General features: G+C 49.7%; 67 protein-coding genes and 1 pseudogene (2 of these 68 running past the window's edge). 28 read left to right on the top strand and 40 right to left on the bottom strand.

The window, feature by feature from the left end:
• Together VFT64_05490 and VFT64_05485 are read left to right on the top strand one after the other, a co-directional pair.
• Positions 1 to 47, top strand: partial view of a hypothetical protein gene (locus tag VFT64_05490; GenBank protein HEU5047282.1) — the final stretch only. It extends 142 nt beyond the left edge of the window; only the last 47 of its 189 coding nucleotides appear in the window; the start codon falls outside the window, past its left edge; it ends in the stop codon at positions 45 to 47.
• Positions 48 to 88: 41 nt separating this feature from the next.
• Positions 89 to 433 carry a hypothetical protein gene (locus VFT64_05485; GenBank protein HEU5047281.1) on the top strand — a complete coding sequence of 115 codons (345 nt, stop codon included), beginning with the start codon at positions 89 to 91 and terminating at the stop codon, positions 431 to 433.
• A gap of 247 nt (positions 434 to 680) precedes the next feature.
• Here the strand turns inward: VFT64_05485 and VFT64_05480 are convergent, their stop codons facing one another.
• Positions 681 to 1181: an RT0821/Lpp0805 family surface protein gene (locus VFT64_05480; GenBank protein HEU5047280.1), complete on the bottom strand. Its 501-nt coding sequence runs from the start codon at positions 1179 to 1181 to the stop codon at positions 681 to 683.
• Positions 1182 to 1454: 273 nt separating this feature from the next.
• On the opposite strand from VFT64_05480, the gene VFT64_05475 reads away from it, so the two are divergent.
• Positions 1455 to 1637: a DUF1328 family protein gene (locus tag VFT64_05475; GenBank protein HEU5047279.1), complete on the top strand. Its 183-nt coding sequence runs from the start codon at positions 1455 to 1457 to the stop codon at positions 1635 to 1637.
• A gap of 86 nt (positions 1638 to 1723) precedes the next feature.
• Here VFT64_05475 and VFT64_05470 read toward each other — a convergent pair whose 3' ends face one another.
• The 3 genes from VFT64_05470 to VFT64_05460 form a co-directional block, all read right to left on the bottom strand.
• Positions 1724 to 2449, bottom strand: a complete 726-nt coding sequence (locus VFT64_05470) for a response regulator transcription factor (protein HEU5047278.1) — start codon at positions 2447 to 2449, stop codon at positions 1724 to 1726.
• Positions 2450 to 2558: 109 nt separating this feature from the next.
• On the bottom strand, positions 2559 to 3818 hold the full coding sequence (locus VFT64_05465; protein ID HEU5047277.1) for a cyclopropane-fatty-acyl-phospholipid synthase family protein: 1260 nt from the start codon (positions 3816 to 3818) through the stop codon (positions 2559 to 2561).
• Positions 3819 to 3867: 49 nt separating this feature from the next.
• Entirely contained in the window at positions 3868 to 4731 is an 864-nt protein-coding gene (locus tag VFT64_05460) for an SDR family oxidoreductase (GenBank protein HEU5047276.1), read from the bottom strand.
• Between the two features lie 90 nt (positions 4732 to 4821).
• Between VFT64_05460 and VFT64_05455 the strand changes: the two genes are divergently transcribed.
• Positions 4822 to 4974 (top strand): hypothetical protein, encoded by a 153-nt coding sequence (locus tag VFT64_05455; protein HEU5047275.1) that lies wholly within the window; start codon positions 4822 to 4824, stop codon positions 4972 to 4974.
• A gap of 150 nt (positions 4975 to 5124) precedes the next feature.
• Here VFT64_05455 and VFT64_05450 read toward each other — a convergent pair whose 3' ends face one another.
• The 4 genes from VFT64_05450 to VFT64_05435 all read right to left on the bottom strand — a co-directional run bounded on the left by VFT64_05450 (position 5125) and on the right by VFT64_05435 (position 7265).
• The gene (locus VFT64_05450) at positions 5125 to 5787 is read right to left on the bottom strand and encodes an Hsp20/alpha crystallin family protein (GenBank protein ID HEU5047274.1); all 663 of its coding nucleotides are present in this window, start codon (positions 5785 to 5787) and stop codon (positions 5125 to 5127) included.
• Positions 5788 to 5919: 132 nt separating this feature from the next.
• On the bottom strand, positions 5920 to 6066 hold the full coding sequence (locus VFT64_05445; GenBank protein HEU5047273.1) for a hypothetical protein: 147 nt from the start codon (positions 6064 to 6066) through the stop codon (positions 5920 to 5922).
• A 17-nt stretch (positions 6067 to 6083) separates the two neighbouring features.
• Positions 6084 to 6248: a hypothetical protein gene (locus VFT64_05440; GenBank protein HEU5047272.1), complete on the bottom strand. Its 165-nt coding sequence runs from the start codon at positions 6246 to 6248 to the stop codon at positions 6084 to 6086.
• 54 nt (positions 6249 to 6302) lie between these two features.
• Positions 6303 to 7265: a hypothetical protein gene (locus VFT64_05435; GenBank protein ID HEU5047271.1), complete on the bottom strand. Its 963-nt coding sequence runs from the start codon at positions 7263 to 7265 to the stop codon at positions 6303 to 6305.
• Positions 7266 to 7625: 360 nt separating this feature from the next.
• On the opposite strand from VFT64_05435, the gene VFT64_05430 reads away from it, so the two are divergent.
• Both VFT64_05430 and VFT64_05425 read left to right on the top strand, forming a co-directional pair.
• Positions 7626 to 8063 carry a response regulator gene (locus VFT64_05430; GenBank protein HEU5047270.1) on the top strand — a complete coding sequence of 146 codons (438 nt, stop codon included), beginning with the start codon at positions 7626 to 7628 and terminating at the stop codon, positions 8061 to 8063.
• Between the two features lie 93 nt (positions 8064 to 8156).
• Positions 8157 to 8894, top strand: coding sequence for an ATP-binding protein (locus VFT64_05425; GenBank protein ID HEU5047269.1), 738 nt, complete (start codon positions 8157 to 8159; stop codon positions 8892 to 8894).
• Here the strand turns inward: VFT64_05425 and VFT64_05420 are convergent, their stop codons facing one another.
• On the bottom strand, positions 8895 to 9350 hold the full coding sequence (locus VFT64_05420; protein HEU5047268.1) for a DUF2892 domain-containing protein: 456 nt from the start codon (positions 9348 to 9350) through the stop codon (positions 8895 to 8897).
• A 107-nt stretch (positions 9351 to 9457) separates the two neighbouring features.
• The gene (locus VFT64_05415) at positions 9458 to 10645 is read right to left on the bottom strand and encodes a DUF3734 domain-containing protein (GenBank protein ID HEU5047267.1); all 1188 of its coding nucleotides are present in this window, start codon (positions 10643 to 10645) and stop codon (positions 9458 to 9460) included.
• Positions 10646 to 10916: 271 nt separating this feature from the next.
• On the opposite strand from VFT64_05415, the gene VFT64_05410 reads away from it, so the two are divergent.
• Genes VFT64_05410 through VFT64_05400 form a run of 3 tightly spaced genes read left to right on the top strand, consistent with a single transcriptional unit; the run spans position 10917 to position 12326 of the window.
• Positions 10917 to 11414 (top strand): hypothetical protein, encoded by a 498-nt coding sequence (locus VFT64_05410; protein ID HEU5047266.1) that lies wholly within the window; start codon positions 10917 to 10919, stop codon positions 11412 to 11414.
• A gap of 23 nt (positions 11415 to 11437) precedes the next feature.
• A complete protein-coding gene (locus VFT64_05405) occupies positions 11438 to 11683 on the top strand; it encodes a hypothetical protein (protein HEU5047265.1) in 246 nt (81 codons plus the stop codon).
• A 25-nt stretch (positions 11684 to 11708) separates the two neighbouring features.
• Complete coding sequence (locus VFT64_05400) at positions 11709 to 12326, top strand: OmpA family protein (GenBank protein HEU5047264.1); 618 nt, start codon at positions 11709 to 11711, stop codon at positions 12324 to 12326.
• Between the two features lie 81 nt (positions 12327 to 12407).
• Here the strand turns inward: VFT64_05400 and VFT64_05395 are convergent, their stop codons facing one another.
• A complete protein-coding gene (locus VFT64_05395; GenBank protein HEU5047263.1) occupies positions 12408 to 13046 on the bottom strand; it encodes a type 1 glutamine amidotransferase domain-containing protein in 639 nt (212 codons plus the stop codon).
• A 310-nt stretch (positions 13047 to 13356) separates the two neighbouring features.
• On the opposite strand from VFT64_05395, the gene VFT64_05390 reads away from it, so the two are divergent.
• A complete protein-coding gene (locus tag VFT64_05390; protein HEU5047262.1) occupies positions 13357 to 13527 on the top strand; it encodes a hypothetical protein in 171 nt (56 codons plus the stop codon).
• Positions 13528 to 13589: 62 nt separating this feature from the next.
• Here the strand turns inward: VFT64_05390 and VFT64_05385 are convergent, their stop codons facing one another.
• Both VFT64_05385 and VFT64_05380 read right to left on the bottom strand, forming a co-directional pair.
• Positions 13590 to 14444: a YfdX family protein gene (locus VFT64_05385; protein HEU5047261.1), complete on the bottom strand. Its 855-nt coding sequence runs from the start codon at positions 14442 to 14444 to the stop codon at positions 13590 to 13592.
• Between the two features lie 120 nt (positions 14445 to 14564).
• Positions 14565 to 14822, bottom strand: coding sequence for a superinfection immunity protein (locus tag VFT64_05380; GenBank protein ID HEU5047260.1), 258 nt, complete (start codon positions 14820 to 14822; stop codon positions 14565 to 14567).
• A gap of 235 nt (positions 14823 to 15057) precedes the next feature.
• Here VFT64_05380 and VFT64_05375 point away from each other — a divergent pair, with 235 nt between their 5' ends.
• Positions 15058 to 15408 (top strand): four-helix bundle copper-binding protein, encoded by a 351-nt coding sequence (locus VFT64_05375; protein ID HEU5047259.1) that lies wholly within the window; start codon positions 15058 to 15060, stop codon positions 15406 to 15408.
• 7 nt (positions 15409 to 15415) lie between these two features.
• Positions 15416 to 16183 carry a dienelactone hydrolase family protein gene (locus VFT64_05370; GenBank protein ID HEU5047258.1) on the top strand — a complete coding sequence of 256 codons (768 nt, stop codon included), beginning with the start codon at positions 15416 to 15418 and terminating at the stop codon, positions 16181 to 16183.
• Here the strand turns inward: VFT64_05370 and VFT64_05365 are convergent.
• The 8 genes from VFT64_05365 to VFT64_05330 all read right to left on the bottom strand — a co-directional run bounded on the left by VFT64_05365 (position 16145) and on the right by VFT64_05330 (position 23736).
• A complete protein-coding gene (locus VFT64_05365) occupies positions 16145 to 16696 on the bottom strand; it encodes a hypothetical protein (protein HEU5047257.1) in 552 nt (183 codons plus the stop codon). The two genes, VFT64_05370 and VFT64_05365, sit on opposite strands and share 39 nt — an antisense overlap.
• 9 nt (positions 16697 to 16705) lie before the next feature.
• On the bottom strand, positions 16706 to 17287 hold the full coding sequence (locus VFT64_05360) for an NAD(P)H-dependent oxidoreductase (GenBank protein HEU5047256.1): 582 nt from the start codon (positions 17285 to 17287) through the stop codon (positions 16706 to 16708).
• Between the two features lie 119 nt (positions 17288 to 17406).
• A complete protein-coding gene (cyoD, locus tag VFT64_05355; GenBank protein HEU5047255.1) occupies positions 17407 to 17796 on the bottom strand; it encodes a cytochrome o ubiquinol oxidase subunit IV in 390 nt (129 codons plus the stop codon).
• Positions 17793 to 18464: a cytochrome o ubiquinol oxidase subunit III gene (gene cyoC / locus VFT64_05350; protein ID HEU5047254.1), complete on the bottom strand. Its 672-nt coding sequence runs from the start codon at positions 18462 to 18464 to the stop codon at positions 17793 to 17795. Before cyoC ends, cyoD begins: the two co-directional genes overlap by 4 nt.
• A gap of 25 nt (positions 18465 to 18489) precedes the next feature.
• Entirely contained in the window at positions 18490 to 20511 is a 2022-nt protein-coding gene (cyoB, locus tag VFT64_05345; protein HEU5047253.1) for a cytochrome o ubiquinol oxidase subunit I, read from the bottom strand.
• Position 20512: 1 nt separating this feature from the next.
• Positions 20513 to 21436 carry a ubiquinol oxidase subunit II gene (cyoA, locus tag VFT64_05340; protein HEU5047252.1) on the bottom strand — a complete coding sequence of 308 codons (924 nt, stop codon included), beginning with the start codon at positions 21434 to 21436 and terminating at the stop codon, positions 20513 to 20515.
• Entirely contained in the window at positions 21426 to 22319 is an 894-nt protein-coding gene (gene cyoE / locus VFT64_05335; protein HEU5047251.1) for a heme o synthase, read from the bottom strand. Before cyoE ends, cyoA begins: the two co-directional genes overlap by 11 nt.
• Before the next feature lie 133 nt (positions 22320 to 22452).
• On the bottom strand, positions 22453 to 23736 hold the full coding sequence (locus tag VFT64_05330; protein HEU5047250.1) for a divalent metal cation transporter: 1284 nt from the start codon (positions 23734 to 23736) through the stop codon (positions 22453 to 22455).
• 342 nt (positions 23737 to 24078) lie between these two features.
• Between VFT64_05330 and VFT64_05325 the strand changes: the two genes are divergently transcribed.
• The 8 genes from VFT64_05325 to VFT64_05290 all read left to right on the top strand — a co-directional run bounded on the left by VFT64_05325 (position 24079) and on the right by VFT64_05290 (position 30082).
• Positions 24079 to 24684 carry a hypothetical protein gene (locus tag VFT64_05325; GenBank protein ID HEU5047249.1) on the top strand — a complete coding sequence of 202 codons (606 nt, stop codon included), beginning with the start codon at positions 24079 to 24081 and terminating at the stop codon, positions 24682 to 24684.
• A 48-nt stretch (positions 24685 to 24732) separates the two neighbouring features.
• Complete coding sequence (locus VFT64_05320; protein HEU5047248.1) at positions 24733 to 25236, top strand: ferritin-like domain-containing protein; 504 nt, start codon at positions 24733 to 24735, stop codon at positions 25234 to 25236.
• Positions 25237 to 25310: 74 nt separating this feature from the next.
• The gene (locus tag VFT64_05315) at positions 25311 to 25985 is read left to right on the top strand and encodes a hypothetical protein (protein ID HEU5047247.1); all 675 of its coding nucleotides are present in this window, start codon (positions 25311 to 25313) and stop codon (positions 25983 to 25985) included.
• Between the two features lie 207 nt (positions 25986 to 26192).
• On the top strand, positions 26193 to 27857 hold the full coding sequence (locus VFT64_05310; protein HEU5047246.1) for a thiamine pyrophosphate-dependent enzyme: 1665 nt from the start codon (positions 26193 to 26195) through the stop codon (positions 27855 to 27857).
• Positions 27858 to 27859: 2 nt separating this feature from the next.
• Positions 27860 to 28717 (top strand): YihY/virulence factor BrkB family protein, encoded by an 858-nt coding sequence (locus tag VFT64_05305; protein ID HEU5047245.1) that lies wholly within the window; start codon positions 27860 to 27862, stop codon positions 28715 to 28717.
• Positions 28718 to 28818: 101 nt separating this feature from the next.
• Positions 28819 to 28986 (top strand): hypothetical protein, encoded by a 168-nt coding sequence (locus VFT64_05300; protein ID HEU5047244.1) that lies wholly within the window; start codon positions 28819 to 28821, stop codon positions 28984 to 28986.
• Between the two features lie 61 nt (positions 28987 to 29047).
• Positions 29048 to 29788 (top strand): MarC family protein, encoded by a 741-nt coding sequence (locus VFT64_05295; protein HEU5047243.1) that lies wholly within the window; start codon positions 29048 to 29050, stop codon positions 29786 to 29788.
• Positions 29789 to 29818: 30 nt separating this feature from the next.
• Positions 29819 to 30082 carry a hypothetical protein gene (locus VFT64_05290; protein ID HEU5047242.1) on the top strand — a complete coding sequence of 88 codons (264 nt, stop codon included), beginning with the start codon at positions 29819 to 29821 and terminating at the stop codon, positions 30080 to 30082.
• Between the two features lie 3 nt (positions 30083 to 30085).
• Here the strand turns inward: VFT64_05290 and VFT64_05285 are convergent, their stop codons facing one another.
• From VFT64_05285 to VFT64_05265, 5 genes are all read right to left on the bottom strand, one after another.
• Positions 30086 to 30985 carry a prepilin-type N-terminal cleavage/methylation domain-containing protein gene (locus tag VFT64_05285; GenBank protein ID HEU5047241.1) on the bottom strand — a complete coding sequence of 300 codons (900 nt, stop codon included), beginning with the start codon at positions 30983 to 30985 and terminating at the stop codon, positions 30086 to 30088.
• Positions 30986 to 31027: 42 nt separating this feature from the next.
• Complete coding sequence (locus VFT64_05280) at positions 31028 to 31414, bottom strand: carboxymuconolactone decarboxylase family protein (protein ID HEU5047240.1); 387 nt, start codon at positions 31412 to 31414, stop codon at positions 31028 to 31030.
• A 3-nt stretch (positions 31415 to 31417) separates the two neighbouring features.
• Complete coding sequence (locus VFT64_05275) at positions 31418 to 31780, bottom strand: MerR family transcriptional regulator (protein ID HEU5047239.1); 363 nt, start codon at positions 31778 to 31780, stop codon at positions 31418 to 31420.
• A 16-nt stretch (positions 31781 to 31796) separates the two neighbouring features.
• A complete protein-coding gene (locus tag VFT64_05270; GenBank protein ID HEU5047238.1) occupies positions 31797 to 32399 on the bottom strand; it encodes an SRPBCC family protein in 603 nt (200 codons plus the stop codon).
• A 145-nt stretch (positions 32400 to 32544) separates the two neighbouring features.
• The gene (locus tag VFT64_05265) at positions 32545 to 33804 is read right to left on the bottom strand and encodes an MFS transporter (protein HEU5047237.1); all 1260 of its coding nucleotides are present in this window, start codon (positions 33802 to 33804) and stop codon (positions 32545 to 32547) included.
• A 392-nt stretch (positions 33805 to 34196) separates the two neighbouring features.
• On the opposite strand from VFT64_05265, the gene VFT64_05260 reads away from it, so the two are divergent.
• Both VFT64_05260 and VFT64_05255 read left to right on the top strand, forming a co-directional pair.
• Entirely contained in the window at positions 34197 to 35774 is a 1578-nt protein-coding gene (locus VFT64_05260; protein HEU5047236.1) for a hypothetical protein, read from the top strand.
• Positions 35775 to 35878: 104 nt separating this feature from the next.
• A complete protein-coding gene (locus VFT64_05255) occupies positions 35879 to 36169 on the top strand; it encodes a hypothetical protein (GenBank protein ID HEU5047235.1) in 291 nt (96 codons plus the stop codon).
• Between the two features lie 49 nt (positions 36170 to 36218).
• Here VFT64_05255 and VFT64_05250 read toward each other — a convergent pair whose 3' ends face one another.
• The 8 genes and pseudogenes from VFT64_05250 to htpG all read right to left on the bottom strand — a co-directional run bounded on the left by VFT64_05250 (position 36219) and on the right by htpG (position 45895).
• The gene (locus VFT64_05250; GenBank protein HEU5047234.1) at positions 36219 to 38033 is read right to left on the bottom strand and encodes an ABC-F family ATP-binding cassette domain-containing protein; all 1815 of its coding nucleotides are present in this window, start codon (positions 38031 to 38033) and stop codon (positions 36219 to 36221) included.
• 25 nt (positions 38034 to 38058) lie between these two features.
• Positions 38059 to 38685, bottom strand: coding sequence for a TMEM175 family protein (locus tag VFT64_05245; GenBank protein ID HEU5047233.1), 627 nt, complete (start codon positions 38683 to 38685; stop codon positions 38059 to 38061).
• Between the two features lie 66 nt (positions 38686 to 38751).
• Positions 38752 to 39711 carry a ribonucleotide-diphosphate reductase subunit beta gene (locus VFT64_05240; GenBank protein ID HEU5047232.1) on the bottom strand — a complete coding sequence of 320 codons (960 nt, stop codon included), beginning with the start codon at positions 39709 to 39711 and terminating at the stop codon, positions 38752 to 38754.
• A gap of 111 nt (positions 39712 to 39822) precedes the next feature.
• On the bottom strand, positions 39823 to 40203 hold the full coding sequence (locus VFT64_05235) for a hypothetical protein (GenBank protein ID HEU5047231.1): 381 nt from the start codon (positions 40201 to 40203) through the stop codon (positions 39823 to 39825).
• Between the two features lie 58 nt (positions 40204 to 40261).
• A pseudogene (locus tag VFT64_05230) lies at positions 40262 to 42088 on the bottom strand (ribonucleoside-diphosphate reductase subunit alpha).
• A gap of 424 nt (positions 42089 to 42512) precedes the next feature.
• Positions 42513 to 42689, bottom strand: a complete 177-nt coding sequence (locus VFT64_05225; GenBank protein HEU5047230.1) for a hypothetical protein — start codon at positions 42687 to 42689, stop codon at positions 42513 to 42515.
• Between the two features lie 281 nt (positions 42690 to 42970).
• Entirely contained in the window at positions 42971 to 43909 is a 939-nt protein-coding gene (locus tag VFT64_05220) for a GNAT family N-acetyltransferase (protein ID HEU5047229.1), read from the bottom strand.
• A gap of 93 nt (positions 43910 to 44002) precedes the next feature.
• Complete coding sequence (htpG, locus tag VFT64_05215; GenBank protein ID HEU5047228.1) at positions 44003 to 45895, bottom strand: molecular chaperone HtpG; 1893 nt, start codon at positions 45893 to 45895, stop codon at positions 44003 to 44005.
• Positions 45896 to 45927: 32 nt separating this feature from the next.
• Here htpG and VFT64_05210 point away from each other — a divergent pair, with 32 nt between their 5' ends.
• Together VFT64_05210 and VFT64_05205 are read left to right on the top strand one after the other, a co-directional pair.
• Entirely contained in the window at positions 45928 to 46818 is an 891-nt protein-coding gene (locus VFT64_05210; GenBank protein HEU5047227.1) for an ankyrin repeat domain-containing protein, read from the top strand.
• A 229-nt stretch (positions 46819 to 47047) separates the two neighbouring features.
• Positions 47048 to 47431 (top strand): hypothetical protein, encoded by a 384-nt coding sequence (locus VFT64_05205; GenBank protein ID HEU5047226.1) that lies wholly within the window; start codon positions 47048 to 47050, stop codon positions 47429 to 47431.
• 90 nt (positions 47432 to 47521) lie between these two features.
• Here VFT64_05205 and VFT64_05200 read toward each other — a convergent pair whose 3' ends face one another.
• Positions 47522 to 48115, bottom strand: coding sequence for a phosphatase PAP2 family protein (locus tag VFT64_05200; protein ID HEU5047225.1), 594 nt, complete (start codon positions 48113 to 48115; stop codon positions 47522 to 47524).
• A gap of 191 nt (positions 48116 to 48306) precedes the next feature.
• Positions 48307 to 48513 (bottom strand): cold-shock protein, encoded by a 207-nt coding sequence (locus VFT64_05195; GenBank protein ID HEU5047224.1) that lies wholly within the window; start codon positions 48511 to 48513, stop codon positions 48307 to 48309.
• Between the two features lie 315 nt (positions 48514 to 48828).
• Between VFT64_05195 and VFT64_05190 the strand changes: the two genes are divergently transcribed.
• From VFT64_05190 to VFT64_05175, 4 genes are read left to right on the top strand one after another with little or no spacing between them, the layout of a single operon-like run.
• Entirely contained in the window at positions 48829 to 49611 is a 783-nt protein-coding gene (locus VFT64_05190) for a VirB8/TrbF family protein (protein ID HEU5047223.1), read from the top strand.
• Positions 49608 to 50393, top strand: a complete 786-nt coding sequence (gene virB9, locus VFT64_05185; GenBank protein ID HEU5047222.1) for a P-type conjugative transfer protein VirB9 — start codon at positions 49608 to 49610, stop codon at positions 50391 to 50393. Before VFT64_05190 ends, virB9 begins: the two co-directional genes overlap by 4 nt.
• A 3-nt stretch (positions 50394 to 50396) precedes the next feature.
• Positions 50397 to 51224 (top strand): outer membrane protein assembly factor BamD, encoded by an 828-nt coding sequence (locus tag VFT64_05180; protein HEU5047221.1) that lies wholly within the window; start codon positions 50397 to 50399, stop codon positions 51222 to 51224.
• A 9-nt stretch (positions 51225 to 51233) separates the two neighbouring features.
• Positions 51234 to 51539, top strand: a complete 306-nt coding sequence (locus VFT64_05175) for a (2Fe-2S) ferredoxin domain-containing protein (GenBank protein ID HEU5047220.1) — start codon at positions 51234 to 51236, stop codon at positions 51537 to 51539.
• A gap of 10 nt (positions 51540 to 51549) precedes the next feature.
• Here VFT64_05175 and VFT64_05170 read toward each other — a convergent pair whose 3' ends face one another.
• From VFT64_05170 to purF, 4 genes are all read right to left on the bottom strand, one after another.
• The gene (locus VFT64_05170) at positions 51550 to 52260 is read right to left on the bottom strand and encodes an SDR family NAD(P)-dependent oxidoreductase (protein HEU5047219.1); all 711 of its coding nucleotides are present in this window, start codon (positions 52258 to 52260) and stop codon (positions 51550 to 51552) included.
• A 71-nt stretch (positions 52261 to 52331) separates the two neighbouring features.
• On the bottom strand, positions 52332 to 52811 hold the full coding sequence (locus VFT64_05165; protein ID HEU5047218.1) for a VOC family protein: 480 nt from the start codon (positions 52809 to 52811) through the stop codon (positions 52332 to 52334).
• Positions 52812 to 52813: 2 nt separating this feature from the next.
• Complete coding sequence (locus VFT64_05160; GenBank protein ID HEU5047217.1) at positions 52814 to 53404, bottom strand: hypothetical protein; 591 nt, start codon at positions 53402 to 53404, stop codon at positions 52814 to 52816.
• A gap of 3 nt (positions 53405 to 53407) precedes the next feature.
• Positions 53408 to 54802, bottom strand: partial view of an amidophosphoribosyltransferase gene (gene purF, locus VFT64_05155; GenBank protein HEU5047216.1) — the 3' portion only. It continues 87 nt past the right edge of the window; the window shows 1395 of its 1482 coding nt (coding positions 88-1482); its start codon lies beyond the right edge, outside the window; it ends in the stop codon at positions 53408 to 53410.

Genomic DNA, 54802 nt, shown 5'->3' with positions numbered 1-54802 from the left:
TGTGCGGGCGCAGCCGTCGCAGAAACGAAGAAGAATGCGAGCAATAAATCTAATTACCGTTTTTATCAACCTCAAGGAGACTATTACTATGAAAAAACTAGCCCTTCTTACTGCTGCTTGTTTGCTTGCCGCATCCCCCGCGGTTATGGCGCAGACGGAAAATGACCAGGATGTCAAATCCGATGTCAATGCCATTAACAAGGACAATGCAGCACTGCAGAAAGATCGCGACCGCCTGGCTCAGCATCGCCAGGATAAAGCAATGGACAAAGCAACCGATAGCTACGGCAGCCAGGCTGTAGACAGCACCAAGATCGGCGCGGATAAAGCTGCCATCGGTGAAAAGGAAGCTGAAAAGTCCGTCGATAAAAAGATCCTGAAACATCATAAGAAGAAAATGAAGCGTGAAAGCGATACGTCCGGAAACCAATAATCACTTCCGGAAAATCATTTGACCATTATCCCAAAGGAGACGTCTTATGCATGTTTCAACAATACGTAATCTGGCGGCCCTGGCACTTGTTCTTGTAAGTGTGTCGGCATGTTCATCCCATTGCACATGTCCGCCTCAGACCCAACCCCAGACGACCATTGTCCAGCCATCCCACTAAAACCGGGATAGCAAAAGAAAGGGCGTTTTCCTTATCGGAAAACGCCCTTTTTATTGGGCTGACTTATTTTCAGTCAGCAATTTTCCACGTTCCGTCTTCTGTACGGCAAGCTGTCCCGCTAGCACGGTGCTTCTTTCCTTCAATGTAGATAGTCTGTGTATATTCACGGCATAGGCTTCCATCATCTGCGTGGTAAGATTTACGAGGCGTTATATAACCGCGATGGCCGCTATCCGCGTTCTTCCAGCTCTGTCTGTGACCGGTTTCCATGGCATGCTGTGCAGCACGGTCATATTCAGCGCGGTCCGCATTATCCAGCGACTTACCGATGCTATTACCCAGAATACCACCCAGCAATCCGCCACCGATCGTCGCGATTACCTGCCCTGTTCCTCCACCGATCGTGCTTCCCAGTACACCGCCAGCTACTACGCCTGCCGCAGTTCCGACATCGGTTTTGCTCAGTGCGCCGCCATTTTCAACACCGCGTCCCGGCGCTCCGTTAGGTTCAGTACATCCTCCGAGGATGGAGGCTACCAATAAACATGAAATTATTTTCTTATGTTTCATAGTCATTCTCCTTATAGGGTTATATTCGTATGAATAGGTGAAGCTGTTCTTAGAACCTCGATACGATGACTATCCCTATACAAAAAAGCTATACGGGTTGAATCGGGAATTTTATAAATTTATCATAAGGATATTTCCCCTTATTGGGCGTATATAGCGTGAAAATTACCACTTTCTTATTGTATATGCGTTCCATCCGCATTCTTATTTAACTCCTGCCTCTATACAATTGATCCTGTTCCCAATTCAGAAAAGTAATTATGAGGAGGAAATATGCTTAGTTGGATCATCACATTCTTTATTCTCGCAATTATTGCGGGATTTCTTGGATTCGGTGGATTGGCAGGCGCATTTGCGCAGGTTGCACAATTCCTGACAGGTTTATTCGTTATCCTGTTCCTCGCCAGCCTGATTTATAACCTTGTTTCAGGCCGAAGAACTACTCCCCCTTTATAAGGGATAAGAACACAGCAAAAAAAGAACCGGCTGTTTTCAACCGGTTCTTTTTTTGTCTGGATTAATGTAATGCGGGATGAATTTTATCAGGATGCATTCTTTTCTATTACCTTATCGTCTTCCATATATTCCATACGGTAGCCAATGCCGGTTTCGGCCATGATAAGATTGGCAAGATCAGGGCGCACCTTCAGCTTGTCACGCAGCTGTCTCACATACACGCGCAGATACTGTGTATCTTCCGCATGAGCAACACCCCAGACATGTTTCAGGATCTGCTTGTGCGTAAGCATTTTGCCGCGATTGGACATGAAGTAACGCAACAACTCATATTCCTTGGGAGTAAACGGAATCTGCTTACCGTCAATATAGACCTTATGCTTGACCAGATCCATACGAATGGCGCCGTTTACAATATCCGGCTCGCCCGTATCCCTGATCGCAGATTTTCTGAGATTCGCATTAATACGCGCCACCAGTACTTCGATACCGAATGGCTTTACGATATAGTCATCGGCGCCGATATTTAAAGCATGCGCGATACTTTCATCTTCTGAGCGGACGGTAAGCACAATAATCGGAACCTGGGACCATTCGCGTATGGCGGTGATCACTTCCATCCCATCCATATCGGGCAGCCCCAGATCCAGTATTATCAAATCGGGTTTGATGGATGCCGCCAGCCGTATCGCTTCTTTTCCAGCTTCACTCTCGGTTACCTTGAACTCGGAAACCTCAAGAAAAATATTTAGCATCTTACGAATTTCGGGTTCATCATCAACGACGAGAACTACATTTCTTTTTTCATGCATAAAATTCTTACATAGTTGTGCCAGAACAGGTTTAGTACTAAACCCTTGAAAACATAAAAAGACCTACCGGAAAACCTACAAGAAAATAAAAATACGATAAAAATCCTTCTTAGACAGCATCTTTCGCATGCGTGATCTCTGCCTGCATCACGTCCGTGCGGGCGGTTGTAAATGCCGCGATACAGCTGGAAAGGTAGAATCGCCACATTCTGATGAAATGTTCGTTATAACCTAGCTTGCGTACTTCCGCTTCATGCGCATTGAATCTGGCCATCCAGTGCCCGACGGTGCGCGCATAATCCTGTCCGAAGGTAAACATTTCCTTGCATACAAGTCCAGCTCTTTCCACATGTGAGCGAAATACCGGTCGCGACGGAAGCATTCCGCCCGGGAAAATATAGGTCTCTATAAATCCTTGCTTATCGTGCGTTCTTTCAAACACATGCTCATCTATGGTGATGCTCTGGATCATCGCCTTGCCGCCTGGGCGAAGGCGCGCCTTTACCGTGTCAAAGTAAGTGGGCCAGTATTGCTCTCCCACATGCTCAAACATGCCGATGGATACGATATGGTCGAAAACACCTTCCACCTGCCGGTAATCGATCAGTCTAATCTGCGCGTACTCTTCCAGACCGGCCTGCTTTATTCTTTCTTCAGCCAGCGCTTTCTGTTCGTCGGAAATCGTGACGCCGGTGACTTTTATCCCTTTACGCGCGGCCGCCATCGCAAATGCACCCCACCCGCAGCCGATCTCTAGAATATGGTCTCCGGCCTTTGCACCAAGTTTGGTCAGAATACGGTTGTATTTGGCCTGTTGCGCATCTTCCAGCGTCATGTCGATCTCCCCGCCGAACAGACCACAGGAATAGGTCATGCTCTCATCCAGCCACAGCTTATAGAAATCATTTCCAAGGTCATAATGCGCCTGCACATTCTGCCTGCTCTTACGAATGGTGTTCGTGCGCAGCACGCTCGTCAAATAGGTAAAGAACGCATAGATAGGCCTACCATAGAAATAACGCTCCAGCACCTCTGCATTAGCCAATCCAAACACCAGCAGAGATACGAGATCGCGAGAGTCCCATAATCCTTCCATATAGGCTTCCGCAAATCCTGTCTCGCCCTTGGTGATAAACCTGTCCAATGCGCTCCAGTCATGGATCTGTAAATCCGCCGCCGCACCGATCTGGGGACCAACAAACTTATGAATCCTGCCATCCGGTCCCTGCACAGTAAGCTGACCGTATTGCGCTCGTCCAAATGCTCTCATAATCGGGTGAAGCGATTCCCCCCGTGCTGGTTTTTCCGGCTGAATCTTCGTATCGAGCAATATATCTTCCATAGAAGAAGTCTGGGACTCGGTATTCATAATGATCTTATCTCCTGAGAATGGAACATTGGTAATTCGTAGGCCGGTATTATCCGTTTAACACCGTACCCCCGTTAGGATGCAATACCTGGCCTGTCATGTAAGACGCATCTTCCGATGCCAGGAATATATAACATGGCGCGACTTCATCAGGTTGGCCAGGCCTTCCCATAGGAGTATCGGTTCCGAATTTTGCGACATGTTCTTCATCGAAGCTTGCGGGAATAAGCGGTGTCCAGATGGGGCCAGGCGCGACCGCATTGACACGTATATTTCTTTTCACCAGCGACTGTGAAAGCGAGCGAGTGAATGTGACAATAGCTCCTTTGGTGGCGGAGTAATCGATAAGCTCCTTATTGCCTTTATACGCGGTTACCGATGCCGTGTTGATGATGGAGGCGCCTTCTTTCATATGTTTCAGCGCTGCACGCGACAGGTAAAACTGGGAAAATAAATTGGTACGAAATGTCCGCTCCAGCTGTTCGTGCGTGATATCGTACAGATCCTCCTGCACATGCTGCTCGGCAGCATTATTAACCAGAATATCGAGTTTTCCGAATTGCTGAACGGTGCGTTCAATTGCATCGTCACAAAATTCCCGGTCCCCAATGTCGCCTTCCATCTTCAGGCATTTTCTGCCTTCCGCTTCCACCAGCTTGCAGGTTACGTCCGCATCATCATCTTCATTCAGATAGATAATTGCGATATCTGCCCCTTCTTTTGCGAATCCTATCGCCACCGATCTTCCTATCCCGCTGTCGCCACCGCTAATAAGCGCCACTTTGCCTTTCAGCTTGCCGGCCGCTTTATAATTCTTCATTTCGTTCTGCGGTTTGGGATGCATTAATTTTTCGCGTCCCGGCTGTTCGTCCTGATGCTGTTCAGGAAGGGATTTCATTGCTTTTTGCGGCATAACATTCTCCTTTTTTCTGTATTAAGCACGATTCTTAATCGAAAAATTATTTTAGAGACGGCATGATCCTCCTATGAAGGAGGGATCATTATGACATCGCAGAAAAAGCCTTACCAGAAAGTGCAAGACGATAAATATTCACACGATGATCCGGAACGCTTGCAACGGCAAAATAAAACAGAAAATACCAAGAAGATCGGAAAGATTATTAAACAGAAACAGACCGGTCATAAGCAGGATTAATAGGCTTAGATCAGCCGCATATCCGCAATTTCTGCTTACATAACTTTTCCGGAAAAACTACTTCCGGTATCAAATACTCTCTTTCTGCATATTATGCAAGTGAGGCATTCTCCCCTTATCTTGCAAAGGGGAGAATGCTGATGGATAGTCTCAGGCTACCTTCTTGGCGTTGGCATTGGCCGCACCCTCATGATTGCGCCCTTCATGAGCACCATGCCCCTGATGTTTTCCTGCCTGACGGGAACGACCGCCCTCCGTAGCATTGATATCGATCCGGCGCGATCTTGATCCTTCAGATGCCATACGCTTCTGGAGCGTAACGGTGAGAATGCCGTTTTTCATCTGCGCGTCGACCGTCTCGTGATCCACATCTTCAGGCAAGGAAAGCACACGCTGGAACGCACCGTAAGAGCGCTCCATGCGATGGTAATTGCGATTCGTGTTGTTATCGCCGCTTTCAGCACGCTTTTCACCTGAAATGACCAGCATGTTTTCCGGGGTCACTTCCAGACGCAGATCGCGTTCATCCATACCCGGCACTTCTACCTGGATATTATATTCTTCATCGGTTGAAGTAATGTCGATATGCGGAGAACGGAACATCATGTTCTGCAAGCCGGTCATACCGTTCATCATTGCGGGTGCGGTAAAATGCTGGAAAGTAGTGTCGAACATACGTTCCATTTCCTGAAAGAAATGCGACATCGGCGCGAACAGCCCCGACATATTTCCTAATGCCTGATTCTGCGTTGCCCGCATGTTTGAAGACGGCAAATTATCATGCCTTGTCCAATCCCATTTTTTATTCTGCATATTGTATCCCTTTCTTTAAACCTAAATATAAAACCGATATACGCACCGCATATACCACCACACCCTGCCCGTATGACCGGACAGGTAGTCACTTCCTGCCAAGCAGGAGAAGAATCATTCATGATGGGAAATTTAAGGCGAAGGCGCGGCAGGAGTATGGTAGCCGATCAAGACATAGGCAATATACCATAAGGCTGCCAGCGCCAGGATTACCGCAAGCGCCATCAGCATTTTGTTATTTTGCCGTATCTCCTTTTTATCCTCTTTTCGCGTATCCATGCTTCCCGCCTTACACGCTAATAAGTGCTCGGCGGATCGCTTGCCGGAAAGCTGTCGCTTACCATTTTGTCGATCTTGCGTTCACTCATTTTATGACGTAATTGCTTGTCCTCCTGAATCGGCTTTACCGATCCGCCTTTCCATCCATCGATAAAATCAGATATGAATTTTAAGATGCTCATAATGATTAATCGCCGGGAGGATGAGAACATCCCCCCGTGCGCTCCTATGTGTTGTTAATCGCGTGAAGACCTGCGGTAAGGACGATCTTCATAATCCTCATCTCTGTCGCGATAGCCTTCCGAACCGCGGCTGCCGTAGGAAGACGAGCCATAACCGCGTGAGGGTTCTCCATACCAGTCGCGATCTATGTTGCCGCGTGAGCTGTAGCCACCACGGGACTGACGACGGTAGTCATCGCCATAGGCTCCTTCACCGTATCCCTCATTAAACCTGCGGCTATTACGCTGCGAACGGTATCCTTCGTCTTCATACCTCTGCGGCTCATTATACCTACCCTCTGAAGAGCGGGTGTAATAATCACGGTTGGACGGGGAACGATCACGATAATCATCGCGATAATCATACTCTTCCTGACGCTGGCGCGGAGCATAATATCTGTCTTCGTCGTACCCTCTGCGCGAGCCTTCACCCGACATTGGGATTACGCGCGAACGGCCATAATTCTGCTCGCGATCCGATTCATAACGGTTCCGGTCTCCGCTGGAGCGCCCATAATATTCCTCATCGCGTGAACGGCCATAACGCTGGCGGTCATCACCGTAATCGTTCCATTCGCTCCGGCGGCTATTTTCGTCTCGCTGGCTGCTGCCATAGCGCCTGCTGTCTTCGCGATCCGATGAAGAGGAACGACGACCCGACTGATCCCTCTCATTATCACGCGAGCTATTTCTGCTCTTACCATATTGCTGGCCTTCTTCTTCCTCGTCGGAAGAATCTGTGGAAGAGGAGGATGAAGCCGTTTTAGAAGCAGAGGATGAACGTTTATTCTTATCCTTGCTGCTCGTTCCTTCGTCTTCTTCATTTGTATTTGCAGCAGTCGTAAGGGACGTGCTGTCGTTATCCTGCGAAGTGGTATCGTTCGTGTCTTCGCTGCTCTGATCGCCCGTCAGACTCGTTGTTTTATCGTTTTGATCGTCAGTGCTGGTGCTTGACTTCTTCGAATAATGTTTGGTCATATACCTCTCCTTGCGAGTAATAGATTCGTAATCGCCGCGCAATGGCGGAAATTAAGAAATATGAAAGACTTGGCTTTATGCTGATAGGCGTAGAAAGATTCTTGGAAGACGCCTCGCTTCCGATATTTAAAATAAGTATCACCGGCTGAATAAAATTGCCGTCTCTTGTTTCAGGGGGGAGATAAAGAAGCGGTAAAATGAATTTTTATGAAGCATTGCCCGCTCAATACTTATGGAATATTTATTTGTATGGGGGCAGAACCTAAGCTAAGATTTATATTTCCCTCGTTAGATTCCAGAGTGCCTGTTTGAGTCAAGATTGTCTTCTTTTGAAATTTCATTATTACAGGAGTGCTCACGGTGAAAGAATCAACTTTACGTTCTGATTCCCTCCCATGCGATCAGGAAGAAAGCTTCCAGGGCACTATCCTGCTCGTGGAAGATTACCAGCCCAATATATTAGTCGCGGCGATAATGCTTGAAAATATGGGCTTTAAAGTTGAATCCGTTGATTCCGGCCTGCTTGCTGTCGAGAAAATAAAAGAGTGTATCGTACCTTATACTGCCATTCTGATGGACATCCGGCTCTATGATATGGACGGCCTGGAGACTACCCGTGCCATACGCCAGCTGGAGAAAGAAAAACACTTCCGCCAGCCTATTCTGGGAATGACGGCACACACTTTAGGGATCCATCATACAAAATGCTTGGAAGCGGGAATGGACGATTATATCAGCAAACCTATTAATTTTGACACACTGGCCCGGAAATTATCCCACTTCTCTTCCTCACATTGAGCATGTCTTTATTTTGTCTTTTATCAATTACACAACATCTTTATTTCGACTCCGATATGGTTTTATCATACGCATCATGATGTTCTTTGTGTTATGTCAGAGTTGTCCCTAAAAACATTTGAATATTCGGAGTTTTTTAACACGGAACGTGAGCGTATCCAGCGGCAGATGTTTCTGGCTATTTCTCATGACCTGAAAACCCCGCTTGCTTCGATTATAGGTTCGCTGGACATTTATATGCATACCTACCAGAAGCTCTCCCCCGAAACACAGCTTTCCCTGTTGAATACTGCGTTGCAGCAGGCAGTGCGACTGGATAATTTTATTACCAATATTCTGGATATGTCCAAGCTGGAAAGCGGTATGGTGAAACCGCATAAGCAATCATTCGATCTGCTTTTGATGCTGCAGGAATGTATTATTACGCTTTCCCCCACCCTCCAGAATTCCAGCGTCCATCTCCATGAAATTCCCGAACCCGTTCTTATTACGAGCGATCGCCTGCTATTACACCGCGTTATTTTTCTGCTGCTGGATAATGCAGTTAAATATGGCGGCAGACCTTCCGTAATCCATATTTCATATGGTGTGGACGAAGCAGGTGATGCCTATATACACGTACAAGATAATGGTAAAGGAATAGAAAGCGCGAGAATGGAAGAAATATTTTCCAAATATACGCGCTTTGTTAAAAGTGACCGCCAGGTTGCAGGAACCGGGCTTGGGCTTCCCATTTCCCGCGAAATCATGCGCTTACTCAATGGCACAGTCACCGTGACTAACCATAAGGATAACGGCTCCGTCTTTACCGTGCGCCTTCCCGTCCAATAATTAATGCCTGACGACATCCATTACCCGGTTACTGAATTCCCTGGAATCGTTCTGAGGCGGCATCTTTCTGAAGTCGCCACGCAGTGCTTTTAGCGCATAGCGCTCCTCATCAATTTCCGTCTGTGTTCTTACACCAAAACGACGCCATACAGGCAAGGGCGGGCACCAGCCGTTGACGGCATGATATAACAGGAACCCTCCCACAAATACGGGCAGAAGAAGCCAGCGCTTATGAGACAGCGCACCAAGCAGTACGCTTCCTACCGCCACCGCACCGGCATTGGCTTCCAGCGTGCGCTCTATGTCCCATTCCCGCTCAAGCTGCTGCAGCCTTTCATCTATTTTCTCCGGATGCCTTGCATAATAGCTTATCCTACGCTCCATGCGGCGGCGAATTTTATTGTTCACTTTCTGAGCGGTATGCATAGGAACGCGGTTTACTGTGCTGGGAATCATAGCGAGCCTCCGTCTTCTGTTATTCCTGAGCCTGTTATGCTAGCAATATCCATCGTAGATTTTCCATTCAAGGTTGCACCTTACAGGTAAAATTTCTATAAACTTCGCTAGGATGGCGCAGATTTATTGTGAGCGCTGAAATCGAATATAGCTACCCCTTCCTTATTAGTAGGAAGTTTTAACACTGCGGGGTTTTGCAGTGTTTTGATCGTATCGTCATAACCGGACTGCCAATGCGCTTTCATGCTCAGGCGTGAGAACTCAAAGTCCTTAGAGTAGCCTTCATAATCCTTATTGTGGTAAATCAGGTGCACAATATTGTACAGATGGTCGTTCACATGCTGCTTCAACAGACCGACTTCCGGTAGTTTCTGCAGCTCCGGCGGAAGTTTTTTAATAAGGCTGGAAATCTGGTGCGATAGTTTATGATGCTCTTTGAACCGGTCCGTATTGGCGCGTGTGCGGCTTGAATACTGAATATCCTTCTGGCGCGTATATACGTCTGCGATGTTGTGAGGAAAGTTATTGCTGGAAGCGCTCCACAGATCGACCTGGAATACAAGCGTATCCATATATATCTTGCTGTCTACAATCCATTGCAGCGGTGTATTGGAGATCAGGCCGCCATCCCAGTAATGCTTACCGTCAATCTCTATCGGCGGAAAGCCGGGCGGTAATGCCCCGCTTGCCATGACATGTTCGGGAGTAATGCGATGTTCCTGATTATTAAAATCCATGAAATTACCGGTCTCGACGTTCACCACCCCCACGTTGAACCGGATATCGTCATTATTAATACGGTCAAAATCTACAAGCCGCTCCAGCGTTGATTTCAGCTTTTTGGTATCGTAGAAGCTGATAGCTGCCTTTGAGCATTTCTCCGCTATGAATGGATTGATAAAACGCGGTGTAAAGAAGCCGGGAATGCCATTGAATATTGTATTCATAGCACTCATGAAATTAATCGCCTGATGGCGCGCATTGTCACGCACTAATAACGACCGGAAATCTTCCGGATAGTACCATAATTCATCTATGGTCACCGAATGCCAGAATTCCCTGAGTTTATTCACTCTCTCATTAGGAGCATTGCCTGCAATAATAGCAGCATTAATAGCTCCGATGGATATTCCCGCCACCCAATCCGGCTCGACATCCGCCTCTGCGAGCGCCTCATAAACTCCTGCCTGATAGGCCCCCAGCGCGCCACCTCCCTGCAGTAACAGGGCGACGCATTCAAACGGATGACGAGCATCTTTTTTATGTTTATGCGCATGCTGGTGACTACTTGCCATATACTTACGGGCCTTTTACTTAGAGAATAAATACAGCGCTGCAATATCTGCAGGCCGGTCCTACGCTATGAATGCAAAAATAAGAAAACCATAAGGAATAAGGGTGCTTCAGATTAAAAGATACATGCCGTATTACAGGCTTTCAGACACCTCTTCATAGTCTTATGCCAATTTTACGGCTGGCCGCCCTCAAAGGCATATTATTTTTACCTCCATTATAGGATATTATTCAGAATATCTTGTCTTCACCTTAACTTAACAGGAGGGTTTTATGACTACCGTTGCAGGAATTTTTGATAGCCGAATTGAAGCTGAAAGGGCTTTTTCCTTACTTCTTGAACAGGATTTCCGGAAGGAAGATATAAGCTTGCTGATTTCGGATAAAGCACGTCACACCATTTTCCCGCCGCCGGTTAATGATGAAGGCGAGCGTGCTACACGCGGTGGCGCAGCAGGCGCATTATTTGGCGGTTCGATCGGCGCACTGGTTGCCGGCCTGACTGCCGTAGGCAATATCGTTGTTCCCGGTATGGGGTTACTGGCTTCCGGTCCGCTTACCGCTATTCTGGCCGGGCTTGGAACCGGCGCCGTTGCAGGTGGCCTAAGCGGTGCTCTTATCAGTGCCGGTTTTGCCGTCGATGACGCCAAAAAATATGAGAATGAAGTCAAAAGAGGCAAGGTCGTTCTTATCGTCCATACAACGGACGAAAGGAAGGATGCTGCCCGCACTATCATGCAGACTTCGAACGCTACGACAAAAGTAGCTTAACGCATCCCCAGTGTGGAGGATCTATGCGTAGAATTAACTACGATCAGGAAGAAGTGGGTACGGGTAATACCGCTACCCACTTCGCTACGGATGTCTCTGTAGAGCAGAAGTTCGGCAATATGCAGAATGCTTACAAAGAAGGATTTATCGGTAGTGATGATCAGCGCATGGAAACAGTGGCTGTTACAGGCCGCCCTCCACAGGGGGATGAGCCTATGCTTACCGATCCGTCCGGTGTGCGCGATATGCAATGGGACATGGCGGATTAACTTCCTCTGATTCAAAGGAGAGAATATGCGTCATTCTACAATCTGCAGCATTATAGGCGTATTAGCCACCACCGCTGCTCCTTTCTCAGTCCTGGCCAATGATAACCGTGCAGTGGTACATGATGCACGGCATGGCGTTCTTCATGATAGCATGTTCGGTACCTGCGTCCGCACCAAATGGGATACGGGTCAGGATGAGTGCGCGCCAAAAGTTGTTGTCGCTCCGCTACCGCGTCGTGAAATTGCAGAAGAAGACAGAACTGTCTATTTTGACTTTAACAGTGCCCGGTTAATGGATAGTGAGCGCCGCAAGCTCGACAGCCTCACCAATATACTCCGGTCCGATACGACCATCCGGGATGTCAGGATTGCAGGTTTTGCTGACCGCATGGGCAGCACGACTTATAACCGTAAGCTTTCAGAAAAAAGAGCAAAGGCGGTTGAACAATATCTGCATGATCATGAGTATCTGAACACGCAACTCGCAAAAACGCGCTGGTTCGGCAAAGAATATCCGACAGCTAATTGCCCTGCAAAACTTAAACGCCAGGCACTTATCCGTTGTCTGCAGCGGGACCGCAGAGTGGTCATTGAGATCGATTATATCGTTGAGCAGAATACTCCTCCGGCTCCAGTTCAGTAAAACTCCTTTATACAAGCAGGTAAAAAATCAGGGCATGCGGGTTAATCCGCATGCCCCTTTCTTTAATTCTCCAGCCTGTTATTAACCAGCCTGGGAACGACGCTGAGTGCGGTTTTGCGGTTCCACTTCTCCGCGTAGATATTGCAGCGTACCATAAAGATGACGGTGCAAATCACCTGGTTTGCGGGCGGTAATAAATTGTCCGTCTTCCACCAGTGCTTCATCCACATAGGTTGCACCTGCTTCCGTGAGTTCTTTACCCACTTCCGGCCATGCAGCCATCTGCTTACCCTTTACAAGCCCTGCAGAAATCAGAACCTGTGGCCCGTGGCAGACCGCTGCGATCGGCTTGCCGTTTCTGGCGAATTCCTTTACGAAAGCCAGAACATCTTCGTTTTTACGCAACTCCGACGGGGCCTTTCCACCCGGCAGATAAAGCAGTTCGTAATCCGCTGGCTTCACCGCCGTTATCGCTTTGGTTTCGCTTAGTCCTAAATCGTGCTTTCCGGCAAACTTTCCGCCGTCCGGTGTCACGACATCCACTGTGTAACCTTCTTCCGTCAGGCGGTAATACGGATAGAAGAACTCAAGGTCTTCCGTATTATCAGCAGTGATCATCACCACCTTCTTATTCTTCTTCAGCCTTTCCGGAATGGGTGCCACTTTATAAGTGTCTTCTTTCTTTTCGTTATTATTGGAAATTTTATCGAGCAAGCTCATAGCGCCTCCTTTAATTATGTTTGTGGAGCGGCCGGAATATGAAAACATCCGGTCATATGCTACGGGATAGGTCTGTCATGTTTATACATAACTCCCGAGCCTACACACTCTGCGCTCATGCATAAAAAATATAGGCGTATGAAGACGGCAAGGATAAAAATGCAATTAACCTATTATACAATATACTGATATATATTGTGTTTTTACCATTTATTTATGAATTTTCTTTCTCCTCCTATCGCTTCTTTAAATGTAAAAGCGGATAATAATTTTTGTTGGTTATTATATTCATTATCAAAGGAGAATGACCATGAGTGTCAAAGGTGCAATTAAAGAAGGCGCCGGTTTTGTCAAAGAGGAAACCGGTGAAATGTTCAATGATGATAAAATGGCTAAAGAAGGGCGTGAGCTGCGTAACCAAGGGCGTGCCGAAGACGGCAAGGCTCCGAAGGTAACAAAGCCCGGCACGACTGACCGGTAAGACCGGCTAAGCCAAAAAACCGGAGCGCTCTTTGGAACGCTCCGGTTTTTTATATGCTAAACTCAGCTATTCTTTTCACTCCAGGATTTGAGTTCCTTCCACCATTCTTCCACTTTTGCGCTTGCCTTATTCATCATGGATGGGTCGCGCTTCTGAATGGTTTTATCCAATATATCAATTTCCTTTTCCAGCTTGCTCACCTTCTTATCCGGCTCGCTCCGGGTTTTTGCATATTCATTCAAAGCCGACTTCGCATTATGCAAGGTATAACGCGCGCCGCCGTAATTATTCTGCCGCAGAAGAACGCGCGTCAGGTAAATATTATCCTGCAGCCGCGTGAAAGGCTGTTCTTGTGAAGAGACCGCATGAATGGATTCATTCAGCAAATTCGCCAGTTCCGTTTGTGCTTTGCTGTAATCTTTCTGAGCAACATCGTTCTGCGCATTATGAATACGCTGCGTGGATTTATCGGGATCGATAGCTATATTCACCAGCACCAGCTTCACATCGCTCACCGCCATGCCTTTCTTGGAAGACCAGAAAGGTCCCTGTTTATAGGTCCGCACGGCATAGGTATCGTCTGCAATGGGAATATAATAGCTATGGCTGTCGCCGTAGAACACGCGTCCGAATACGGCCCCATTCATTTCCATATAATTTTTGATGCTGTGAATTTTATCCAGCTCCTGCGCTGCCAGGTCCAGATCCGTGTTGGCATCCTGTATATCCTTGTCATCCAGCGCAGCCTGCGCTTCGGATGCATAGCCCAGAATTTTTCTGGCCGAATATTCGAATTCGCTGTTTCCCTGCGTTGTATTGAGCGGAGTCACTTCCTGCGCATCGGCCGCCACTACCTGCGTAGCTCCCATTGCCGTACATGCAGCCAATGCATAGGCATATAAGCTTCTGGTTTTCATCCTATTCTCCTTTCCATTATGATAGGTATGCCATTAGCGCAAATGCCATATCAGATTCCAATAGAGAGGAGCTTTTTGTTTATAAGGATGAGGTAAAATATGATACTTGATATTTTACCGTTATTTCTCCCTTTCCAGAGGATCCGCCGGAAGCGTTCTGGTCTTAGTTAAAGACCATACCAGCAGGAAAACCCATCCGATGATCGTCCAGCCAAATATTACATTCAGCATGAATATCCTCACCTGATCGCCCTTGCGATAGGTAACCGCCAGAATACTGGGAAGAAAATGAAGAAAGAACAGTACAACCCCTATTGCAATCAACGCAAACGGGTTTATTGAAAAAATAAACTTATCTATTTGTTCATATGTCGTCATTTTTCTAGCGTCCATATGGTATTATAGATTCACCATTTATTTTAGGATAACCGGAATAAAAAATACGCAGCCTCTTTCTCATTACAGGATAAAGAACCGGTTAATCCCACCTCAAACTCCGCTACTTACGATTTCTTTATTCTTTCTCGGCATTGGCTCGGCTTTAATTTTTATTTCCGATTTTCTATCCTTTTGTGCGTGCCGAAAGCGTATTCACTTACAGGGGAGATGGAATATGACCGCAGAAAATCATGAATGTATTACATTATGCTGGGAAGCCCGGACTACATGCCTGGATACGCTGATGAATCATTGCCTTGTGAAAGGTGGCGCCCATGTGGATGCCGACCATGTAAAAATCATGCTGGATTGCATTGAGCTATGTCAGGTTACCGCCGATTTCCTGAAACGGGGCTCTGAACTGCACCGGGCTGTCTGCACTGCCTGCGCGAGCGTGTGCGAAGCATGTGCGCGTTCCTGCGAAATCGTGGGAAAAGACGAAAAGATGAAACATTGCGCGGAAGTCTGCCGTCGCGCGGCGGAAGCCTGCCAGCAGGAAGGCCGTAAACTCAACCGTGCAGCATAGGTAAGGCATGTCCAAATATCAGGAACCTAAATGGGAAACTGTCCCGGTCAGTGACGGCGGCCAGATGCGCATGTTTGTCGTGCGCACCGGCGCTCCGGTCGACAAAGCCCCTGCAGTCATCATTTTCCATGAAGCGTTCGGCGTCAATGCGCATATTCAGGAAACGGCAAAACGCGTAGCCGCCTTAGGGTATACCGCTGTCGCACCTGAGCTGTTTCACCGCACCGCCCACGGTTTTATCGGTGATTACGATAATCTGGGGAAGTCCAAACCGCATATGGATGCGATTACGCATACCGACCTCGAAAACGATATCCGCGCCGCTTATCACTGGCTGGATGCCGATAAACGGATCGATAGTAAACGCATAGCCGTCACAGGATATTGTTTCGGTGGGAAAGTGGCTTTCATCGCCAATAGCATTCTTCCGCTATGCGCTGCCATCAGCTATTATGGCAGCAGCATTCCTTCCGTTCTTTCCGATTATGCAGACAGCCAGAGGGCGCCGCTGCTACTGTTCTGGGCAGGACAGGATAAGCACATTAATACCAGCCTGCAGCATTCCATTGCCGAAGTCTTACGCAAAAAGAACAAGACTTTTCGCAATGTGGAATTTTCAAACGCCGGTCACGGTTTCTTCTGCCCGGAGCGAAAAACTTACGATGCCGATGCCGCAGGTGAAGCCTGGGCGATGCAGGCCGTATTCATGCATAATCATCTGCAGGAAAAGCAAAGCTCAGCTTCGGTCAGCAGCCGTCTTCAGGCAGCGGTATAACTCCTCGATATACACTCCCATATCGATTAGCGCCGCACAGACCAGCACGGCGATTACATAAAATTGCGGCAAAGCATGCCGTTTCCAATGCAGCGAGAAATCCGCAGTGGCATCTCCTGTTCCGATCAGCGCGGAAAATTGCTCCCAATAGATGCAGCATAAAAGGCTGAATGCCATGAATGGGAGTACTTCAAGGAAACTGTGCGTGTGCTGTTCGAGCGTCGTGATTTTACGGCGTGGGTCCGCATATTCCAGATCCCAGATGGCCGTCAATTCATGGAGCATCAGCAGCACTAACATAAATGCCAATACTAAAGCGTTAATCTCCAGAAAAAGCCCCGCAAGTAACGCTATGCCCGCTTCGATAAACATCAGCAGGTGAAGGATCGATTCCCTGGTGCCGGAAGTATGCTCTATGCCTGCTTTCTTATGGCACCACCAGTCCAGCACTCCGACTGCAAGCCAGACAGGAATCAGTGCATAAAGCAATATGATGTCCGCCGGATTCGACATACTACCCTATCAGAATCGCCCGCCCATTCTTCTGGAAGGAGGATAATTGATCGTTTTCACCCAGTGTACGTATCTATCGATAAAGCCCTGCAGGAACTGTTTCGTCCCCTCTCCTGCCACGTTTCCTTCACTATCGATCATCGCGTCCTTGCCGCGCAAATAGAGTTCCGGCTGTTCCATCAGCACTCCTTTCAGACGCTTGAGGAGCTGACGCAGGCTATGCTTGGCTTCCACACCTGTGCCGCCACCGGAAGTACCGCATATCGCAACAGGTTTACCGGCAAAAGCGTTCTGGTTATAAGAACATCCCGCCCAATCTATGGCGTTTCTTAATGCGCTTTGCACTGTGGTGCCATACTCGGGAGTCACAATCAAAACAGCATCTGCGTTGGTGATTTCTTTTTTGATGCGCATTGCTTCAATGGGGAAATTGGTATTATCCGCATGATGGTAAGGAGGTAGATCATTGATGGAAAGCATCTGTGCTTCGAATTTGTCGGCTCCCAGTTTAACCAAGGCCTTCGCCATTTTATGATTAGGCGATTCCTTCCGTGAGCACCCGACGATAATCGCAAGTTTAAATCCGCTCATAAATCCGTCCTTTCCAAGGTGTGCACTTATTGTACAGTTCAATTCTTAGAAAGGCGGTGCAGCTATTTCGATGATGAAGACTCCGCAAATCTGTAAAAAAGCGGTAAACCTTGACACTTTTACCGCTGCATCCTCATTAATTCATCCATCGGCATATTGTGTTCGCTCAAGTGCTGCATGATCCAGATTGAACCGAACATAATAAGGCAGACGATCAGAATACCGAAGGCAAGCGCAAGCACGTTGTTTTTATTATCGGGTGCCGTGGTGATATGCAGGAAGAACACGAGATGGATGCCCATCTGCGCGATTGCGAGCGTAATCAACGTCATTGGCAGCGCCGGTTCGTACACCAGATGCGTACGCGCCATCCAGAAGGATGCCACCGTTAACGCTATGGACAGCACCAGCCCCAGCAGATAGCCGGAGAATCCTGTGGTTGGCTCGGCCCCGGTTCTGTTTTCATCTCCGGGAGCCTTATCATATTCGTCTTCGTGATGATTGCTCATACGGCTACTCCTATCAGGTACACAAGCGTAAAGATCGCTACCCAGATGATATCCAGCGCATGCCAGAACAGACTGAAACACAGGAAACGGTGGCGGATATTGCGCCGAAAGCCCTTGAACCATATCTGCGCCATTATCGTGCCAAGCCACAATAGCCCTATCGTGATATGCAAACCGTGGCACCCCACCAGCGTGAAAAAAGATGAGAGGAACGCGCTGCGGGACGGCCCTGCCCCTTCATGTACCAGTTTTACGAATTCGCCTATTTCCAGCAGCAGGAATGCCAACCCCAGCACACCCGTGACCAGCAATGCCAATTGCGTCAGCAGTTGATTACGTTTCTCCAGCGCAAGGCCTGCCATGCCGCAGGCAAAGCTTGAGAACAGCAGGCAGGCTGTTTCCCATGCCACCGTATTCAATTCAAAAATATCCCGCCCCGAAGGCCCTCCGGCCGTCGCACGGGATAGCACCGCATAGGATGCAAAAAACACTGAGAACATGATGATATCGGACAGCAGGAATATCCAGAATCCGTATCCGATAATAATACGTTTGGAAGCAGGCCCACCCGATCCATGTCCCGGACTGCCGTGATGCAGCTTGGCCTCATAATTGTGATGGCCTATCTGATTGGGATCATCATGTAATGGTAATGTTACTGTACTCATATCCGTTCTTTCCTTATTCGCATCATTACCGCCGTTCCGCCGATGGGTCGCAGGCTGAAACGCGCTGTGTCTCTGCGCGTACCAGACGGTTTGCCTGATCGAGGCGCGCCACTTCTTCGGCCGGAATTTCGAATTCCGATATATCACGCCACGCAAACACCACGAAGGTGACATAAGCGCCGATGAATCCCAGTGCCGCCATCCACCAGATATGCCAGATCATGGCAAAGCCTGTGACGGTGGCGAAGAATGCCGTCACGATGCCGGTGGGGCTGTTACGGGGCATTTCGATAGGCTCATAATGGATCTCAGGGCTGGGCTTGTGCAAATCCTCGTATGCTTTTTGCTTCATGCCCCAATAAGCTTCTTCCCCTTTCACATCCGGCAGGATGGCAAAGTTAAAGGAAGGTGGCGGCGATGCCATAGCCCATTCGAGCGTTCTTCCGTCCCATGGATCGCCGGTCACATCACGGCGGCGGTCGCGTGTGCGGATGGAGACAACGAGCTGCGCCACCTGAAAACACACGGCAATCAGAATAAGTACCGTTCCAATCGCAGCTACAATCAGCCAGGGATGCCATTCCGGACGGTCATAATGCTGCATGCGCCGCGTCATGCCCATCAAGCCCAGCACATAAAGCGGCATGAAGGCTACATAGAATCCCACAAACCAGAACCAGAATGCTGCTTTGCCCAGTTTCTCATCCAGTGTGAAGCCGAACGCTTTGGGGAACCAGTATATATAGCCTGCGAATGCCCCGAATAATACACCGCCGATAATAACATTATGGAAATGGGCGATCAGAAACACACTGTTATGCAGGACGAAATCTGCAGGCGGCACGCCGAGCAGTACGCCTGTCATACCCCCGATAGCAAAAGTTATCATAAAGCCGATGCTCCAAAGCATGGGAGTGGTGAAACGCACCTTGCCGCCATACATGGTAAAGAGCCAGTTGTATATTTTTACCCCTGTGGGCACGGCGATAATCATAGTGAGAATGCCGAACACCGCATTGACATCCCCGCCTGCACCCATCGTGAAGAAATGGTGCAGCCATACCATGAAAGAAATGATGCAGATCGCCATTGTGGCAATGATCATGGAGCGGTAACCGAACAGCGGTTTGCAGGAGAATGTGGAAACCACTTCGGAGAAAACACCGAATGCGGGCAGGATGAGAATATATACTTCCGGGTGACCCCATGCCCATATCAGGTTCATGAACATCATGGGATTCCCGCCTGCGTCGTTGGTGAAGAAATGGAAATCCAGATAGCGATCCAGCAAGAGCTCGGCCAGTGTGGCGGTCAGGATAGGGAATGCAGCAACGATCAGCAGGTTGGACGCAAGCGAAGTCCAGCAGAACATCGGCATGCGCGTGTAGGTCATGCCGGGCGCGCGCATTTTCAGGATCGTCACCAGCATGTTGATACCCGCAAGCAGCGTGCCTATACCCGATACCTGTAAGGCCCACAGATAATAATCGACACCGACGCCTGGCGAATAGCGCAGCTCGGAAAGCGGAGGGAAAGGCAGCCAGCCCGTGCGTGCGAATTCTCCTACCACCAGCGAGATATTGACCAGCATGGCGCCTGCTGCGGTCAGCCAGAAGCTTACCGAATTCCATGTCGGAAACGCCACATCCCGCACGCCTAACTGAAGCGGCACGGCAAAGTTCATAAGGCCGACGACAAACGGCATGCCGACAAACAGAATCATAATCGTGCCGTGAGCGGAAAATATCTGGTCGTAATGTTCCGGCGGGAGATAACCCTGGCTATGGAGCGCTATCGCCTGCTGTGCGCGCATCATCAGTGCATCGACAAAACCGCGTATCAACATGACAAGGGCCAGCAGGCAATACATCACGCCGATGCGTTTATGATCGACGCTGGTGATCCATTCGCGCCAGATATAAGGCCCGTATCCTTTAGCAACCACCCATATACCGGTCGCGATCAGTATAAGCCCCACTACCGCAGCTGCGATAAGAGGTATCGGCTGATCGAACGGAATTGCCTGCAGCGTTAATTTTCCAAACATCTTAATCCTCTTTCCCCGAAGGTGCCTGTGTTGATTTCGGAGTCACTTCCGGTGCGGGTCTGCCTTCTTTCGGCCCCTCTCCTTCCGGAAGTTTCTGCATGACCACATCGGTAAACAGTCCCGGCGCAACATCACGGTAGGTATAGGGCTTCACATTATGGCTCTGCACCAGCAGCGAGCGATACTCTGTCTCGCTCAACACTCTCCCTTGCGTTTTCGCTGTCGCTACCCAAGCCGTAAATTTCGCCGCCGGAACTGCTTCCACATTGAAATACATGTCGGAGAAGCCGTCCCCGCTGAAGTGGGCAGAAAGGCCCGGATAAACACCCGGCTTGTCCGCTTTCAGATTCAGCTGCGTCGCCATACCACCCATGGCATAAATCTGGCTGCCCAGCTGCGGCACAAAGAAGTCGTTAAATACCGAGGCGGATGTAATATAGAAATGCAGTGGCATTCCGGCGGGCACGACCAGACGGTTTATGCTCGCAACATGCTGCTCTGGGTAGATAAACAGCCATTTCCAGTCCAGCGACACAACTTCTATTTCCAGCGGCTTTTCCTTAGAGGTAAGCGGCTGCGAGGGATCCAGATCATGGGAGCTGAACCAGGCTATGCCGCCCAGGAACAGAATCACAAGCGCAGGAATAGACCAGACCAGCAGTTCCACTTTCCCCGAATAAGACCATTCCGGCAGATATTTTGCGCGCTTGTTCGAAGCGCGGAACCACCAGGCGAAGCCCAAGGTTGCCAGTATCGTAGGAATTACGATCGCCAGCATCACCGCAAGCGAATCGAACAGGATCAGACGTTCCTGTTCGGAAATCGGGCCTTCCGGTGCCAGCACTCCTTCATGGCATCCGGTAAGTCCCAGCACGAGGCTAAGTATTGCGGCTGTGCGTAAAATATGATGCCTATTATACGCCATAAAGCACCTTGTCGAGCAACAGCAGCGTGAATATTCCTGCCAGATAGAGCAGTGAATAGGTAAACATGGGCATGGCATATTTCAGGTCCTGGCTGTACCAGAGGCTGATTGCATAGCCAATGAACGCGAACCCCAGGATGCTGGCACCTGCCGCATAGGGCAGTCCTGCCATGCCCAGCGCATAAGGCAGCAGGATGAAGGGAAATAACAGCAGGCTGTAGATAAGCATCTGGCGGATAGTCGCTTCGCGCCCCGCTGTGACAGGCAGCATGGGGATGCCTGCGTTGCGGTAATCATCGGATTTCAGTAAAGCCAGTGCCCAAAAATGCGGCGGCGTCCACAGAAAGATAATCATGAACAGGATAATCGGCTCCAAAGACACATTCCCCGTTACGGCTGCCCAGCCAATTACGGGCGGTAACGCGCCCGCCGCTCCTCCAATAACGATATTCATCGGCGTGCGGGGTTTAAGCCAGACCGTATAGACCACGGCATAAAAAACAATTGTGCCGAGCAACAGCGCAGCAGCTATAATATTAGCCGCCTGAGCCATCATGGCGATGGAAACGCCTGCACATAGTAATGCAAAGCGTAGTGCCGTATCAGGTGAAATACGCCCTGCCGGAAGAGGGCGATGTTTTGTGCGCTCCATCAGCGCATCACGATCACGCTCCAGCCACATGTTCAGCGCACCTGCCGCCCCTCCTCCCAGTGCCAGTGATAGCATAACCCACAGGGCATTGGACACAGGGAGATGACCGGGAGCAAGTTCCATCCCTACCATGCCTGTAAATAAAGCGAGTGACATGACACGAGGCTTGAGAAGTGTCACATAATCTTTCAGGCCGGCAGATGCCGGTGCTTGTGCGTAAGCTAATTCCATATGGCCCCATATACTTTTGGAATGCCATTAACACTTAAACACCGATAAAATTTCGATTAAGAGTATTCCAACCCACGGTGAAATTTACATAAATTTCCCTCAGGAATTGTCCTTATGCGGCTCATGCGTGTTGTTACAGCACAAACATACTTATAGCCGCCAGGAACATTGCTATTGTTGCAATGCCTACTACCACCTGATTAAGCACGCTGCTAGGCTGGTCCTTCATGATTTTCCTATCCCGGCTGATGATAAGAATGCCCACCAGCATAAACGGTGCAACGATACCATTGATAATAGCCGTCCAGAACAAAAGCTGCATGGGGTTAAATTTCATCATGTCCAGTAGAATTCCACATAGCACGGAAAACAGGATGATCGTGTAAAACGCCTTGGCTCTGTTGAACTTCTTATCCAATCCCTGGGGCAGATAAAATACATCGGCAAACATATAAGCGGTCGAACCGGCTAATGTCGGAATTGCAAGAAATCCTACGGTGATAATCCCAACAGTATATAGCAATGCTGAATAAGAACCTGCGATAGATTGCAGTGCCTGCGCCGCTTCCTTTGCGGATTGAATATTAGTCATTCCCTGCTTGTGCAGTGTCAGTGCCGTCGTCAGTATAATAAAGAACATCACGACATTAGAAAGTAAGGCACCGGCAGTAATATCAATTCTCTTATCAGACAGCTCCTGAGCCGTAGCGCCGGGCCGGGTCTCACCATATTCTTTCTTTTCACATTCCACCTCCTGCGCTGCCTGCCAGAAGAACAGATAAGGGCTGATGGTGGTACCCAGAATGGCCACAAGCGTCTTCCACCCTTCCTGCGTTTTGGGGGGTGAGATTGTAAAGGTCTTGCGCATTACATCTGCCCAGTCCGGGTGCAGCAATATCGCAGCTAATACATATGCCATCAGAGAGAAGGCCAGCCATTTGAGTATTTTTGCAATCTGATCATAATGGAATTTGACTACCGCATAACCAATCATCACACCAAACAGGATCATGTAGAATGCTGGGTTTATCTTAAATATCAGTCCCGCCGCATCCGCCATACCCGAAATATCCGCCGCAATATTAATGGTATTGGCGACAAACAGCCCGCAGCATATGATGAGAATTATGGATTTAGGAAACTTCTTGCTCAAGCTGCGGGTGAGCCCTTCGCCGGTTACCATGCCGATTCTTGCGCACATCATCTGCACCGCAGCCAACAACGGCCACGTTATCCAGCTTGTGTAGAGCATAGCAGTGCCAAACTGCGCACCGGCTATGGAATAAGTGGCTATCCCGGAAGGATCGTCATCCGAAGCGCCAGTGATAAAGCCGGGTCCCAGAATTTTAAGATAACGTTTAAACCCTGAAGCGGGCTTATCGGTATGTTTGATGTTTTCCTGTGCCAGCGCGCCCACTGAATTATTCTCCTGATAGAATTGTTGCCATTCTATATGCAAACACCCGGAATAATATTTCGATAAGGTTGTGCTAAAGGGGGAATATAATTCCTGTAAAACCCTTTTAACTGTCTCGCTTTAGTAAATGATAATCCTATCTTTTTTACTCTTCGATCAAAGCTGTCACATCGAATTTTTATTCGATCCCATGCTAAAAATAATGCCACGTGATTCGGCGTAACATTCAGGAATGCCGTACGGAAATTCACGGCTTCGAGCCGCTTGTCTCCTCGTATATTGCAAAAGCATTCCGTCCTTCACGTATTAATTCTTTTAATCAAAGTATTCAGGAGAACAGTTATGGCAATATCTGTAATGAACAGGTCCCTATATAATGATTACGATCCGGGTTATGGGGATGCTTACCGTTCCTCGCGCCGCTACCGCGACAGCGAATATTTCAATACCGATCCCGGTGCATATTCCGACTATTATGACCGTGAGTATGGCAGGTCACCTTACTCAGCAAGGAATAACAGCTATTACCGCGGCTATAATAACGTTCCCTCCTATGGCTCATACGACGATTACGATTATCCGAGTTACGGCCGTTCCTCGCGCAACAGCAATATGCGCGGTTATAACCGATATGGGCGTAATCAGGGCTACGGCAGCGACTACGGTTATGGCTATGATTATGACTACGAGCTCGAACCATACCGCAGCGATGCGCAGGGCAATAACTACTACACCGGAGGGTATTACAACGGATACCCGTACTATAGCGGCAGTTATGCTCCTTCCGCCTCAAGCTTCTATCAAAGAGGAAACCGTTTCGATAATCGTTCCAGCGCCCGGTATGCGGGTGAATATGGTTATGACAACCGGGACCGAGACTATGACCGAAGCTATGACGGGGATTACGGATATCGCAACCGGTCCCGCAACTATAATAGCTACTGGTAGATCCAGCCTTTTTCACATCTACGTTTTATCAGACAGAAGGAGAAGAATATGCAGAATATCGCATCCCTGAAAGACGTTTTCATCACCGGGCTTTCCGACATTTATGACGCAGAGCAGCAGCTGGTCGCTGCTTTGCCCAAACTAACGGAAGCTGCTTCCAATGCCAAACTTGCAGAAGGTTTCAGAAGGCATCTTCAGGAAACTGAAGGCCAGATCGGCAGGATTCACCGGGTTGTCGCAGGTTTGAATCTCAGACTCGAGAAGAAAACCTGCGCTGCCATGCAGGGGTTAACGCAGGAAGCCGATGAAGTTATCAGCAGCCTCAAGAAAGGTCCCGTTCGTGACAGCATGCTGATTGCAGGTGCTCAGAAAGTCGAGCATTACGAGATGGCGTCTTATGGGTTCCTTGTAGAGCTGGCGAAGAAGCTTGGCTTCCACAATGCCGCACAGCTGCTGCAGGACACACTCACCGAAGAGAAGGCAACCGACGAAAAGCTGAATAAAATCGCGATTTCGGATGTTAACGATCAAGCTATGCGGACCGCGGCCTAAACGCCTGGGAAGGCGGTGCCGCACCGCCTTCCCAGATCATGGGGATGATATGGCCGGGCTAGAGGAGAAAGTTCATGAAAAAAAAATCTTCATCCGATATTTCCAAAAGCTATAACAGCGTAAAGGAGTTCGAAGGAAAACAATATACCGGCATGAAAATAGGCCGGACGCATCACTGGCATTACGATCAGGGAGACTGGAAGGAAAAGAAGGTCACACCGGAAAAATGGGAGCTGACCTACAGCACCGTCAAGCGCAGGGCCGGCAAAGCACCCGAAGGTTCCGGCGTTCCCGTGGGAACAGCATATCACTGGTTTATCCTCGCGCATCAATATGTCGAAAAACTCAATGCCAATGATTATATGACGCAGATGGTGGGGCTTAAATATAAGCTCTCCCACCGGCGGGCCGAGAAAGGCGAATGGAACGCTTCCGGCAGCGCCCAGCGCAATCATCTCATCAAAATACTCAAGAGCCTGATCGAAGAGCTGGAGCGCAACCCGGAACAGCTGACGCCAGTCCCGCTCAATATCGAATACAAGAACAAGCTTTATACCGGCAATGCCATACCTGTTCCCACCGCCTGTCAGGAAGGTGCATGCTATAATCTCGATATCACCCTCAACGGCGAGCATATGGGTATCATGCGTTATGATAACGGCAAATGGAAAATTACCGAAATTAAAAGCCAGGGGCTTGTCAATGCCATAGGCGAACAGATTATGGACTGGTATAAGCACGCGGCTTAAGGTTTTATATATTCTTTACAGCCCGATCGTGTACTTCTTCTCTCATTTTTATGCGGATCATGCTATGGTTAACTTTCCTGCATGCTTCGTGCTTGCGGGTTTTGAACCAGGAAAAATAGCGTTGTCTGAAATAGTGGCAGCGAAATTACATTTCCTGGTTCTCTTGATTTTCGCTTCCGTTCATCACATTATTTCCAGAGCGCCCTTATGAGCAACGTATTTGAAGTGTTGCTGCGCCTGTTATCTGAGGCAGGTGTCCAGCATATTTTCGGCGTACCGGGTGATGCCATAAACGAATTGACGGAAGCCATACGCACCCAGAACAAAATCCGATTTATCCATGTCGCCCACGAAGAATCCGGCGGCTTTGCCGCTGTAGGGCAAGCGAAGCTCACCGGACGGCTGGGCGTTTGCGCAGGCACTGCGGGCCCCGGAGCCATTCACCTGCTTAACGCGCTGTACGATGCCAAATGCGACCGCGTTCCTGTGCTCGCCATTACCGGACAGGTCGCCACCTCTATGCTCGGCTCTTCTTACCAGCAGGAAGTGGATCTGATAAGCCTTTTCAATAACGTGACCGTTTATAACCAGATGGTCACCAATCCCGAGAATTTTGCATGTCAAGCTGCACAGGCTATTCAGACGGCCATTGAGCGAAGCGGCGTCGCTCATCTCAATATTCCGCTCGATGTAGCTGCAAAAACTGTTCCGCATGCGGATAGATGGCGGCTACACCTACCTTATCGCAATGTCGTCCAGGGTAACCGGGAGCCTGTATTACAGGCGATAGAGCTGCTGAACCAGAGTGACCGGGTTGTTATTCTGGCAGGCTTGGGATGCAATGGAGCGGCGGAGCGGGTTTATACTCTGGCAGAACGTCTTTATGCTCCCGTTATTCATGCGCTACGTGCTAAAGAGCTTTTTCCTGAATCTCACCCCTACTCTATCGGCGGGCTGGGAATGCTAGGTGTGAAGCCCGCCATGAAAGCGATCGAGCGCTGCGATGCGCTTATTATGATTGGCACAAATTTTCCCTATGCGGATTTTCTTCCGCGCCATGCAAAAATTATCCAGATTGACCTTGATCCATGCCAGCTTGGCAAACATATGCCGGTGGATATTGCCATCGCGGGCGACAGCGGTGCCGTTATCGACAAGCTGCTTGAGCGTCTGGAGCCTAAGACCGACAAGCGTTTCCTCCAGCAGATGCAGGATGAAACGAAACGCTGGAAAGAACAGGTGCAGCGTGAAGTTACGGATTTGTCCGTTCCCATTAAACCGCAGCGCCTTGCCCATCTGATCGGCGAACTCGCTACGGAGAATGCCATTTTTGTGTGCGATACCGGCGAAGTGACCGCATGGGCCGCACGCTATCTCTCGATTAAAGCCGGTCAACGTTTTATCATCTCCGGCATGCTTGCGACCATGGCATTCAGCTTAGGTGCCGCGATCGGCGCAAAGCTTGCCTATCCCAAACGCCAAGTGATCGCTATTACCGGCGATGGCGGATTCACCATGCTTATGGCGGATTTCGCGACCGCCGTGCGGTATGGGCTCGCGATTGTTTTCGTCATCTTCAATAACAAACGCCTTGGCATGATACGGATCGAACAGGAAGCCAGAGGGATGCCGGAAACTCAGACCTCCCTTCATAATCCGGACTTTGCTGCATTTGCTCGTGCTTGCGGCGGCGACGGCATGCAGGTAACGGAGGCGCAGGATCTGGAAAACGCCATCACGCAAGGTATGAAAAGCGCCAAACCTTTTATTGTCGACGTTGTGATAGATGAGACCGAAAAAATCATTCCGCCACATATCAAACTCTCGCAAGCCGCTAATTACTCCATCGCGAAGATCAAGGAAATCCTGTAACTGTGACGACGGTTTTCACAATTCTAAAACGTACCGTACAGGAATGGCTGAAAGATAACTGCCCACGTCTGGGCGCAGCTCTGGCTTTTTACAGCGCGCTTTCTATCGGCCCGCTGCTTATTCTCTTTTTCGAGCTTGGCGAGGTTTTCTGGACGCGAGATGTTCTGACCGGGCATTTAAGCCAGCAGATGGAGCAGCTCATCGGCAAGGACGGAACCGATATTATTTCCATTATTGTGATGCACTCCCAGAACAACGAAAATGGTGTGCTTGCGACTATATTAAGCCTTGTAATTCTGTTCGTGGGCGCATCGGGTGTGTTTTCCGAACTGCAGGATGCGTTTAATACTATCTGGCATGTCCCTGCCCCGAAAAATATGCCGCTATGGCATATTATCGCTGCCCGTTTTGTTTCCTTTGCTATGATTCTGGGAACGGGATTCCTGTTGCTTACGTCCCTGCTGATTACGATGCTCCTGCATATCGTCACGCAATATTTTATCCTTTATGTTCCCGGTTTCTCCTATGTCGCTCTGGTTGCGGGCTGGCTGCTATCGCTTGGGATCAATGTCCTGCTTTTCGCTGCTATATTCCGGCTGCTTCCCGATACGGACATACGCTACAGGGATGTCTGGTGGGGAGCTTTACTGACGGCATTGCTTTTCGATGCAGGCAAATGGCTTATCAGCTTTTACATCAGCCATAGCGCCGTACATTCCACCTACGGTGCAGCAGGCTCCTTCGTAGTATTCCTGATTTGGGTCTATTATTCCGCACAAATTCTTTATTTCGGCGCGGAATTTACGAAAGTGAGCAAAGAATACGGGAAAAACCCGCGTTCTTTATCATCTCTTGATTAAAACCGCAAAGCTTCTCTATCGTAAATACACTCTGCTTTTCCTACTATTGGTAGGCTAATTCGTATGCATACGAATAGTTTCATTTTATTAGGGAGGAAATTATGCCTAATCAGAATCAATCCGATAATCAGCGTTCAAACGTTTCCGGTAATAACCAGAACCAGAAGGGCCGTACCGACAACACTGCCGGACGCAATGAAACCACCCAGAAACCCGGCGGCCAGCAAAGCCAAAGCCATAAGAACGATAACTCTTCGGGTAATCGTTAATCTGGCTGACACAGGGAGGCCTCGCACCGGGGCCTCCCTTGTCGTTTTATAAGGCGCTGTTATGAATTCCCCCTCTTTCCTTACTATGGCTGTGGGGCTTTTTGCCATTACCGGCCCCATCGCGGGACTGCCGGTTTTCGTTGCAGCAACGAAGGGGCAAACCGTCAAAGAACAGAATAAAACCACCCTGATACTTGCTACCACTTATGTCATTGCGGGCCTCATTGCACTTTTTGCTGGGAATGCGCTTTTAAAATTTTTTGGTATCAGCGTGGCAGCCCTCAGGGCAGCAGGCATGGCAGTCATTGCCACTATCGGATGGAAGATGATGAACGCCCCTACCCCGGAAAAAGATAAAGCGGGCGTGGATGCAACAGGACATATTAAACCGGAGTCGGAGCAACAACATCCACCACCGGAAAAACTCTACCACGCGGCCTCCAATATGAAAGTGGCAAGCGCGAGCACCGTGCCTTTATGGCGAGTTCCCACCCCTTCGGAAATCGGCATCGTTCCACTTGGGTTCCCCATGTATGCAGGGCCAGGGGTATTATCCATCATTATTAGCTGGAGCAGCGAATATAACGCTGTGTATATACCCGCCGCCATAGCCATATTACTGAATGCGCTTGTGATTGTTGCATTTAATTTCCTTGCCAATCCCATCACAAGATTAGTGGGCGCACAGGGGCTGCTAGTGACAGAAAAGGTTTTCGGATTGATTGTATTGGCTATTGCAGTGTCCGGTATGGCTAGTTCGCTGATCGTCCTGTTTCCGGGACTTAACGGTTTGGCGCATTAATGCGCTTAATAACTTAAAAAGGAGATAAATATGGCAAGAGCACTTATGAAAGCTGGGCATCAGCATACTACACACCATCACCACCATTGCGACGCGCATCACGGCGACCATCATGTCTGCAATCAGAATGCCAGCAATGCTTATATGAATTGCTTTCATCCTAATTACTATCACCGTGTTCACGATCACATCAGTAATGATCACCAACGCCCCGAACAGCAGGATCGCAATTTCGACAGGGTCGGCCATGGAAGCCCGGATATGGGTTATCCGGGTATTGTTCGCGTATTATAGAACTTAGAATCCGTCGGCAGTAAACATTAATGCGCATGTCGGTGCGTTTGTAACTGAAATAGGATACTGGGTAGAAGCGGTGATCGTCGGACCGTCTGTTGTCGAACAGGCATTCTGGAAATAGCCATTATTGGTAAACGTCGTCACCGTGCCCCGGGCAGGCGAACCGTCATCTATTTTTTTATCTATCCTGTAGGCATCCATGGCACTCAAAGCAGGAAATGCGGCTTCACCGATATAATTATCGTCATTAACGGGATCCTGCGCACCATAAATAAAAGTATGCGCGCAATGACCGTTATCAAAGAAATAGCCGTTGTTCATGCAGATAAAAGAAATGGAATAGCCCGTTTTGGCTTTCGCTTTGGCTGCAGGTATGTTACCGCCTACGACTTCGTAGGGATTCGTGCTGACACCTGCCTGCTCATAGGGCGAATAATTACCCTCTATCATGCCGGCGCTGGCCAAGTGCTGCCAGGCCAATATTCCTTCATTGCAAGTAACTGCTGTATAATAAATGCCGAATGCAGAACATATATGGCCATCTCCGTCACCGTTGCAGGTGTCGGTACCGTTCGTGCCGCCGTTATTACCATAACAGCTGCTTGTATAATTATCCGACGTATTGCCCCGTAGCACGCCAAACAACTGTGTTGCCGTTGCACAATCGCCCGGCAGGCATCCGTATTTGTTACGAAACGCATTCATGGCAATGGAATATTGGGCTTTCTGCGAAACGATGGAGTGCAGTTCAGCACTGCGAATAAGCTCCTGCCCCGCCAGAATGCCTCCGACAATTAATCCAATAATCACCAGTACAATACTTAGCTCAATCAGAGTAAAACCTGACTGAATCGAAGTTATTGTTTCGTTGTTATGTCTTCTGCATTTGATAATATTCATGCAACTATAAGTGTATGTTTTTTACACACTTACTGCAATAGCTCATGATAATTTATTAGAATCAAATACTTCTTTCGCCGCAAACAGCCCATTCAAGGCTGCCGGGAACCCGGCATACACCGCCATTTGTATCATAATTTCGGTAATTTCCTCCCGGGTCAGACCCACATTCAGCCCTGCAGCGATATGCACCTTAAGCTGTGGCACGGCATTGCCCATCGCAGTCAGCGCCGCAATGGTAGCGATCTCGCGGTCACGTGCATTCATTCCAGGACGGGAATAAATATCACCGAATGGGAATTCGATCACGTAACGCGCAAAATCCGGTGCAATATCTGCCAATGCCGCAATCACGTTCTTGCCGGCTTCGCCGTCGATTTCTTCCAATGCCCGTAAACCTCTTGCGTAACGGCTTTCATCATTCGTCATCGTCTATTTCCCTTTTCTTATAATATCGTCGTATAATGCAATTTTTACATCCAGTGCAGAAAGGCTTGCCTCCAGTTCCGCCATTTGATGCTCAATGCGTTTCTTATGCCGCTTTAGCATTTCCTGCCTTTGTGCCGCTGTTTCCGCTCCACGTTCGCGAAGGTTCCCGTATTCCAAAATCTCACGGATCGGCATCCCCGTCATCTTGAGGCGATTCAGAAACTGTATCCAGCCCAGGATGGAGACATCGTAATCCCGCTGCCGCGACTTATCCCTTACCGCATAAGGCAGCAGGCCTATACGCTCGTAATAGCGAATCGTGTGGACTGTCAGCCCGGATTGTTTTGCAAGCTCTCCGATTTTCATACTGTTTCCCGTTCTGCTATTGATTTTGTTCGACCACCTTCTTCAGGCTGTTTAACCACAAATCATGCCCTTTATGCATTCCGTCCGGATGTTTTGCTTTCATAGCCACGGCCCCGGCCCCCTTTACCACTTCTTCCGTTATAACCTCACACCCTTTGGTATCCGGAGTCAGCAGCCATGTATGATAAGCAGCAATATCGGCTGTGTTACCGGACCAGCCAAGTCTCTCATTCACAGCGAATTCCTGTACCCGGCTTTTTACATGTAATCCAAATGTATCCCATGTGAATGCGCTATTGTCGTGCAATAACGTATCATCACCTGCTATATGCACATTCGCGGCATTGGAATACCATTGCGGCCACCCCGTTGCGTTTACCAGATAAGACCATACTTGCGGGCAGGCGGCCTCTATATGAATCTGGTTATGGGCAAATACAACGGCTGAATCAGGCGTAAACTGCTGCGGCCAGTGTATTGCTGCCGAACGGGCTGCCCTGTCCTGCTCCTCCGTGGTCTGGTGATATGAGCAGGCCGCTATGCCTGCCATCAGCAACACACTAGCTACGCTCCTGCAGATTTTCTTTATATTGTGATTATTGTTCCTTGTGGCTAACATATCCTTACCCTTTTCTCAGTTTCTTTGTTAACGGTAAGTTCAGCCTAAAACTTCGAGTGCACTCGAGGTCAATAGGGTTTTTTAATAAAAATATGAAAAATTATAAGCTCGTGAGATTATTGATATTCTCATCGGCTTGTTTTTATTACCGCAGCTGCTGCTTATAATGGTCGCGATATCCCAGGAAGGCGACAAAGGAAATCGCTGCGCAAAGCATGATGCAGACCGCAACTGAAAGCCTGCTGCCTGTCAATTCGACCAGCCAGGCTTCAATCATGGGCGCAAATCCGCCCAGCACCGCCGCCACGTTATAGGATAATGCCATGCCGGTATAACGTACATCGGTTGGAAACAACTCGACCAGCAGTGCCGGAATACTGCTAATATAAAATGCCGTGACAACGGTAAATTCGAGATCGGCCACCAGCGCACAGAAAAAACCTCCATGCTCCATCAGCCAGAAGATCGGCAATGCCGTGACGAAGAAGGCAATCGTCGTGCGCATCAGGACCAATTTACGACCGTATCTATCGCTTAAGTATGCGGTTAAGGGCAGCAATATTACCAGCATGACCATGCTGATCGAATTAATGATATAGGTTTTTTCCAGCGATAGACCTAATCCGTGTGAAATGAATCCTGTGCTGTAGACGGTCAGCGTATAAAAAGGCACGGTCACGGAGAAATATATCCCTATACCGCGCAGCAAACTCACGAAATGCCCTTTCATCACCTGGCTGAGCGGCGCACCGGAAAGCCTGCTTTCCTGTTTGGCCTGTTCGTAATGCGGCGTTTCTTCTGTATGATAGGCAATGTATAATGCCATGAAGGCGCTGCACAAACCGAGCAGGAACGGAATACGCCATCCCCAGCTCTCAAAATCCTGCTGATTCAGCGTCGCCGATAGCACCATCGCCGTCAGCGACCCAAGCAACATTCCCGCGCACAAGCTTACTACCGTAAAACTTCCGGCAAACCCGCGTTTATGAATGGGAGCATGTTCAACGGTAAAGACCATTGCACCGCTATATTCCCCCGCCAGCGCCACGCCCTGCAGCAACCGGATTATGGTCAGCAATATGGGGGCAGCGATGCCTATAGCCTCATAGGTAGGCAATATCCCAATAAGGGCCGTGCTTACCGCCATAATTAAAATGGCCGCCGCAAGGGAAAATTTACGTCCATACCGGTCACCAAGCATGCCGAATACAACCGCGCCGGCAGGGCGCATCAGGAAACCAGCCGCGAACACGCCGTATGCCGCTATCAGATGTGCGTCTTTGTCATGACCGGGAAAAAAGAACTTGCCTATCAGAGGGGCAAAATAACCGTACAGCGTGAAATTATACCATGCGAGTCCGTTGGCGATCATTCCCGCGATTACTGCTCGGCGTACTCTTGCCATTCGCTACCCTCGCTACGTTTATAACTTAGGTTACTCACACTGGGCTACTATCTGTGACGACTTTTCTTTCGACACGCAAGTCCTAATCTTATTTTCCCCTACATTTACTATTTAAACGGGAATTTATGCTCTCCTTATAAGCCCCTTATGGCGTAAAAGCACCGGTTTTTCCCGCTTTACCTACTATATATTGTAGTGATCTGCTTTTCCCCGCTCTTTCGTAACCACAACTATAAGTAATTATATCAAGCAAACTTTTTAACTTAAATTAACAGGTTAGTTGTTACAGTTTCATGAAGATTTCCGGTCTCATAGTATTTCGTATAGAAACAATAAATCATTATTGATAGAATGTTTTGTACAGATAATAAATCACTGGCGGACCAAAACTTATGGCCGTTTACAATGTTACGAATCCTTCCTCTGCGATCGCTACTGTGGAGTTTGTCCCCGTTTCCAATGGCAATCTTAGTTTTTTCCATGCAAGGACGGCGCAAGACCGGGGTGAGCTGGAAAAATGGCTGACTTCAAACCAAGTCGATCAGACCATCGTCGCAGAAACGGTAATTCATGGTAATCCGGTACTCGTCACGCATGGCACCAAAGCTCCCGATGCCATGATGGCATTATTGCGCTCTTCCGGCTCGCCCGTCACGCTGCGGGAAGCAGAACATCATTTGCAGCCCTGGAAAATGCGCGGCATGATGAGCAATATCGGCCAGAGTATGAACTTATGGTCGGCATGGCGAAAACCCGGCGGCATTGCTACGGATAAAATGGCATTTGCCAGCCTTAACTTTGCGGCCAGTTATGTCAATGCCAAGTTTGGCGGCCAGAAAAGCGAAGACCCTTACCGGCTTGCCTATCTCAAACAACATATCAATAAAGTCCTCGCTGAACATCTTCCCGAAAGCGCAATTGCTCCCGATCTTAATGAAGACCATGCCGCAGTGAGGGCCGAGCCGGAAACTTCCAAGACTGTCGGGCAACGATTCAATGGCTTTATGCGAGAGCACTCCGTACGTATCGGCGAGATCGGCTTGCGCTATATGGGCTCACTCGCAATGGTGATTCCCATCAAAAACTGGAAGGCTGCGGGAGAGCAGTTTAAAGCCGGTAATATCGGTGGTGCAATTCAGGCCGCGCGCAATAAAGATACCACCAATTTATTGACCGGCATCACGTACCTGGTCGGTAAAACGACAGGCTTTTTTGCCAAAGTGCCTGATCCTTATAACCCTCACCCTTCCACTGCGCTTGATCGTTTTCGTGAGAAATATGTTTTCCGTCTCAGTTCACTGATTGAAACCGGTGCGGCAGGCACCCTGGCCGTCGGTAACTTCAAGAAAGATAAAAACGGCAAGCGTGATTATATCGGCGGCCTTGCCGGTGCCGTGCTGATGGGAGGGCTTATAAGCCGTCTCTTTGCTCCATTCGGCGAGAAAGAGCTCGATAAGGAAGAAATCTTTGCCTATGCAAGCGACATGCTTGCCAGAGTACCGCCGCAGAATATTCCGCAAGCTATTGCGGATACTGCCGCGTTTCTCAGTGACAATATGAAAACTGACTACGGCAAAGTCTACACCCATCTCATGACGGATCTATACCGTTACGACAATATTGCCATGAATCTCGGCAACGGACGTGAAATTAATGCCAGCATCACTCCCGGCGATAAGGAACATATTACCGTGATGGAGCCGCAACGGGCAGCTTCCTTAACGGATGATGCTTTTGCCAAAGAACTGGATGCAATGTTAAACTCAGCCCTGAAAGACATGCATGGGATAAACCTTAAGGCAGCCAATGACAGCACGCTGCATGGGCAAGAGTCGCACGATTCTACAGACAACAGTAAAACCGCTTTTACCCGCTCTTCCAGTGCTCTGGTGAATAAGATTCCTGCACGTTCACTCAACTTAGGAAGCGATCTGTCCCATAGCGGGAAACCCGCACAAATCATGGGTTGAATGGCCGTTAGCTAACATTACGCTTTTGTAATCCTGCGTAGCAATTACTGTAATATAGTTTATTATATATTATACGTAGTTTTTGCGAACCATAGGAGGTCTATATGCGTAAATATTTATTGGGCGGTCTGCTTGCTGCAATGCTGATTCCAGCCGTTCCATTTGCCGCCCTGGCTGATCATGACGATCATGATGAGCACCACGACCATGGACATCACTACGGCTGGCATGAACGTGAGTGGCATCACCATCATCATGTCTACCGCGACAATTATTACATGGAATACCCGGCGACTCCGGTTTATGTCCAGCCTGCCCCGGTCTACGTCCAGCCGCGTCCGGTTTACGTAGCGCCGCCGCCGTCATCACTGAATATTGTGATTCCGATTCACTAGAAGAATCGGATACAGAATGAAGGGGGCGTTCATCGCCCCCTTTTATTTTTTACAGCAATGCCGCCCATTCTGCTTCCGCTGCTTCCAGTTCTTTCTTAAGCTGTTCATAAGCCTTCTCCAGCCGCTTCAACTGGCTGGGATTATCCTGCGTGCAGCATACTGCCATTTCGTTTTCCATGGCATCTTTCTTCTCCAGAAGCTCCGCTACCTTACGTTCAACCGCATCCGCATCGTTTTTCGGCGCAGAGGATTTTTGTTTTTTACCCTTGGCCTCTTTCTTTGCGGCTTCCCTCTCCTTGCGGCGCTGCTGCACCACTAATTGCTTGTAGGCTTCCAGATCCTCGTGATAAGGTTTGCAGGTGCCGTCCGCTACCAGCCATAAACGGTCCGCCACACGCTCCACCAGATGCGGGTCGTGGCTCACGAGGATGACAGCTCCCCTGTAGTTGTTCAGCGCCTGCGTCAATGCTTCGCGCGCATCCATATCAAGATGGTTCGTCGGTTCGTCCAGCAGCATGATATGCGGCGCGTCGAAGCTCATACGGCAGAATAGCAAACGTGCTTTTTCACCGCCGGAAAGTTCGCCGATCTTCGTATCCGCCTTATGCTTATCGAAGCCGAAGTTGCCCAGCGCCGCGCGTACTTTCGATTGCGGCCTGTCTTTCATCGCTTCCTGCATGACCTCGTAGGGTGTCAGAGCCACATCCAGTTCGTCTGTCTGGAACTGTGCGAAATAGCCAATCTTCAATTTGCCTGATTTCAGTATCTGCCCGTGTTGGGGCGGCAGACGTCCGGAGATCAATTTCACCAGCGTCGATTTACCGTTACCGTTCGCGCCGAGCAGCGCGATGCGGTCATCCATATCAATATTCAGGCCGAGTTTCTTCAAGACCGGCTTAGCTTTTTCATACCCTGCATCCACATCTTCCAATGTGATCAGCGGCGAACTCATTTCTGGCGGGTCGGGAAAGGTGAATGATGTCACGCGCTCGGCCATCACCGCATCGACAATATCCATCTTCTCGATCATCTTCAGGCGACTCTGTGCCTGACGCGCCTTGCTCGCCTTCGCCTTGAAGCGATTGACGAATTCCATCATCTTGGCCTTCTGCGCCTGCTGCTTTTCATGCAGCGCCTGCTGGTTCAGCAGACGTTCAGCGCGGCGACGCTCGAACTGATCATAGTTACCCGTATAGCTTACGAGCTTGCGGTCTTCCAGATGCAGGATATGGCTGACCGTCTTGTTCAATATATCACGGTCATGGCTGATGATAATCATTGTATGCGGGTAACGCGCCAGATAATTTTCCAGCCAGATCATTGCCTCGAAGTCCAGATGGTTCGTGGGCTCGTCGAGCAGCAACAGATTCGGCTCCAGAAACAGCGCCGCTGCCAGCGCGACACGCGCGCGCCAGCCGCCGGAGAAATCGGAAATCGGACTGTTCTGCGCCTGCTCATCAAACCCCAGGCCAGCGAGAATGGTCGCTGCGCGCGCGGGGGCATCATATGCATTGATTTCTTCCAGACGCGTATAGATATAGCCCATACGGTCTGGATCTTCTACTGTCTCGGCCTCCTTGAGCAGGCTGGCGCGTTCCTTATCGGAATCCAGCACGACATCGATCAGGGTCGTATCATCATCCGGCAGGTCCTGACGCACCATGCCCATCGTTGCGCCACGGATCATCGTGATATCGCCGCCATCAGCCTGCAATTCACCGGAAATCAATTTAAATAGCGTGGACTTCCCTGTCCCATTCGGCCCCACCAGACCTACGCGGTGACCAGCAGGAATATTCACCGTCACTTTTTCCAGCAGCGTTCGCCCGGCAATGCGGTAAGTCAGATCATTTATAGCAAGCATTTATGTATCTCGTTTAGTTGTGGTATTACGCTCTACGGGTTTCCTGAGGCGGAACGATAAAGAACCACGGCGTTACCACGTAAAATACAAAGGCGGCTGCAACGTTCCACCATGCGAAAGCAGCCCCTAACAGATATCCCGCCGGTCCGACAAACGATAGTGCGACAATGCCCGGAACATGGAATTCCGCCATTTCCGGTTTTATCCGGCGGCGCACTATATAGGCTTTAAGCCCAATAAACAACAGCGTATTGAACGCCATCACCAAGCCGAAAAAGCTTACCGCGAGCGCATTGTCCGGATAAGAGCCCATCAGAGCGGTCGGAAACGGAACAAAAGACTGAAACATCAAAAAGATAGAATTCAGCCAAATCATGCCGTAATCGGCACTACGCGCGAGCCGCAATAAATGATGATGGTTCAGCCAGAATTTACAGACAATAACAAAACTGATCAGCCAGCTCAGGAAACGTGGCGCCTGCGCCAGCAAGCTATGCCAGAGTTCCATAACACTCTTAGGATCATGCAGTTCAGGAGTTTTCAGGTCCAGCACGAGCAGCGTCACGATAATCGCGAACACGCCGTCGCTCAGCGCTTCAATACGGTTGAGCGGCAGATCACCGCGCAGGAAACGATGGAAAGGTTTTTTCATCAGCGAATGCTCCATACGAAAAGGGCTGCCTCTCCTGGCAGCCCTTTCTTACAGGCATATCGTCGCTTACGCAAACGCCTCTTCCCAGGTACCGGTGGTGGCGGCCTTGGTATATTCCGTCACGCGGTTTTCAAAGAAGTTCGTATGCTCGACGCCGTTGAGGATTTCGTCCATCCACGGCAGCGGGTTCTTGCTGACCTTATAGAGCGGCTCAAGACCCAGCTGCAGCAGGCGACGATCTGCGATGTAGCGGATGTAAAGTTTCACTTCTTCCGCCGTCAGGCCTTCAATGCCGCCGACACCGAATGCAAGCTGGATGAAGTTATCTTCCAGACCGACGATTGTATCGCAGATTTTGTACAGGTCTTTCTTCAAAGCATTATGTTCAATTTCCGGGTTTTCCGACACGAACGTCTTGAACAGGCGGATGATGGATTCCGTATGCAGTGTTTCATCACGTGCGGACCAGGCCACGATCTGGCCCATGCCGCGCATCTTGCCGAAGCGCTGGAAGTTCAGCAGGATCGCAAACGACGCGAACAGCTGCAGCCCTTCCGTGAACGCGCCGAACGCCGCGAGTGTCCGGGCGATAGCGTCATTGCTTTCCGTGCCGAATTGCTGCATGTAGTCGAATTTATCCTTCATTTCCTTATATTTTAGGAACGCCTGATATTCATCGTCCGGCAGGCCGAGCGTATCGACCAGATGCGAATAGGCTGCGATATGGATCGTTTCCATGTTGGAGAACGCCGCCAGCATCATCTGCACTTCGGTCGGCTTGAACACACGCGAATAATGGCGCATATAGCAGTTATTCACTTCGATGTCCGACTGCGTGAAGAAACGGAAAATCTGGGTCAGCAGATGCTTTTCTTCCGGCTTCAGGGTGGTCTTCCAATCTTTTACGTCGTCCGCCAACGGCACTTCTTCCGGCAGCCAGTGAATACGCTGCTGCATCAGCCAGGCTTCATAGGCCCAGGGGTAAGCGAACGGTTTATAAATATGGGGTGCATCCAGTAACGACATAGTCTTTTCCTTTTGTTAGAGGGGGCGAGCTTAGTTCGCCCCCTCGCTTACGCTGCCCCCTCTAAAGGGGTCGGCTACGCCTCCTTTGGCATAACCTTAAGTGCTTATTGTTCAGAGGGCGGGGCCGCTAAACAGATCGTCGGAGCCGAAAACCGGCTGTTCAAAGTTGCGGATATGCTGCTCGATATTCTTACGCTGAAACCCGCTTAAAAAGGGCGATTCCCCGTCTTCGGTATAAATGGCGGCATATAATATGCCCCCGAGTGCATTGCGCCTCCATAATGTACGGCGCGGATGATTCAGCACGCAGAATTTCACATTGTCGGATTCGCTGACATCAAGCACGAACGGCAGCTTGAAATCCTCCGTTGCTATCACAAATACTCCCGGGCGCTCCTCTAGCTCATGTGGACTGGAAAACCAGCCGGAAACTGTATAATTCCAGCGTTTGAAAGTCCGTTCCTCAGAGCGTGGAGCAAGTACTGTCGCCATATTCATCTCCGTTCTTATTACACCAAAATACCGGGTAAAACGATATGCCCGCCTGCCATTACTGGCAAGCGAGGCATTCTTCGTACTTCTCATCCTGTTTATAGATGGCGGAAGTCTGTTTCTTGACCAGTGACATTTCCAGCTGCAGGCCGTTACCGGCAACTTTATGCGACACTTTTTCTGCGCGCTGCATGGAGGTGGAGCGACAGTAATACAGACTCTTCATACCCTTCTTCCACGCATTGAAATGCAGCAGGTGCAGATCACGCTTATGGATATCGGGCGGCAGGAACAGGTTGACCGACTGTGCCTGGCAGATATACGGCGTGCGGTCAGCCGAATGTTCCAGAATCCAGCGCTGGTCGATTTCCGGCGCGGTCTTGAAGACGAGCTTTTCGTCTTCGCTCAGGAAATCCAGATGCTGAACGGAACCTTCATGCGAAGAAATCGAGCTCCAGGTGTCTTCATCATTGTAACCATACTTTTCCAGCAGCTCCGTCAGATGCTTGTTGCGCACGTTGAACGAGCCGGACAGGGTTTTCTGCGTAAAGCTGTTTGCCGCATACGGTTCAATACCGGGTGAGGAGTTTCCAGCGATGACAGAAATAGAGGCCGTCGGTGCGATAGCCAATTTGTTGCTGAAGCGTTCCATCATGCCGCAATCCGCTGCATCCGGACATGCGCCGCGTTCTTCGGCAAGCTTCTGCGAAGCAGCGTCAGCTGCCGCCCTGATATGCTGGAAGATCTTCTTATTCCACACTTTCGCAATGACGGATTCAAACGGAATCATCTTGCTCTGCAGATAAGAATGGAAGCCCATCACGCCAAGCCCGATGCTGCGCTCACGCATAGCGGAATAACGCGCTCTTGCCATGCTGTCCGGTGCGGTCTGGATGAAACCTTCGAGCACGTTGTCGAGGAAACGCATAACATCTTCGATGAATTGCGGCTCGTTTGCCCATTCGTCATAGGTTTCCAGGTTCAGGGACGACAGGCAGCATACCGCCGTGCGTTCCTTGCCCAGATGGTCCATTCCGGTGGGCAGCGTGATTTCACTGCACAGGTTGGAGGTTTTCACCAGCAGACCGAGTTCCTTATGGTGCGCAGGAATGCCGCGGTTCACATTGTCAATGAACAGCAGATACGGCTCACCCGTTTCCACACGCGCCGTCAGCAGTTTAATCCACAGATCGCGTGCACGCACGCTGGTAATCACCTGCTTGGTCTTGGGGCTTAAGAGATCCCACTTTTCGTCCTTTTCCACCGCTTCCATGAACGCGTCAGAAATTGCTACACCGTGATGGATATTGAGCGCCTTGCGGTTCGGATCGCCACCGGTCGGGCGGCGAATGTCGATGAATTCTTCGATTTCGGGATGGTCGATCGGCATATAAACAGCCGAGCTGCCGCGACGCAAGCTACCTTGCGAAATTGCCAGCGTTAGCGAATCCTGCACACGCATGAACGGTACAACGCCAGACGTTTTGCCGTTACCGCGCACTTTTTCGCCGATGGAGCGCAGATTGCCCCAATAGCTGCCGATGCCGCCACCACGGGCAGCAAGCCATACATTTTCATTCCACAGATCGACAATGCCTTCCAGGCTGTCCTGCGTTTCGTTCAGAAAGCAGGAGATCGGAAGGCCGCGATTGGTGCCACCATTGGAAAGGATCGGAGTAGCGGGCATGAACCATAATTTGCTGATATAGTCATAGAGCCGCTGCGCGTGCTCCACATTGTCTGCATAATGACTCGCAACACGCACAAACATATCCTGAAAGCTTTCGCCTTCAAGCAGATAACGATCCCTCAGGGTCGCCTTCCCGAAATGTGTAAGTTTATTGTCGCGGGAATGGTCTACTTGAATCTGCTGCATATCATCTCCCTCGCGTTTTGTTTTCGTAACTCTCGCGGTAAAACCGTAATAATAATTTTATAGGTCACAGTCAAAAAATGTCAACATCTAGCGAAAGAAAATAAATCAAACACTATATATAGTATGTAATACCGTTTTCTTATCAATCCGGGACAGGGCTATTTATGGGATTTTTATACGCCCGCTCAATCCATTGGGCCAGTTATTCACATGGTACTTCCCTATGGGATAATTTTCTATATCACGCTCTCAAAATGCGGGCAAGATTTTTCAAAAATACTGCAATCAGCTCTTGATTGTTGCTTTATTGCACAAACTGCAGAAAACGTAGTGTTTCAGAAGGAAAAATTTTACCCGTTTTCGGGGAATTTTATACATTTCCACTCCCGCAAAAGTCTTTGCGGTGAGCCGATTATTCTATCATGAATAAGAATTATACTTGCTTGGTTCTGGACGGGGGAACATGGACCGTCCGGTCATATCCGCCGTAACTGGTGATACCGATGGCGGCCATATAGATTGCGATGCAGATAATATCAATCGCGCCGCCCATTTCGGCCCCGATATCATTGAGCAAGGTAGCAATCGTACTTATTATTGAAAAAATCACAGACAACTTGGCAACCAGTCCGCCTAGCTTTACAAATATCACGCTTTTGTACATTAGTTGTCTGAACATAACCCAACGCGTAATTCAACTTGGACTGTTGAGTATAGTATAGTGGCACTACATTAGCAAATATTTTCATTAATGTTTATTAAACTTTTATGAAATTTGTAACTTAATAACAAAATTCCCAACGCAAGGTTTTAATATTAAAAATGCTATTCAACAATGGGTTGGTAAATGCAAGTGAGTAATTCCTTTTGCAACCCACCGGTGCGGGCTTATCAAAATTTCTTAATATGGCGCATCATTTTAATATCTGCGCGCTCATATAAAACGTCGCCGGATTCGAGTGGAACCTCGGTAAAACCGGCTTTTTTATAGAGATGGATGGCGGGGCTGAGTTTGCGATTACTGACCAGAAACAATGTATCGAACCGGGTTTTCTCCGCCTCCTGAAGCGCGGAACTTAATAGTTGCTTGCCTATTCCACTGCCTTGTAACGGCTCAACCACATACATTTTAGCGAGTTCCAGCATATTTCCGTAGGGCATCAGGGTAAAACCGCCGACCGGGTAGCCCGCAAGATGGGCTATATATATAGTACCGCCTTTTTTCAGCACATGCGTGTGCGGATCGCTCAGGACTTCTTCATCATGGGGCTCGACATGGAAGAATTTCTCCAGCCATGCGCGGTTATGGCGCTCATAGAACGCATGAAGCTGCTGATTATATTCCCTAAGCTGCAGCCTGTGCTCTCCTTTTGTCAACGCAATCACGCGATCGAAGAGCGAACGCTCCCGCAGACAGGACTCCAGTTCGGTTAATGCTGCCAGCGCACCACCGGCAGGCCGCTCTATATGCGAAAAAGCCTGGTTTATAGCTTCCACCGCAGGTTCGATATGCTTTAAGAGCCCTTCTGCCGCCTGCGTCAGGATAATGGATTTGGAGCGCTTATCCTTTGAGCCGCCTGCCTCGCGAATTAATTCCTGCTCCGCCAGCCGCTTGAGCATTTTACTGACGCCCGGCTGGCTGATACCCATCAATGCGGCCAGTTCATTCACTGTGCAACCGGACGCATCCCGGATATTCATCAAATAGGGATACCAGGTAGGATCGAATTCTATGGAAAACGCCTGATAGATCAGGCGCACTTGCTCAAAGCAATAATCGCTGATGCGTTTCGTTCGGCTGCCGAAGCTTCTATAAACCAGTTGTTCCATATACCCCCATAAATGTATAACCGGTTATATATTTAATGAAACATATGTCAAGCGCTGGGCCTATTGCCTATTTATAAACACAGCAAAAGTGTTTCAGGCGGCGAAGCTCCGGGCAAGAAAGCGGTTGATGCGCAGCGCGAAGGAAGCCGGATCGGCGATCTCCTCTCCTTGCGCGATCTTAGCCTGATCCAGCAGCACGAAAGCAATATCCCGTAAGTTGGCATCTTCTGCCGTTGCGCCTGCTGCCACTTTCTCTGCCAGATGGCGAATCACCTCATGCTCAGGATTGATCTCCAGTATCTTGGAATAGGTGGTGGAAAGCTGTTTCTGCTCACGCAGGAAACGCTCCAGACGAATATCCATCGCTCCCTGATCGACTGCAAGACAGACGGCGCTTTCATCAAGCTTGTGCGTGACGCGCACATTCTTCACTTCTTCGCCGTACACTGTTTTCAGTACTTCGATCAGCGGTGCCATATCTGCCTTCTGCGCTTCATTCTGGCTTTTTTCTTCCGGCGCAGCTTCGCCTTCAATCTTATCCAGCTCTTCGTTGCTGCGCGTAACGGACATCAGCGGCTTGCCTTTGAAGTCCGGCACCACATTCACCCAGAAATCATCCACATGATCGGCCAGCAGCAGCACTTCCACACCGCGCTTCTTGAAGCCTTCAAGCTGCGGGCTTTTCTTCATCGCTTCCAGATTATCGCCGGTCAGATAGAAAATATGTTCCTGCGCCGATTTCATGCGTGCGATATATTCGTCGAGGCTGACCAACCCATCGCCATGAGTGCTGTAGAACCGGCAAGCGGTCAGTATCTGCTCTTTGGGTGATGTTGCTTCACACAGTCCTTCTTTCAGTACCGCACCGAAATTCTTCCAGAATGTCGTATAACCTTCCGGATCTTTTTCCGCCTGCTTTGCGAGGTCGGATAACGTGCGCTTGACCACTGAGTCGCGGATTTTATCCAGTACCGGATTCATCTGCAGCGTTTCACGGCTGATATTGAGCGGAAGGTCTTCGGAATCGACCACACCGCGCAGGAAACGCAGGTAATGCGGAATGATATCCGTTCCTTCGTCCGTAATGAATACGCGCTTCACATACAGCTTCACGCGGCGCTTACGGTCGGGGTGGAAGAGATCGAAGGGCGGCATGGACGGAATGAACAGCAGGTTGGTATATTCCACCTTGCCTTCTACTTTATTATGCAGCATCATCCAGGGTGTATCCGGTGCATGGGCGATATGGTGATAGAATTCCTTATACTGTTCTTCCGTCACCTCAGATTTCGGGCGCATCCATAATGCCGAGCCTTTATTGATGGTTTCCACCACTCCGGCTTCGTCGATATATTCAATCGGGAAGGAAATATGGTCCGAGTAGGTTTGCGCGATATGGCGCAGCCGGAATTTGTCCAGATACTCTTCCGCGCCTTCCTTAATATAGAGTGTGATCTTCGTGCCGCGTGTCAGATTTTCCACTTCACCGATCATGAATTCACTGCCCGCATCCGATTCCCAGAAGTGGCCCTTTTCTTCCCCTGCCCGGCGGCTTTCCACACGCACCTTATCCGCCACTACAAAAGCGGAATAAAAACCAACACCGAACTGTCCGATCAGCGGTATATCCTTTTTGGCATCACCCGTCATGCGGTTCAGGAATTCCTGTGTGCCAGATTTCGCAATCGTGCCGAGATTTGCGATCAGTTCATCACGGCTCATGCCGATGCCGTTATCGGCAATGGTGATGGTCTTCGCGTTCTTATCCGCGGAGATTGTTATTTTCAGTGTTGCATCCTCTGCCAGCAGTTCCGGCTTCGTCACGGCTTCGTAGCGCAATTTGTCGCACGCGTCGGAAGCGTTGGAAATCAACTCGCGTAAAAAGATGTCGCGGTTGGTGTAGAGAGAATGGATCATAAGTTTCAGCAATTTGCTGATCTCTGCGCTGAATGTGTGCTTGTCTGTCATAGGTTTCCTCTGTATCATGCTGCGTCGTGTGCAACTATATGGAGCGGTTTATGCGTAATTTCAAGAGGGGCAAACGCTCTTCTAAGTCCGGCGGGCTCTACTTACGCGCGCAGACATTCCTGCTGGCCGCCACAATGCTTACCATATCCGGCTTTGCGCAGGCGCATGCCGCAGGCTATTCCCTCAACGACGAGCTCATTTACCGTATCAATTTCGGCAGCAGTGACGATGTCAAAATATTGCTGGATAAAGGCGCCAATCCCAACTCTCTTAGCACGACCGGGGAATATGCGCTGACGGTAGCCATCGGCCGCAATGACGCCGAAGCCGCGCCTATCGTAGAGGCGCTGCTGGAAAAAGGCGCCAATCCCAATGTTTTTGACAAGGCCAATGTCTATCCCCTCATCAATGCCACGCTGAACAATGAAACCCAGGTGGTTGCCGAACTGCTGGCGAAGAATGCAGACTTTCATGTTAAGTCGGCCAATGGCAGAACATTGATCGAAATTGCCAAGAGCAATAATAATCCGGACATCGTCAAGCTGATCCAGGACAAGCTGGACCAGGAAGCAAGAGCGGCGCAGGCTCTTCGCAGCCCCGAGCGCTTTAAGAAGATTATCCGCCAGTATGCCTTTGACAGCTGCGCTTACCAATATTGGAACTTCATTGTCGGCTCACGCCAGCAACCCGAGAAAGACCAGGAAAATCAGGCTAAGATTACCGCCATCCGCACGGAGATTTCCGACCTGATTGCACAGGTCCAGCAATATTATCCCACCACACCTTCTGAAAGCCTCCAGCATATCGCGGATACTTCTTCAAAGAGTATATACAGCACGCTGAACGATATGGTTTCCAACCGCAACCGTGAAAAGCTCGGGATCGGCACGCAGGAAGACGCGGATACACGCTGCAAAGCCCTTTCCGATGCGGTGAATTAGCCAATAAATAAAATCCCTTAACAGGCAAGGTGTCTGTTTGTGAATTTTTTATGACAGCGTTGTGCCGTTTTGCACCACATGTTAACCTTTTGCCAACTTTCTGGATTCTCGGCGAACTTTGTCGTGCAATCCTCGGAATAAAGGTGTTCCCACACTCCATGTGGGATGCCTCCTCGTAAGAGAAAAAGTCAGCCGGCGCTCACGCGTCGGTCAGATATCGGGAGCCATTATGGCATCCAGTATTCGCAGGGGCTGCATGCTCCTTGTGGGCGCGCTACTTGCGCTGTTTCTCTCCGGCTGCGCAGCAGGAGACATCACCAGCACCACCACCAGTGCAGCTCCTCGAAGCACCAGCACCAAACACGTTGACGGTCCGCAACTCTCGGTACCGAAGAGTGTGAAGAGCTTCGGACCTGACACTAAGGATCGGGAGGGTGTAACCGTTCGGGTCCTGGCAGCACACGATTCCGACCAAACAGTCAATGTGACGCTGGGGGCCTACAACGCTCGACTGCAGACAGCATCGCCTTCCATCTTCACACGCCTGAAGGGAGAAGTGCAACACGAGGTCAGCGTGACCATCAAGAATGGCACCATCACCGCAGTACACTGACGCGGTGATCCTCTCCGGCGGTTCGGTCTCAATCACAACAGAGACCGGCCGCCGGGAGGAGCGTTTTCACTTTTCAATCTCAAAAATATATTACTGCTTAATCTTCGCGTTTCCGCACATGGAGACGTAAGTCTTGATGTGCTCCGCGATAAAGCGCAGCAGAATTTCCGCAGGCATGCGGAAACCATGCAGCACGACTGCGGCCGCCATAATGGTCAGGATCAATGCTGCCGAATTGAACCGGGGTATCGCACTGCGCGTTACAAAAGCATGGATGCAGGCTAATACCATACTTCCCACCGCAATGCCGACAATTACTTCCGTAACAGTGTGCGCGCCGAGCTCCACGCGCGTGGCCGCGATGGCAATCGCAAGCGCTATTCCGCCCAGGAAGGGTAAGTGCCGCCAGATGCCACGCCACTGGCTGCCGACCAGCAGGCCGAATGTTCCCAGCACCGCCATCGAAAGCGCCGCATGGCCGCTGGGTGAAGTGATATTGTAGTTGCGCCAGTAACCGTCACAGCCAATGAAAAGCAGCTTCAGCAGGCCGATGAATATGCCCGCTCCCAGAAAAGAAGCCGCCATAGCCGCTGCGCCTTTACGGCATCCCGCCCATGCAAGATAGGCAGCGCCCGCCAGGGCAATTCCCCCCAGCACTGCGCTGTCGCCGATATCGGTTATCATGGTTGCATTCATCAGGTAACGTCTCTAACAGATTCTCAATTTGGCATTCGTAATTTGTACGTTGGTATACCGGATTCTATGCTGCCGTCCACTGCATAATGGGCACAGTCATTTTGCCAATCTTCAAATCCGGGAACAAAAAAAGAGGCACCGAATCACGGCGCCCCTCTTCCTAAATCTCTACAGACCTATTAAGCAGCAACCTTCAGATTGACAGCCGAAGACTTGCCTTTTTCCTGAGCGATTTCGAAGTCGACCTTCTGGCCTTCCAGAAGCGTGCGAAGCCCTGCTTTCTGCACAGCCGAAATATGAACGAACACGTCTTTTGAACCATCTTCAGGCTGAATAAAACCATACCCTTTAATGGTATTGAACCACTTAACCGTACCAGTAGCCATAATAAAACCTCTTATAATTAAACGATTCAGAACAAATAAGACGAGGCTTCACTTACAGAGATAACACACTGAAGGTCTCCTTCAGCACCCGTATCCACAAGCAGTCAATGCCAGCAAATTATTCAATCCGACCGCCTGATTCGCATATAACTCTTCAGGCAGCCTAAAATGGATATATCAAAAAGCAAACAAAAGAAAGTGATTTTTGCGTGTCTCTTTTTAAACCACAACGCACACAAGCGCCTTTTCCAACAAAGCTTTATCATCTTTTTATAGTGATTGATTTAACGAAAAATATTCTCTAATTTAGAGGGGATGGAAAATGAGACACAGGATCAACTGACACAGAGCATTGAAGACGGCACTTATTATGCCGCCGCACGTGGCTGGTATTCAGAACTTTTTCACTCTCCCATCGGCCAGCGGAGTTTCTACGTTATCATACTGGTTCTGGCGGTGCTGAACCTGTATTTTGCTTTCTTCGCTTTCACCGGTATTTTTCCGCTCTCACCACGCGTTCCCTTCCCTCTATACTCGCAGGACGTGTTCAATAACATTGCCAACATCAAACGCCTTGCAAGTTCCAGCACTGAAGATCGCAATGCCGTCGTAATGAAATACATGCTGAGTTCCTATGTCGCCAATCGGGAATCTTATGACTTGAAGCAATATGAGTTGCGTTATCGCAACATCTGGAGTGAAAGCACACCGGCCGTATTTAAAGAATACAGCTACTCGGTATCCGCCTCCAATCCACTCAGCTATTACCGTCAGTATGCCGACCTTGCAAAGCGCACGGTTCAGATTCAATCCATCGCCTATGACCAGGGACCGCAACCATCTCATGCGCGTATCGTGTTTGATGCTCTCGTTGTTTCCACCGTTAACGGCAAAGAAGTACGGCATACGAAATGGGAAGCCGATATCACCTATCAATATAAAGGCTTTAAAGTCAGTCAGGCATTGCGCACTAAAAATGCAATGGCATCGTTTTTTGGCTTGACGGGAAAAGCTCTCAAGGGTAGCGGTGAAGAGCAGGATGTTACTCCAATGAGCTTCATTGTGTCGGATTATCAATTAAAAGAGCTGCTGGAATGATTAAAAAGAACCTTTTCCTCGGAATGCTGGCGATTTCCACGATGCTTAGCGTACCATCCTATGCCCTCATTAAGCCCTCTCCGCTGGCGACTGACGCGCGCATCAAAACCGTCATGTACAGCCCGAACGAGGTAATCCGTTTTTCGGGGTATTATCGCTATCAGTCCAATATCGAATTCGCTGCGGAAGAGCAGATTAAAACCATCTCGCTGGGCGACTCCGTAGCATGGCAGATCAATCCCGTCGGCAATCGCCTGTTCATCAAGCCGATCGAGCAGGACGCCACCACGAACATGACTGTCATCACCAACAAGCACACCTATTTCTTCGAGCTGCATGCGGGTGACGTTAAAAGCATCGAAGATAAGAACCTGATTTTCGAACTGCGCATCATCTATCCGAACGATGAATCCGCAATGGAAACCCTGCACAGCGCGATAGACCATGTGCCCGACCTGGAGCAGGATGACCTTAACAAATACAATTTCCGTTATACGGTCAGCGGCTCTGACGATATCACCCCGATCCGTATTTTCGATGACGGTGAATTCACCTACTTCCAGTTCCACGATGTGAACGCGGAAGTTCCCGCTTTCTTCATGGTGGATAAGGAAGGCAATGAATCGGTCATTAACTACCGTGCCCGCGGACCTTACATTGTGATCGAACGTGTCACAGCACGTTATACGCTCCGCCATGGAAAGAGCGTTGTCTGCGTGTTCAATGAAGCGATGAAAGATGGCAGGGCGCCGCAGAAATCCCAAAGCAGTTCCTGGTTCTAGCAAATGAAATCAGGCAATCCTATTCTCCTGGCGATGGCCGCCCTGCTCGTGCTTTCAGCGTGCGGCAGCAAGAAAGAGGAAGACAAGGAAAAGCCGCCTGAGTCTGTCCAGAAGCTGTACAATGAGGCGATGGATCAGCTTCAGGAACATGACTACAAGGAAGCCATCAAGACATTTGAAGAACTGGAGCGTCAGCACAGCTATTCCCCTTGGGCTTTGCGGGCTGAAATCATGGCGTCCTATGCTGCTTACCGCAGCCAGCAGTATGACAGCGCAATCACGGATCTGGACCGTTTCGTTAAACAACACCCTGATAATGCCGAAACGCCTTATGCTTTCTATCTGAAAGCCATGTGCTTCTATGTGCAGATTACGGATGTAGGCCGCGACCAGAGCGTTACCGCTGATGCACAACAGGCTCTGACCGAAGTCGTCAAACGTTTCCCTGACAGTGAGTATGCGCGCGATGCCCGTATCAAGCTTGACCTTGTGAAGGACCACCTTGCAGGCAAGGAAATGGAAATCGGGCGTTATTATGAACAGCATCAGGAATATCTTGCTGCGATCAACCGTTTCCGCATTGTTGTCGAAAAATACCAGACCACAAGTCACACTCCTGAAGCATTGCACAGGCTGGTGGAATGTTACCTGAAACTCGGCGTGAAAGACCAGGCAAACCGCTATGCGGCCGTGCTCGGTTATAATTATCCCGGCAGTGCATGGTATAAAGACAGCTACGCTGTCATGAGCGATAAACCGCTGCCACATGAAGCAGAAGGCAAAGGCCTGGTAGATAAGATCCTGCACCTGCCGTTCAGCGGCTCGGAATAGGCATCGGCGATGTCGTTTTTCAATCATCATATTTTCTGCTGCACGAATCGCCGTGTTCCCGGCCATACGCGCGGATGCTGCGCTGAGAAAGATGCGGAAGCTTTGCGTGACTATATGAAAGCGCGTGTGAAAGAGCTGGGCATTGAGCAGACGCGCGTCAATAATGCAGGCTGCCTGGACCGCTGCGAACTTGGCCCCTGCATGGTGATCTATCCGGAAGGCGTCTGGTATAGCTGCAAGACGAAGGAAGATATCGACGAGGTTATCCGCGAGCATCTGCAAAACGGCAGGGTCGTCGAAAGATTAGCGATATAACTCGCTGTATTTAAGCCGCGAAGCGTTCACCGCTTTCTTTGCATTCAGGCGATGCCAGTTTTACGAAAATATCCGTCACTGCATCCGGTTCCGGCAACGTCATCGGGTCTTCACCCGGCATTGCATGCGCGCGCATCTTAGTGCGCACTACGCCTGGATCGACCAGATTCACTTTCACATTGGTCTGCGTCACTTCGGCTGCATAGGTTTCCACCAGTGTCTCCAGCCCCGCCTTGCTGACCGCATAAGGCCCCCAGTAAGCAGATGCTTTGGGGCGTTGCGTTGTGCCGCTGGTGACAAATATCGCCCGCCCGGCTTCAGAGCGGCGCAGTAATGGATCGCAAATACGTATAAGCCGCCAGTTTGCGGTCAGATTCACAGCGATCACCCTATCCCACATGGAAGCTTCGGCATGGGTTAACGGAGTTAGCTCACCCAGCGTTCCCGCATTACCCACAAGAATATCGAGCTTGCCGAAACGTTCTGCAATCGCCACACCGAGATGGTCTATCTTGTCATGTTCCGCCAGATCCAGCGGCACGAGCGTGGCTTTTCCGCCCGCTTTGGTAATCGCATCGTCCACGGCTTCCAGCCCGCCGACGGTACGCGCCGCCAGAATAACATGCGCGCCTTCCGCCGCAAGCCGCTTGGCCACTGCCGCGCCAATCCCGCGCGAAGCCCCTGTGACCAGGGCGATTTTACCTTCAAGATGCTTTTCCATGAGCTGTGAACCAATCAGATTAATAAATTTGGGCCGATATTAGTTAAAATATCCGTCCCGGCAACCGTAAGTTATTCATAGGCGCAGAATTCCAGCAAATTCCCTTCAGGATCATGGAGATAGCATATCCGTTTGCGCTTTGCGCTGCTATCGAACTTCACTTGTGCAATAGGCACATCGTGTACGGGACTGGTCTTTATTCCCTTTTCCTTACAGCGCTCTACCATTGCACTCACATCCGCGACGCGAAATGCGATATGGCGGATGCCACGGCTATTGGAGATGCCTATATTCTGCGGTGTTTCGCCTACCGGGTTCAGATACTGGATCAGTTCCAGATTGCTACCCGTAAACCCGCGCAGGAATACAACTTTTGCCCTTACCTGCTGCAGCCCGACAACGTCATCCACCCAGTCTCCCTCGATGAAGGCGTCCTTGTACAATTCAAGCCCGATGACATCCCGGTAAAACGCAGCCATTGCTTCTATATCGCCGACTACGATATTCACATGATCGATCGCTGTTGTTATGTTACTTGCCGTTTCTCGCATAGTTAATTCACTATTCTATAATTTAGCTCATACCAAGGAAAACCCAGCCAGCCTGCGTGTGTTCTTAATATCACCTGGCTGTGATTGAGTCTGATAGTTTCATATATCGTGCGATTAACTCGAAACGGCTCTTGATTGCTTATATAAAATGGCAGCGGTGAAGAAAATGGAACAACCACATTGAAACTGTAACTGGTATCACCCCATTTATCCGTATGCATATTTTTATCGGCAATAGGCAATATCATTATTTGGGGCGTGGAGCGATCCATAACACGATTCAATAGCATGATGACTATAATCGCACTGCCAATGGGGTATATTAGTTTAGATAAAGCCTCACGATTTGTTTCTGTTTTCTCTGTTATGCCATCAGGCATAGCTGTCACCGCAGCTTTGTCTGAAAATATACACCGTATGAGGTATGAGGACAATATGCAAAACACTGTGGAAGCCGCTCCGACAATCAACAATGTTTCCATTCCATAAAATGTTTTGGTTCCGCCTGCAAAGGCAAATACTACGGCTAAGAATAACAAAGGCCGCGCTTTTTTTAAGCGACTGGCAGCCGTATCGCCCTGCTCAGCTGCCACTGCTTATATCTCCGAGAACCCGCCGAACAGGTCGCCGTTATGGTTCTGGCCGAGGCTGTTCTTGTAATCCGTGAGTTCGATCGGATAATCGCCAGTGAAACAGGCATCACAGAATTGCGGTGCGCCGCTATCGCGCTTGGCTTCGCCCATGGCACGGTATAAGCCATCGAGCGAGATAAAGGCAAGACTATCCGCCCCGATCAGCTTGCACATCTCTTCTACATTATGCTGGGCGGCAAGCAGTTGCGAACGTTCCGGCGTATCCACACCGTAATAGCAGGAATGCGTGGTCGGCGGGCTCGCAATACGCATATGCACTTCCGTTGCCCCGGCGTCACGCACCATGCTGACGATCTTGCGGGACGTGGTGCCGCGCACGATGCTGTCATCGACAAGCACGACACGTTTGCCCTTGATCATGGCCTGATTGGCGTTGTGTTTGAGCTTTACGCCTAAGTGACGCACATGGTCTGTCGGCTCAATGAACGTACGGCCGACATAATGGTTGCGGATAATGCCCAGTTCAAAAGGAATACCGGAAGCAGCCGCATAACCGATGCTCGCTGGCACGCCGGAATCCGGCACGGGCACGACAAGGTCAGCCTCCACCGGCAGTTCGCGCGCCAGTTCCGCGCCGATATGCTTGCGGACTTCATAAACGTTGCGATTGTTGAGATAGCTGTCCGGTCTTGCGAAGTAGATATATTCAAAGATGCAGAAACGCTCTTTATGCGGCGTAAACGGCTTCAAGCTGTGAATGCCATCCCCGCTGATAATGATAATTTCACCCGGCTCCACGTCACGTACAAGTTCCGCGCCGATAATGTCCAGCGCACAGGTTTCAGACGCCAGCACGTAAGCGTTATCCAGCTTGCCGAGCACCAGCGGACGCACGCCGAGAGGGTCACGCACGCCCATGATTGCCTTGTCCGTCAGGCAGACCAGAGAGTAAGCGCCTTCAATCTGCTTGAGCGCGTCGATCAGGCGGTCTTCAATCGAGGTCGCCGTGGAAAGCGCCATCAGATGGATGATCACTTCCGTATCCGACGTTGCCTGGAAAAGGCTGCCGCGCTTGATCAGATTGCGGCGCAGCTGCGTGGCATTCGTCAGGTTGCCGTTATGCGCGATTGCAAGGCCGCCGAAGCTGAATTCCGCAAATAGCGGCTGCACATTACGCAACAGTGTTTCCCCGGTCGTGGAGTAACGCGTATGACCAATGGCCATGTGGCCTTTCAGCTTATCGATCGTGGAGGCGGAGCTGAAGTTATCGCTGATGAGACCCAGTGCCCGGTGCGTGAAGAACTGCCTGCCGTCGAAGCTGACGATGCCTGCCGCTTCCTGCCCGCGGTGCTGCAGCGCATGCAGCCCTAACGCTGTGTGTGCCGCCGCATGCACGGT

The sequence above is a fragment of the Rickettsiales bacterium genome (assembly GCA_035765535.1).
Taxonomy (GTDB): Bacteria; Pseudomonadota; Alphaproteobacteria; order Rickettsiales; family JABCZZ01; genus JABCZZ01.
Note: the sequence above shows the minus strand (reverse complement) of the source record. Positions and strands in the feature narration are given on the sequence as shown.

What these genes read in the sequence shown, in the direction of transcription:
- VFT64_05485 (HEU5047281.1), top strand. Translation starts at nt 89, where the DNA reads ATGAAAAAACTAGCCCTTCTTACTGCTGCTTGTTTGCTTGCCGCATCC.
- VFT64_05480 (HEU5047280.1), bottom strand. Translation starts at nt 1,181, where the DNA reads ATGAAACATAAGAAAATAATTTCATGTTTATTGGTAGCCTCCATCCTC.
- VFT64_05475 (HEU5047279.1), top strand. Translation starts at nt 1,455, where the DNA reads ATGCTTAGTTGGATCATCACATTCTTTATTCTCGCAATTATTGCGGGA.
- VFT64_05470 (HEU5047278.1), bottom strand. Translation starts at nt 2,449, where the DNA reads ATGCATGAAAAAAGAAATGTAGTTCTCGTCGTTGATGATGAACCCGAA.
- VFT64_05465 (HEU5047277.1), bottom strand. Translation starts at nt 3,818, where the DNA reads ATGAATACCGAGTCCCAGACTTCTTCTATGGAAGATATATTGCTCGAT.
- VFT64_05460 (HEU5047276.1), bottom strand. Translation starts at nt 4,731, where the DNA reads ATGCCGCAAAAAGCAATGAAATCCCTTCCTGAACAGCATCAGGACGAA.
- VFT64_05455 (HEU5047275.1), top strand. Translation starts at nt 4,822, where the DNA reads ATGACATCGCAGAAAAAGCCTTACCAGAAAGTGCAAGACGATAAATAT.
- VFT64_05450 (HEU5047274.1), bottom strand. Translation starts at nt 5,787, where the DNA reads ATGCAGAATAAAAAATGGGATTGGACAAGGCATGATAATTTGCCGTCT.
- VFT64_05445 (HEU5047273.1), bottom strand. Translation starts at nt 6,066, where the DNA reads ATGGATACGCGAAAAGAGGATAAAAAGGAGATACGGCAAAATAACAAA.
- VFT64_05440 (HEU5047272.1), bottom strand. Translation starts at nt 6,248, where the DNA reads ATGAGCATCTTAAAATTCATATCTGATTTTATCGATGGATGGAAAGGC.
- VFT64_05435 (HEU5047271.1), bottom strand. Translation starts at nt 7,265, where the DNA reads ATGACCAAACATTATTCGAAGAAGTCAAGCACCAGCACTGACGATCAA.
- VFT64_05425 (HEU5047269.1), top strand. Translation starts at nt 8,157, where the DNA reads ATGTCAGAGTTGTCCCTAAAAACATTTGAATATTCGGAGTTTTTTAAC.
- VFT64_05420 (HEU5047268.1), bottom strand. Translation starts at nt 9,350, where the DNA reads ATGATTCCCAGCACAGTAAACCGCGTTCCTATGCATACCGCTCAGAAA.
- VFT64_05415 (HEU5047267.1), bottom strand. Translation starts at nt 10,645, where the DNA reads ATGGCAAGTAGTCACCAGCATGCGCATAAACATAAAAAAGATGCTCGT.
- VFT64_05410 (HEU5047266.1), top strand. Translation starts at nt 10,917, where the DNA reads ATGACTACCGTTGCAGGAATTTTTGATAGCCGAATTGAAGCTGAAAGG.
- VFT64_05405 (HEU5047265.1), top strand. Translation starts at nt 11,438, where the DNA reads ATGCGTAGAATTAACTACGATCAGGAAGAAGTGGGTACGGGTAATACC.
- VFT64_05400 (HEU5047264.1), top strand. Translation starts at nt 11,709, where the DNA reads ATGCGTCATTCTACAATCTGCAGCATTATAGGCGTATTAGCCACCACC.
- VFT64_05395 (HEU5047263.1), bottom strand. Translation starts at nt 13,046, where the DNA reads ATGAGCTTGCTCGATAAAATTTCCAATAATAACGAAAAGAAAGAAGAC.
- VFT64_05390 (HEU5047262.1), top strand. Translation starts at nt 13,357, where the DNA reads ATGAGTGTCAAAGGTGCAATTAAAGAAGGCGCCGGTTTTGTCAAAGAG.
- VFT64_05385 (HEU5047261.1), bottom strand. Translation starts at nt 14,444, where the DNA reads ATGAAAACCAGAAGCTTATATGCCTATGCATTGGCTGCATGTACGGCA.
- VFT64_05380 (HEU5047260.1), bottom strand. Translation starts at nt 14,822, where the DNA reads ATGACGACATATGAACAAATAGATAAGTTTATTTTTTCAATAAACCCG.
- VFT64_05375 (HEU5047259.1), top strand. Translation starts at nt 15,058, where the DNA reads ATGACCGCAGAAAATCATGAATGTATTACATTATGCTGGGAAGCCCGG.
- VFT64_05370 (HEU5047258.1), top strand. Translation starts at nt 15,416, where the DNA reads ATGTCCAAATATCAGGAACCTAAATGGGAAACTGTCCCGGTCAGTGAC.
- VFT64_05365 (HEU5047257.1), bottom strand. Translation starts at nt 16,696, where the DNA reads ATGTCGAATCCGGCGGACATCATATTGCTTTATGCACTGATTCCTGTC.
- VFT64_05360 (HEU5047256.1), bottom strand. Translation starts at nt 17,287, where the DNA reads ATGAGCGGATTTAAACTTGCGATTATCGTCGGGTGCTCACGGAAGGAA.
- cyoD (HEU5047255.1), bottom strand. Translation starts at nt 17,796, where the DNA reads ATGAGCAATCATCACGAAGACGAATATGATAAGGCTCCCGGAGATGAA.
- cyoC (HEU5047254.1), bottom strand. Translation starts at nt 18,464, where the DNA reads ATGAGTACAGTAACATTACCATTACATGATGATCCCAATCAGATAGGC.
- cyoB (HEU5047253.1), bottom strand. Translation starts at nt 20,511, where the DNA reads ATGTTTGGAAAATTAACGCTGCAGGCAATTCCGTTCGATCAGCCGATA.
- cyoA (HEU5047252.1), bottom strand. Translation starts at nt 21,436, where the DNA reads ATGGCGTATAATAGGCATCATATTTTACGCACAGCCGCAATACTTAGC.
- cyoE (HEU5047251.1), bottom strand. Translation starts at nt 22,319, where the DNA reads ATGGAATTAGCTTACGCACAAGCACCGGCATCTGCCGGCCTGAAAGAT.
- VFT64_05325 (HEU5047249.1), top strand. Translation starts at nt 24,079, where the DNA reads ATGGCAATATCTGTAATGAACAGGTCCCTATATAATGATTACGATCCG.
- VFT64_05320 (HEU5047248.1), top strand. Translation starts at nt 24,733, where the DNA reads ATGCAGAATATCGCATCCCTGAAAGACGTTTTCATCACCGGGCTTTCC.
- VFT64_05315 (HEU5047247.1), top strand. Translation starts at nt 25,311, where the DNA reads ATGAAAAAAAAATCTTCATCCGATATTTCCAAAAGCTATAACAGCGTA.
- VFT64_05310 (HEU5047246.1), top strand. Translation starts at nt 26,193, where the DNA reads ATGAGCAACGTATTTGAAGTGTTGCTGCGCCTGTTATCTGAGGCAGGT.
- VFT64_05300 (HEU5047244.1), top strand. Translation starts at nt 28,819, where the DNA reads ATGCCTAATCAGAATCAATCCGATAATCAGCGTTCAAACGTTTCCGGT.
- VFT64_05295 (HEU5047243.1), top strand. Translation starts at nt 29,048, where the DNA reads ATGAATTCCCCCTCTTTCCTTACTATGGCTGTGGGGCTTTTTGCCATT.
- VFT64_05290 (HEU5047242.1), top strand. Translation starts at nt 29,819, where the DNA reads ATGGCAAGAGCACTTATGAAAGCTGGGCATCAGCATACTACACACCAT.
- VFT64_05285 (HEU5047241.1), bottom strand. Translation starts at nt 30,985, where the DNA reads ATGAATATTATCAAATGCAGAAGACATAACAACGAAACAATAACTTCG.
- VFT64_05280 (HEU5047240.1), bottom strand. Translation starts at nt 31,414, where the DNA reads ATGACGAATGATGAAAGCCGTTACGCAAGAGGTTTACGGGCATTGGAA.
- VFT64_05275 (HEU5047239.1), bottom strand. Translation starts at nt 31,780, where the DNA reads ATGAAAATCGGAGAGCTTGCAAAACAATCCGGGCTGACAGTCCACACG.
- VFT64_05270 (HEU5047238.1), bottom strand. Translation starts at nt 32,399, where the DNA reads ATGTTAGCCACAAGGAACAATAATCACAATATAAAGAAAATCTGCAGG.
- VFT64_05265 (HEU5047237.1), bottom strand. Translation starts at nt 33,804, where the DNA reads ATGGCAAGAGTACGCCGAGCAGTAATCGCGGGAATGATCGCCAACGGA.
- VFT64_05260 (HEU5047236.1), top strand. Translation starts at nt 34,197, where the DNA reads ATGGCCGTTTACAATGTTACGAATCCTTCCTCTGCGATCGCTACTGTG.
- VFT64_05255 (HEU5047235.1), top strand. Translation starts at nt 35,879, where the DNA reads ATGCGTAAATATTTATTGGGCGGTCTGCTTGCTGCAATGCTGATTCCA.
- VFT64_05250 (HEU5047234.1), bottom strand. Translation starts at nt 38,033, where the DNA reads ATGCTTGCTATAAATGATCTGACTTACCGCATTGCCGGGCGAACGCTG.
- VFT64_05245 (HEU5047233.1), bottom strand. Translation starts at nt 38,685, where the DNA reads ATGAAAAAACCTTTCCATCGTTTCCTGCGCGGTGATCTGCCGCTCAAC.
- VFT64_05240 (HEU5047232.1), bottom strand. Translation starts at nt 39,711, where the DNA reads ATGTCGTTACTGGATGCACCCCATATTTATAAACCGTTCGCTTACCCC.
- VFT64_05235 (HEU5047231.1), bottom strand. Translation starts at nt 40,203, where the DNA reads ATGGCGACAGTACTTGCTCCACGCTCTGAGGAACGGACTTTCAAACGC.
- VFT64_05220 (HEU5047229.1), bottom strand. Translation starts at nt 43,909, where the DNA reads ATGGAACAACTGGTTTATAGAAGCTTCGGCAGCCGAACGAAACGCATC.
- htpG (HEU5047228.1), bottom strand. Translation starts at nt 45,895, where the DNA reads ATGATACAGAGGAAACCTATGACAGACAAGCACACATTCAGCGCAGAG.
- VFT64_05210 (HEU5047227.1), top strand. Translation starts at nt 45,928, where the DNA reads ATGCGTAATTTCAAGAGGGGCAAACGCTCTTCTAAGTCCGGCGGGCTC.
- VFT64_05205 (HEU5047226.1), top strand. Translation starts at nt 47,048, where the DNA reads ATGGCATCCAGTATTCGCAGGGGCTGCATGCTCCTTGTGGGCGCGCTA.
- VFT64_05200 (HEU5047225.1), bottom strand. Translation starts at nt 48,115, where the DNA reads ATGATAACCGATATCGGCGACAGCGCAGTGCTGGGGGGAATTGCCCTG.
- VFT64_05195 (HEU5047224.1), bottom strand. Translation starts at nt 48,513, where the DNA reads ATGGCTACTGGTACGGTTAAGTGGTTCAATACCATTAAAGGGTATGGT.
- VFT64_05190 (HEU5047223.1), top strand. Translation starts at nt 48,829, where the DNA reads ATGGAAAATGAGACACAGGATCAACTGACACAGAGCATTGAAGACGGC.
- virB9 (HEU5047222.1), top strand. Translation starts at nt 49,608, where the DNA reads ATGATTAAAAAGAACCTTTTCCTCGGAATGCTGGCGATTTCCACGATG.
- VFT64_05180 (HEU5047221.1), top strand. Translation starts at nt 50,397, where the DNA reads ATGAAATCAGGCAATCCTATTCTCCTGGCGATGGCCGCCCTGCTCGTG.
- VFT64_05175 (HEU5047220.1), top strand. Translation starts at nt 51,234, where the DNA reads ATGTCGTTTTTCAATCATCATATTTTCTGCTGCACGAATCGCCGTGTT.
- VFT64_05170 (HEU5047219.1), bottom strand. Translation starts at nt 52,260, where the DNA reads ATGGAAAAGCATCTTGAAGGTAAAATCGCCCTGGTCACAGGGGCTTCG.
- VFT64_05165 (HEU5047218.1), bottom strand. Translation starts at nt 52,811, where the DNA reads ATGCGAGAAACGGCAAGTAACATAACAACAGCGATCGATCATGTGAAT.